Source organism: Kitasatospora sp. NPDC096147, from assembly GCF_044763225.1.
Classification (GTDB): domain Bacteria; phylum Actinomycetota; class Actinomycetes; order Streptomycetales; family Streptomycetaceae; genus Kitasatospora.
Map to the genome: position 1 here is coordinate 293,657 of NZ_JBIWFX010000008.1, position 54,892 is coordinate 348,548.

A 54,892-nucleotide genomic window follows, 5' to 3' on the forward strand; every position below is an offset into this window, starting at 1 on the left:
AGGGGGGGGGGGGGGGGGGGGGGGGGGGGGGGGGGGGGGGGGGGTGGGGGGGGGGGTGGGGGGGGGGGGGGGGGGGGCGGCGCGGGGGGGGGGGGGGCCGGCGCCCCCCCGGGGGGGGGGGGGGGGGCGCCACGTCGGTGCTGGCCTGCGGGTCGGTCCTGCCGGATGTCGTCACAGCAGGCAGGCTAGGCAGGGCCGGGGGTTAGCGTCCCGGTGTGATTGCTGGGTTGGGGGCCGGGCGCTGGGGGTGGCGCTCACGCGGGCCCCCTTGGCCGCCCGGGCACCCCCTCATTGAGGTGGTGCTGCCGGGTCAGCCGGCGGCGGCTTGGGGGGTGGGGCTGGCGGCGGGGCGGCGCTTGCGGGTGCCGACGGGGCCGCCGTGCAGGTTGGGGTCGGAGCCGGGGCATTCGGCATGGAGGGCCACGTCGTAGGGCAGGCGGCAGTGAATGCAGATGACTTCGGTGGACGACACCTTTGTCGTCGCGGGGACGCGGTAAACGCCGCGTCGGCGTGCGTAGGCGGCGCCTTGTGCATCGACTGGCACGTAGGCGGCGATCACCCATTCGTGCTGCTGCTCGGCCGATACCGTCCCGGTCATTTCCGATTCCCTTCCGTGCGGCTCGACGAGAGCAGGGAATTCGACTTGTAGTCATTTTCCGTGCATCCTCGCCGTTGGCCTGGACGCCTCCCGCGCGGGGCAGGGGCGCCGCCGTGTCTGCCCTGTCGATCAGACTGGGGGGTACGGAAATGCGCGTGGCGCCCCTGTCGGCCACCCCCTGACTTTGACGCTGTTCGGCCAATTCCAGGACCCCCCGGTGATCAACTGGCATATGCCTCATTGACTTGTCAACGATTCAATATCCAGGAAACCGAAAAAGGCAAATCCTTTTAATGTGAGGTCGGTCACACTAGATTCCTTCCACCCCCTTGTCCCAATTGTCTGGAATCCTGATCGATATTTAGGCATGCCTAGGCAACTACCCGCACCTTCCGACGCCGTTCCTGCGGCTCGTACAGGGCGAGCAGCATCGCCTCCGCCCGGTCCGGGGAGCTGACCCCCCGCGCCTGCATCGACCGCTTCGACTCGATGACGGTCCGGCCGGTGGAGCCGGTGCCGAGCTTCGGCGCGGACACCTGGGCCTGGGTGCGGCGATCGACCCGCAGGCGCAGCGTCGTACGGCCGGGGGCGAGCAGCGCCCGGATGGCGAGCCACATCTCGTCCCGCCGGGTACCGGGCCGGAGCGTCGCAGCCTCATCGTCGTGACCGGGTGTCTCGCTGGCGATCACCGCCACGATCTCCGAGCGGTGGACTCCTTCCTTCCTCCACGCTTCGAGCAGGCCAGCAACGCCCCACCCGAGGCCGATGGCGTCGATCTTGAGCCGCACGGGCACCCGGGTGCCGAGGGCCTCGGCCAGACGCTGGGCCGCCTGGATCTCCCGCAGGATGACGCCGGCCACGGTGATCGGGTCCGCGTTGTCCTGCCCGGCCGAGGTGTGCCGAAGCTCGACCAGGTCGCCGACGGAGCGCGCGATCACCATCTCGTCGCCGCCGGCCCCGGCGACGTCCACCCCCAGCCGGACCCAGGCCCCGGGCTTGACCAGGAACGGCGAGTTCTCGCCCTCCAGGCCGAGGTCCTCCAGCGCCCGGTACCCCGCCTCTTGGGGCTCGGGGGCTTCGGCCGCCGCCTCCACCCAGGACGACGGGATCGCCCTGGCGGCGCCCCCACGGGGGAACTTCGCGTGCACCTTCGCGGTGACGAACGGTGCGTCGGGGCCGTGGTCGCGGATGGTGTCCTCGACCCACTCCTTGTCCACCAGGTGCGAGGCGAGCAGGTGCGCGGGGGCCTGCGAAGGGCAGGACCGGCACCTTCGGGTGCGCTCCCCGGAGAGCAGCGGGGTGTCGTAGACGCTGATCGGCAGGACCTTCACCGTCGGGTCGGCGCAGGTCTGCTCGAACCATGAACCCTCGTCGTCGGTGGGCGGGTTGCCGATCAGCAGGGCCCGGGTGTGCTCGCCGGTCAGGACGCCGCGCATCGCTGAGCCGATGATGCGCCCGATGCCTCCCGCCTCGTCCACGATGAACATCAGCCGCGGGGCGTGGATGCCCTGGACGGCCGACTCGTCGTGGTCCGGAGCGGAGAAGCCGTAGGCGACCACCACGTCGGAGCTGCCGGCGGGCATCTTCCACTGGGTGACGCCGACTTCGCCGGGCAGGCCGGCGCGGGCGACGATCTGCCGGATGTGCGGCCACATCTGCCGCTGCACCTGGCGGGCCCGGGTGGCGGTCGTGACGGTGAGGGAGGTGCCGGGCGGGTGGACGACGGAGGCCCAGACGGCGGCTCTGGCGGCGATGTGGGTCTTCCCCGAGCCGAAGCAGGAGGGGACGGCGACCCGGCGGTTGCTGACCAGGGCGTCGAGGATCTCGCGCTGGCGGCTCCACTGGCTCTCGCCAAGGACGTCCTCCACGAAGCCGACCGGGTCGTCCGCCCAGAGCGCGTAGGGGGTGCCGGCCTCCGCCGTGGCGGCGGCGAGCACTTGGCTCCAGTCCTTCGCCGACAGGCCGTCGTAGAACCGGCGGCGCAGCGCCGGGGGTGAGGCCGCGAGGTCCCGGTACAGGGTCCGGCCGCTCTTGGACGCGCGCGGGGCGGGCAGGGCGAGGGGCTGCTTCACGGGCTCTCCGACGGCTCGGGAGTGGTCGGCCCGCCAGGGTGCCCGCCGGTCGGCGCAGTGTCGCGCCGAGGCTGGCCCCAACACAGAAAAGAACAACAGTCTGTTTTATGTACCTCGTGACACTTTTCTGCGAGGCTGGTACCGCCAGCCGGGGGCCGCGAACCCCCGGCCCTGACACAATGAGCCCAACCATGTCCTGGACCAGCCGCATCACGGCCCGCCACGCGGCCGTCGCCCTCGCGGTCACCGCCGCCTTCACCACCGGCACCACCCTCGCCTCCCGCGCCCCGGCCACCGCTCCTGCCCCGACCGCACCGGCCACCTACTACGTCGCCCCCGCCCCGGTGTTGTAGCCCACCACGCAGCCCACCACCGCCCCGGTTCCCCCGCTGCTGCCGACCGCCGCCCAGCCCGCCGCGCCGACGGTACTTCCGGCCACTGTCACCGCCGCCGCCGTGCCGGGCCCGACCGTCACCGTCACCGAAGCCGCCCCGACGGTCACCGTCACTGCGACGGTCACCGCCACCGCGACCCACGTCGTCGCAGCCCCGGCGGTGACCGTCACCGCCCCGCCGGAGCCCACGCCGACCATCACCCTGCTGCCCAGCCCGAGCGGCTCCCGGGGGCCGCTGCCCTCCGGCCCGAGCATCAAGCCGACCCCCTGATCGCCCCCGGTGGCCCGGCCCGCTCCGGGCCGGGCCACCGGCCTACAGGCCCGAGTGGGGCGCGGGCAGGGACAGCACCCAGCCCTGCGCCGTCTTCGTCGCAACCACACCCAGCCGGTGCCGGGCACGCTGCACCGTCCGAGGTGCCAGGCCGACGGCCTGTGCCGAGGCCAGCACGTCCCGAGCCGGCACCGGCCCGGCGGCCAGAAGGCTTTGCAGAAACGATTCGGCACTGGTGCTCGCCGGTCGAATCCGGCACTGGTCGGCCGCCTCGATCGCTCCCTGCCGGCCCCGGGCGAACCGGCTCTGCCACACCACCGGCCGGCTCCGCGCCTGCCGGAACTGCAGACCGCCCATCACCTTCCACCACTGGCTGGCCACCGGAACCAGCGCCATCGCGTCGTCCGAACGCACCGCCAGGTGCACGGCCTCGGTGCTGCACGACGATGCCGCCTGCTCGGCACGGCGGGAGGCCAGCCAGCCCGCCCGCTTGGACGCCTCCCTCACCGCGAGCACCGCCGCCCCGGTCGCCCGCGACAGCTCCGCGAGCGCTCCAAGGGCCCGTTCGACGGGCGTGCGGTAGGGCGTCACCAGCATCACGTCCACCACAAGGAGTTCGATCTGCCGGCCGCCCACACGCGCTTCCAACTGCCCAAGGTCCGACGGCAGGCGCAGGCCGCGCCGCCCGCTGCGCCCGAGCACCTCCATGACCTCGGTCCGGCCGGGCACGGCACCGAGGCTCGCGAGCAGCCGCTGTGTGTCCGGCGTCGTCTGAGCAGCCGTCAGAACCGCAACGTTCCGGGCACGGCAGAGCGGCTGCCCGTCCGGCATCACGCTGCCGGCCGACGCACGGGCGGCGACATCGAGCGCCACGGCCATCGCGCTCACCCCGTCCTCGCCGTCGATCAGCGTCATGCCGACCGATGGCACCCAGCCCGGCCAGATCCACCCCGGCCCCTCGTCGAAGCTGGGCGGGGGCACCACGACGTACTGCGGACTCAGCCGCAGAGCCGCCGCGATGTCCTCGGAGTCACATCCGCCGCCCAGGCAGTCGAGCTCCACCCGCCCGTCGCCCGCTGCCAGCACCAGCAGCGACCCCTGCCGGTCATCATGGGCCGGACACCTCGCCAGCCATCCCCCGTCGGTCTCCCTCACGCGTCCCCAGCGGTGCAGAGCCTCGTGCACCACTGCGTAAGAGTTCTCCGATCCCACCTGTATCACTCCTCCTTGCCCTCCAGCACGCCAACTCGGCCTAGGAACAACGCAGTCGGCGACCCGATCCGTACCGCTGGCCGACACTTCGCGGGAGACTGCTGTCCCTGCTGCGGTTGACGTGCGAAGAGATGAATGGTTGCACTCCAACGGCCTTTACGTGGCACGGATTTTCGCGGCGGCCGGACAGCCAGCCTCCCGGGCGGCCCGGCCACGGCAGGTCGCCACGTGCGGCACGTGCAGTTGCTCGTAGGAGAGCACCGGCAGGTCCTCGTTCGGCCTGCGCGAGCGGACCGTTCCGACGCCGTCCCGGTAGACCGCGGTGTTGCCGGCGGACGACGGCTCGGCGTCCACCGCGAGCCGCGATCCGGCGGCCGTGATCGTCCAGTGGACCGGCGCTCCGCAGCGGCGGCAGTGCCGCAACCCTCGGCGAGGCAGCATCAGTTCACCGTCCGACGGATTCCGGAAGCGGCACGGCCAGGACCGCCGACACCGAGCGCCAGCCGAACATGCCCACCGCTGCGGCCTGGCCGTGCAGGGCGATCGCCTCCACCACCGCGCCGACGTCCGGCACGTCCCCGGGGTCCACCCAGCCGCCCGGTACGGCGGCCATCAAGGGCCGCTGGCCGGGCATCACCGCCTGGCGCTCGCGGCCGGGAGCGTGCGCCGCCGACGGGCCGACCAAGGCGAGCGGCCGAGCCGCCGGCTCGTCGTCGGCGATCCGCGCCTCGATGCCCGCGAACCGCTCGGCCACCGAGACCCCAGCGGCAGCCGCGGTGCTCTTGCTGGCCCCGGGGCTGGGCTCGCGCGCCGCCGGTACGGCGGCCGGGGTGGGGCAGGCGCGCTGCTCCCGGACCCACTTGCGCCACAGCGCCTGCCACGACGACGCGAGGGTCCCCTGCCCCTGGTGCCAGTCCGCGAACGCCTCCGTGGTCGCCTGAAGTCCGGGCCGGCCGCCGAGTCGGTGGGTGTGCCCCTCGTGGTCGGCCCAGAGCAGGGCGGCCTCGTCCGGCGCGAAGCTCTCCGGGAACGGGTGGCGGCGCGCGCCGCCACCACCCGCAGCACGCACACCCACACCAGCCCCCTCCCTACGGGAGGGGAGGGCAGGGGCCGGGCGCGCGCGAGGGACCCGTTCGTCCCTCCGGGACGCGCCGCTCTGACCAGAGTCGTTGCCGTCAGCGGCGGCGCGTTCAGGCAGCTGATCACCGTTCGCCGCGCCGCCTCGCTGCTGGCGCTTCTTCTCGGCGGCGCGCTCTCGGCGCTCCAGGACCTGCCGCCGGGACGGGTTCGCCTCCAGGTAGCCGTGCATCACGAAGTCGCCCTGCTTCACCTGCGGGCAAGCCCGGCAGGCGTGCCGGGCCTCGTGCCACAGTTCGGCCGCCAGCAGCTTGCGGATCTGGGTCGGGGTGCCGAGCTTCGCCGCGACGGGTCCGGGAATCACCCCGTCGGTGAGGTGGGCGCTCGCGTAGGCGCCGCAGCGAACCCACAGGCCCATCGCGGCGTTGCCTGCCGCGAGGGTCTTGCGGTGGTCGTCGGTGCTGTCACCAACAGCAAACCAGGCCATGGGTGTTGTCTCCTACCAGGGGATGGTGCCGGGGTCGCAGTCCGGCAGTTGTACGAGGCTGTCGGCACTCAGGCAGAGGCGTCTACGGAACCCTCGGCGGTGGGATCCATGCCCAGGAGTTCGCGCAGCCGCGCGGTGGGAACGAGCAGCCGGCGGCCGACGGTGATCGTCGGGATCTCGCCGCGCTTGGCGGCGTTGTAGCTCGCGGCCTTCTGCAGCCTCAGAAACCGGCCGGCTTCCGGAACGGTCATCGTCGGCTGCACTCGCGGGTCGGGCACTACGGGGCGGTCATCCATCATCGTCATGCCCGAACATTGGCCTGGACCGGGGGTTTCCGTCCCGCCGTCCACCTTCGAACGCTCTGATCTCACCACGTACTTAGTCGGTCACCACAGGTACACGTAGGACCATGACTTCGCAGGTCAGGGAGCTTGCAGTTCGCAGATGGCGTTCTTGCCCCACACATATCTGACATCACCACAACAACGGCACGATGCACCCGACCTGACGATTCAACGGCTGCCCCCTTCCTCCCTCGGGCCCAGCCGTCCACCCACGTCCATCCCCGCCCACTCCAGCGCGTTCCTGCCTGAGCCGAGAACACCTCGGCGCGCCCCAACGGCATCCCGTGCCTACGGTGTCCAACTCCGCCACCAGCGAAAGAACCTGTGCCCCGATCAGCGCAGGCCGGTGACTGTGGACCAGACCCGACCCGAGCCCCCACAGGGCCTGAGCACTGGATGAGAGAGCATGACGCTGCAGCACCCGCCGAAGGCGGTCCGATGAGCAGGCCCCAGACCCAGGGGACGGTGTACCGCCGATGCTCGTGCCGGGAACCAGTGCGCGACGGCAACGGCCACCAGGTCCTCGACGCACGGGGCAAGCCTAAGATGCGGGAGCTCGGAGCCAAGTGCCCGAAGCTCAGCGGCAAGAAGGCCCACGGCACTTGGTGGTACTACATCAACCTCGAACCAGGCCCGGACGGCAAGCAACGCAAGGATCGCCGCGGCGGCTTCACCGACAAGGACGCCGCCCTCGAAGCGCTTGCGAAGGTCATCAGCCAACAGGCCAGGAAGGAGGTCATCGACCACCGCACCACCGTCGGCGAGTTCCTGACCAAGTGGCTCGCCGGACGCAAGGCTCTCGAGAAGACGACCCTCAGCTCCTATTCCGGCCACATCCGCAGCTACCTGATCCCCGCGCTCGGCAACATCAAGCTGGAGGACCTGACAGCCGGCCCAATCCGGGACATGTTCGACGCGATCGAGGCACGCAACCTCGTCATCGAGTACGAACTGGCCATGGTCGCCAACGCCCGTGCGCAGTACGCGGTGTGGAAGGCCCAGTACGGCCGCAAGCCCGGGCGGCCGAAGGCGAACGCCCTACCTCCTGCTGTCCCAGCACCCGAAATTCCGAGCCGCGCACCGCACCCGCAGATGCGAGTGGTCTCGCCGGCCTCGATGCACCGCATCCGCGCAACTCTGCGATCCGCTCTCACCCAGGCGGCTCGCGAAGAGCGCATCAGCAAGAACTGGGCAAGCCTCGTCGAGCTGCCGTCCGGCAAACGGCCGAAGGCTCTGCTGTGGACTCCCGAACGGGTCGCAGCATGGAATCGAACCGGCGAGAAGCCCTCCAAGGTGATGGTGTGGACCCCCGAGCAGGCCGGCGTGTTTCTCGATGCGATCGAGAACGACTGGCTCCGTGCCTACTGGCACCTGGCGATCTTCCGCGGTCTTCGTCGCGGTGAAGGGGCTGGCCTGCAGAAGTCGAAGACCAGTCTCGAAACGGCTCTGATCACCGTGGACTGGCAGATCGTCACCGTCGACGGCGCACCAATGGGCAAGACGCCGAAGGCCGACAGCGTCCGCACCATCGCCCTCGACAGCCACACCCTGCAAGAGTTGCGCGACCACTTCGACCGCATGGACGAAGCCCGCAAGGAAGCCGCCAACGCCGGACTGCCCTGGCCTGAGACCGACTCAGTCTTCATCCGCGAGGACGGCGCCGAGATCAACCCGAACTACCTCACCGACCGCTTCGAACGGCTCTACACACGCATCGGCCTGCCGCCCGTGCGTCTGCACGATCTCCGCCACCTCGCGGCCACCCTGCTCCTCGGGGCCGGCGCCGACCTCAAGGTCGTGCAGGAGGTGCTCGGCCACTCAACGATCGCGATGACCGCCGACACCTACACCTCCGTCCTTCCCGCCCTGGACAGGGACAGCGCGGAGAAGGCCGCCGCGCTGGTCCCAATGAAGAACCGGCGCCCGACCGACAACGCCGTGCAGGCATACGTCGTCCGCCTGGGCGGAATCCAGGTCGCCATCCAGGGGAGGGAAGACGCAGAGACCACCATCACGACGTGGAACTCCATCTCCAGCGAGCGCCGGAACGGAGCGTCTACAGCAGAGATGCCGACGGACACGGTGTCGTGGGACGGAACTGGCCGGCTATGGGATCGCCCTCCTCGGTACAAGGTCATCCACTGCCTGATAGCCCTCATCGACCGCCGTACCAGCACCGTGCTCCGATTCCCGCTCAGCACCGGAGTCGCTTGGGAGTTCGAACGCGAGCTGTTCACCGAACTGGCCACGGTCACCAGAATCGAGACCCCACTCGGACGACTGGGACCGATCGAAGTCACCGCACACGGCACTGATCGCGAAGCCGTAAGGGGTTCCTTCGCCCAAGCGCTTCGGGATGCCCGTGCGCTCGGCGTCATCCCGACTTCGAACGAGCACCGAGCCGCAGCCTGACCCGATTCTTCCTGGAGTCCCCCGCGGCCAGAGGTCGGCTCCATCCCTACTCCGCCGGCCCACGGCCGTCGCTGACCTCTGGCATCCCGCTAGCTGGGGTCTGCGGTCGCGCCACGCACCGCAGACCCCAGCCAACTGTCCTCCCTAGGTGGCAAGATGAGTCCACAGCTTCGTTCTGAGGAGTGTGACGTCACGATCGAGTGGGACTTCATCGGCCAACCGCAGTTCGACCGGGTTGTAGAGGTGCTGCTGCTTCGCACCTACGCAGAAGCTGACGAGGTACGCCCCATCGACGGGCGCGGCGGGGACGGCGGGCGTGACTTCGAGGTCGTCCAGGGCGGTAGGAGGCGAATCTTCCAACTGAAGTACTACCCGGACGGCTTCCCGAGTAGCACCTTCAAGAAGCGCCGCGCATCCATCCAGTCCTCCTTCGACAGGGCCATGGAGCTCCAGCCGTTGCAGTGGACACTTGTCGTCCCCTGCAATCTCACCGCCTCGGAGCGGAAGTTCATCGACGGATTGGCCGCTGGGCGCCCTGTGAAGGTATCCGTGATGGGACGCGCCGAACTCGACGGTGGCATGGCCGCGTTTCCCGATCTGGACGGCTACTTCGATCAGGACCGCCACCGAGACCACGCCACCAAGGCGTTCATCCAGGCCAGCGTTCTACCCGCCAACGCCGCCGAGCTCTCGGACCGGGTCCAGGCCCTCGGAAGCATCGCCGACCGAGCTGACCCGGACTGGCGGTTCGACTTCGAGTATCGGAGAGGAGAGGTGTTCCGACACCTGCGTGCCAAGCATCCGCGTGCTGCCGAGGTCAGCCCTGTGGAAATACACCTCCGTGGACGCTGGGACCGGGCCACGCCAGAGCTCACGGCGGCGTTCCAGCGAGCAGTCGGATTCGGTCTTCCCGAGCGATTCACCCTCCCCCGGGAGGTGGTGGAGAGCCTCACCGTCATCGGCCCACCGTGGCTCGCGGAGACCCTCGAAGACATCGAGGTCAGCTGGGAACCGCTGCCAAGCGATGTCCCCTCCAGCCAAGTTGACTTGCGATTCCTGGACGAGCACGGTCGCATAGCCGGCTCCTTCGAAGGCATCTTGAAGCATCACGGCCGCGGCGACCAGGGGCAGTCACTGATCGTCGGATTCCACAACCTGGTAACCCTCACCTTCACATCACCCCACGATGGCTCCTCCCCGACTCTGCACGCCGACAGCAAGCTGGCAGGTGCCCTGCCCTCCACCGCACTGTTCGCGTTCGCCATCGACGAGCTCCTGCACTCGCATCAGCGCTTCGAACTGGCTTATCAGGGAGCGGTGTTCTGCAGCGGCCGCACCTTCGGGCCGCTCGATCCTGACGAAGCAGCTCTTCGCGCTCGTCTCCACGCTCTCGTTGAGGATCTCAGCATCGTGCAGCGGCACACCGGCCAGATCTTCGCCATCCCTGAGCGCACCAGCACGCACGAACGGATCAACCTCCGCGTCGCCCGCAAACTCATCGAAGGCCACTGCGTGGCGTACCCCGGGATGAGCGAGATCAGCATGACCCTCAACGGTACGGACGGTGATGAGCTCCGAGGTGCGCTCGCTGCCGGACCACGCGCGATGCGGGCCGAGAGGGACGACTTCTACGTGGAATTCGCCGGACGTACCCTTTCTCTTGGCCGGGTATGCATGTTCCACACCCAGGTCGACGTGAACGGCTACGAGGCTGCGCTCGCGGCACTGACCGCAGGCCGAGCCAATGGCCAGCAACTGCGACTCGTCCCTCGGGACGGTGAGAATTTCCGGCTGTTCATGCCCGACAAGTGGCCAGATGAGCAGAGGCCCTTGACGGTGACGCCCCTGCAGTTGCCCGGCCTCGAGGAACCACGCTGACGGTGCCTATCCGACTGTGTTGCCCTTCACCTTCCGAGTAGTGCGCCACCGTCGCCAACGACCAGCCACGGATGCCGGCAGCGTTCCTTCGTCGGATCACTGGTCGTCAGGTAGGGTCGAAATCGGCTCAACCAGGGGGAAGTTGACAGGCGTCCCACGGTTGGAAGATCCGATGATGCCGAGAATCCTCTCTCACGTCGACCCTGGTCACCGTTCGCGACCTGCTTCATCATCCGGTCTTGCCCGCTGAGCGGGGACGGTGCGGGGATCAAGCGGGGATTTCGCCGCCTGCTACCTGGGTAGATCGGGGTGGCCAACCGTGGACGCACATAGACGGCTTGTAGCAGCTGACCTGCATGATTGTGGATTCGGGTGGACCTGGGTGGAGTGAACGGGACCTAGCCAATTGGCGGAGTTGCGGACTCTGGATCGGGAAGTTCGGGGTTCGAATCCTCGTCCGGCAGCGCAGCACAAGGCAGTTCACGGAGGGACGGACGCCGACCGCGGTCTTGAGAGCCGTCGGGACGCGCAAGCACCCGCATGGGTTCGACCCCACACTTCCTCCGCCAAGGGCGAGCTGGGCATTGGAGAGCCCAAGGGCCTGTAAAGCCCCCGCTTCGGCTGTGCCGGTTCGACTCCGGCCTCGCCCACCACCTGACGCGCCTTCGGACGGCGACGGCGTCGGCTGCGGGATGACGGCACCTCCGGCGCTTCGGGGGAGGATACGTCGGGCGCCGTCCCTGCGGTCGGGCAGCGGCACGACACCTGCGGGTCGGCCGTCCGGCGGGCCCCGGCCGTTCCCGACGCACTCGAAGCGGCAGCCTCGGCGCCTCCCCCGCCGCCACGGTGACCATCGGCCACCCACCCGGGGCCGGGTGCATCCAGAGCCTGGTTCCGATGCCTCCGCACCTGCTGCGCGGCGGTCCGTACCAGGACGCGTCCCACTCGCCCCGTGACACCGGAGGGTGCTCCAACTCGACGGGGCCGGGCCGCAGTTCTGGCTCCCGGTGACCGTGGGTCCCTGCCGCGGTCAGGTCCGGCTCGCGTCCGAGTTCGGGGCCGCCCCCATAGGAATCGGCGACGGCCCCGTACTTCGAGACCTGGGTAGGAGACTGGCACTCCGAAACGGCCGGGCGTGGTGATGGGAGGACGGCGGGAGCCGGGACGAGGGCGGGGCCACGGGTCCTCCCTGCGTGAGCGGGGGTCGGTCGCCGCCGTTCGCTGGGGTCGCGGACACCCCGCCCGCTCCGCGAGGGCGGGGGTCAGCCGAGCGCGGACCCGTGGGCCGTCGAGCTGGGGTTCGGCGTGGGTGCCTTGGTGGTCCTGGTCGGGTTCGGCGTGGGTGCCTTGGTGGTCCTGGTCGGCTTCGGCGTCGGAGCCTTGGTGGGCTTGGTGGGCTTGGTGGGCTTCGGCGTGGGCGCCTTCGTGGTCCCGTTCGGCTTCGGCGTCGGAGCCTTCGTGGTCCCGCCGGGCGTGGGCTTGGAGTCCGTGAAGGACCAGCTGACGCCGGAGAGCACGTTCTGGCCCTGGCCGGCGAAGTGCTTGAACAGCGCCGGGGACATGTCGAGGTCGTTGACTCCCGCGCCCGGCGCCCGATCGGTCACCTTCGCGGTCGCAGTGCGGCCGTTGTACGTGATGCGGACCGTCGAGAAGCACACCGAGCCGTTACCGAACATCTGCGAGCTGACCGCCACGATGAAGTCCCCGGGGGAATCCACCGTCCCGCACTCGTTGAGTCCGGGCGCGTAGGAGGTGGCCCTGCCCTTGTACGTGGCTGCGGAGGCCGGGATGGCCGCCGCCACGAACACGGCCGCGAAGGCCAGCGTCCCCGCGCCTGCGGTGAGGGCGGTCCTCGTCGAACTCTTCATGGTTCCTCTCAGGTGTTCTCTCATGGGAGTCACTGCACCGGACCGTGCCGGGAGTGGGGCAACCCTCGCCTCCGGCTCGTCGGCCGATCCTGCGGGACGGGACGTGGAATCGCCCGTGCCGGCAACGGTCACCGCACCGGACGGCGGGCACGGAGCCGGGCCCCTGCGTCCGGCAGTTCGGACAACGGGGTTTCGATGGAATCCACCTTCATGATCCTGACGACGCCCCGAGCCCGGAGCGGCTCGGCCTGTGCGGACAGCACCACCGCCATCGCAGCGGCCGTCACTCCCCCGTGCTGCCGACCGCCCCTCGGGATGAAGCTCGCAAATCCGGCAACGCCCGAACGCTATCCACGCGAACCAGTCCGCGTCCATGCCCTGACGTGCGAACTGCCCTTTCGGGCAGCTCTTCTGACCCTCTGTCGGCCGGACAGGAGCCACCGCCGGGCAAGGGGAGCGCTCACCCGATCCGCCTCCCGGCCCCGGGCGGCGCACGCTTCATCGCCGTCCCGCCACCCGCACCACGTGGCGTGTCGTATCAGAGGGCCCAACGCACCGCCTCCGGTGTCCCCCGTCTCCAGCGGCGGCACGCCGTTTCACGGGCGAGCGACGAACCGGCCACCGGGCTTGTTTGCGGCGGCCACCTGCGACCGGAGAAGCACCCGAACCGTTCCTGGCCCGTCGCCGAGCACGCCCTCGCACGACCGCTGCACTCACCGCCCGCGCGCCACGGGCGTCGGATCAGCTGAGGTGAGGGAACGTCCGGTCAGCGGTCAGAACGCCCGGCCGCGCGGCTTCAAGGGCACGTTCGGCAGCTCCGGCGCCGGAAGCCGCCCACCCGGGTAGCCGTGGACCTCGCCGAAGCGGTCGCCGTGCTCCCAGTCCTCCCGGGCCTGGCGGATGTCCGCGTCGGTACGGCCGATGAAGTTCCACCACATGACGATCTCCTCGCCGAACGGCGGGCCGCCGATCAGGACGGCGACGGCGTCGGTGTCGGCGGTGTTGGTGAGGGTCAACTCGCTGCCGCCCGGGGGGAGGTAGCCAAGATCGGCGGGGGCGAGGGTGGTGCCGGCGAGCTGTACGGCGCCCCGGTCGACGAGGAGGCCGAGCTCGTGGGAGGGGTCGACCGCGAGGGTGACGGTGGCACCGGGGCGGAGGGTGAGCTCGGCGCCGAGCAGCGGGGTGAAGGTGGTGACGGGCGAGGTGTCGCCGGCCAGGGTGCCGAGGAAGACCCGGGCTTCGCCGGCGCCGCCGGGGAGCGGGACGGCGCTCGGGGCGTGGTGCTGGAAGTCCCTCGGGGCGTGGCGGTGTGCGTCGGGCAGGGCGACCCAGAGCTGGACGCCGTGCAGGACGGTGGTCGAGGGAGTGGAGACCTCGGAGTGGCTGATGCCGTGGCCGCCGGTCATCAGGTTGAGCTCGCCGGGGCGGACGAAGGCGTGCACGCCGAGGCTGTCCCGGTGCTCGATCTCGCCGGTGAAGAGCCAACTGACGGTCTGCAGGCCGGTGTGCGGGTGCGGCGCGACGTCCATGCCGCCGGTGTCCGCGACGTCGTCGGGGCCGTAGTGGTCGACGAAGCACCAGGCGCCGATCAGGGTGCGGGCCCGCTGCGGGAGGGTGCGACGCACCGTCATCGCCCTAGGACCACCGAGCGGGACGTCCCGTACGGGCAGGACCTCGACGGTCGTGCGGCCGATCTCGACATAGTCCATGGCAGTTCCTCCCGTTGACCCCGATGGTTTCGGATTCAACTATTATGCCATGGGAGGATCGGTGATGATCACCTGACGACCCGGAGGAGTCCAGATGAGCGGTACGACGATCGACGCGGCCACGGCCCCGGCAACACCCCGGCGAGTCTTCGTCGACAAGCAGCACCCCGAGCCGTTCCGCGCCCTGCGCGGCACGGCCGAGGCGGTCCGGGTGGCGGCGGCCGAAGCGGGGCTGGACCGGCGGCTGGTGGAGCTGGTCAACCTCCGGGTCTCCCAGCTGAACGGCTGCGCGTACTGCCTGGACGTGCACACCAAGGCCGCGCTCCAGGAGGGCGAGAGCACCCAGCGCCTCGGCGTGCTGCCGGCCTGGCGGGACACCGCGCTGTTCACCGCCCACGAGCGGGCTGCACTCGCGCTGGCCGAGGCGACCACCCTGCCGGCCGACGCGGTCCTGCAGGAAAGCGCTTACCGCGAGGCCGCTGCGGTCCTGACGGAGCAGCAGATCTCGGCGGTGGCCTGGGTGGCGGTCACCATCAACGCCTTCAACCGGGTCTCCATCCTCAGCAAGCACCCGGTGCGCCCGGCCCGCTGACCGGGCGGGTTGGAACGGAGCAGCGCGGAGCTGCGGCCCCGCCCCCGATGCGAGGGGCGGGGCCGCAGCGTCAGGTCCGACGGAGTGTCAGACCGGGCCGGAGCGCCAGTCGCTGGTGGGGCGTCAGCAGGTGATGCTGCCCTTGCGGATGGCGTGGCCGCTGGTGTTGGAGTCGTCCGACCAGTACACCGGCTTGGAGCCGCCGACGCACTCGGCCGCGCCCGCCACCGCGAAGCCCTCGTTGTTCAGGTTGGACATGCCGGTCGGCCGGTTGTAGGTGGCCGTGACGGCGAGGGCACCGGAGGCGTTCACCGCGAAGGTGCGGTGCTGGCCGCTGCAGGTGTCGTCGCAGACCACCCAGAGGCGGTTGGCCTGCGGCTCCCACTCCAGCTCCATCACGCCGCTCATGCCGGAACTGACGGTGGCCACCTTGGTGAAGGTGCCGGAGTCCTGGAGCACGAAGCCGTAGACCGTGCCGTTGCCCTCCAGGCCGACGAAGAAGACGCCGCCGGTGTGCGCGCCGTAGCCGGCCGGGTCGTACGCGGCGCCGGTCGCGGCGTCCTTGAAGCCGGCCGCGGTCAGGGCCGAGTCCGGCACCCAGGTGATCGCCTCCAGGCCGGCGTTGGCACCGACCGAGGGCAGGCTCGCGGTCAGGTTCCACTCCTTGGTCGCGGTCAGCGAGGAGGAGGAACCGGAGACGTCGTAGCGCAGCACCGAGAGCCGGCTGCTGCCGGAGCCGTCGCGCTCGCTGGAGACGAAGACGCCGCCCGCCGCGCCGGCCGAGGTGAGGGCCACGCCCTCGGCGTCGGGAGCGCCGGAGCCGTTGGTGAAGCGCAGGGTCTTGCCGGACGTCCAGCCGTTCGCGGTGTCGGGCTTCCAGCCGCCGGAGCCGTTGGGCACCAGCCGCCAGAGCTTGCCGGAGTTCTGGGCGCCCCAGAGGACGCCGCTGCCCTCCAGGGCGAGGCCGCTGAGGTCGGAGCCGAAGACGTTGGAGCCGTCGGCGTTGGCGACGGTGCTGCTGCCGGGCCAGGCCACCGGGGTGGTCGGGCTGCCGCCGGAGCCGCCGCAGGCGTTGGCCGAACCGAGCGTCACCGCAGCCGACTTGAAGGCACCGGTACCGTCGGCGCAGCGCGACCAGGACGGCGCCGAGTGGCTGCTCCAGGTGTAGCTGTCCACCAGGGTGGAGCCGCCCGGCAGGTAGAGGCGGGCCTTGTCGCTGGAGCCGAGACCGAAGGAGCCGGAGACGTCGAAGGCCCGGAAGCCGCCCGGGGCCAGCGTGGTGCCGGAGGCGATCGTGTAGTTGGACGAGGAACTGTCGTCCTTGAGCACCCAGCCGGAGACGTCGACCGTGGCCGTGCCCTTGTTGTAGAGCTCGATCGAGTCGTTGACGCTCCCGGTGGTCACCACCTCGTTGATCCGGATGTCGTCCGCCGGGGCCGCCTGGGCGGGGGCGGCGGTCAGGACTCCGGCGGCCAGCGCGCCTGCGGCGGCGAGCGACGGGACGATGCGGCGGAGCCGGAGGCCGGCGAGCGGTGAGGTCACGGTTTCCATCCTGGGGGAGGTCGATGGCGTCGGGGCGGGCATGACAGTGCTCGCCTCCGCCGAATGGCCCACCACCAACAGGTGGTTGGCCCGTGAACGGTGGCCGAACCGTCCGTGGCCCTGGCCTCCCCCGTACCCGCGTGCCCGCCCCGGCACCCACCGCGTGCGCCCGGCGTGCAGACCGCAGACCGGTCGGCCCCGCCGGGCACCACCGCTACGACGGCGGCAGCGGTTCCGGCAGGACGACCGGCAGGGTCCGGACCGTCCGGCGGGGCCAGACGGCGGGCAGGGCGGCGATCAGCGCCACCGAGCAGAACAGGCCGAGCCTGGCGCACTCGCCGCCGGTGCTCGACCAGCCCAGCACGGCGTGCCGGTGGATCACGAAGCCGTTGAAGAACAGCCAGGCCGCTCCGGCGATCAACGGGGCGGCCGACGGCCGGGAGTTGGCCCCGAGCACCGCACAACCGACCGCGAAGGCGCCCAGGGCGAACCAGGTCGCCCGCTGCTCCCCGAGCAGCGCCAGCGCCGGCACCAACCCGGCCGCCCCGCCCAACGCCAGCGCCAGCGACGCTCCCAGCGGGAGCCGTCGGGTGGCCGGCCGGAACGACCGCCCGCCCGGCCGTGCCCGGTACAGCCGCAATCCGTCGCTCATGCCGTCACCCCAACCCCTCTGCCCTAATGCCGAGTTGACTCGCCTCTAGGCCATCCGTGCCGTTCGGCCGGCCCGGCAGCCCACACCGTCCACACCGTCCGGCCGATCGAACCGCAGCACCGCAGCACCGCAGCCCCCGCCGACGATCACCGGGTCGGCACCGGGGCAACCGGGAACTGCCACCAGTGACGCCACGACCGGCTCTCCAACTCCCGTTGGAGGGGCGGCCTCGGCACCGCGAGCACCGGGCAGCGGGCCACCTTGAGGCACTCCGCCGGTACCGACGCGCGCAACCCCCGCCGCAGCCTGCTCCCGCTGCCCGCACCGACCACCAGCAGGTCCGCCGACCGGTCCGCGAAGAGCGCGAGCGCCGGTGCCGTCTCCCCGCGCACCGCACAGCCGGACATCCGCACACCGGCCGGACCGGCACCCCCGAAGGCCGCGTCGAGCGCTTCCGCCAGGCGGGCGGTGGCGCTCTCCTCCCAGACACCGAGCAACGGCGGGCAGGGCGCCCTGCGGTAGCCGATCTCCCCGCCCTGCGGGAGCCAGGCCAGGACCGCCAGCACCTCGGCGTCGGTCCGCCGGGCCTCCTCCACCGCCCGGTGCAGCGCGGCCAGGCTGCCCAGCGAGCCGCTCACCCCGACCACGATCCGCCGTGGCCGCAGCACGTCCCGCTCGCCGCCCCGCTCCCCGTCCCGGTGGTCCATCCCGCCATCTCCCGCATCTCGCCCGTCCGACTGTGTGGCAGACAGCCAAACCGCTCCCGCGCCCCCGGAGCCGCCCGTTGACGCTTCCCTGACGGGGGCCGTTCGAATCCAAACACTTCCCTGACACCGTCACCCCGCGGGCGCACTGCCGTAACCCTCCCGGCGTCAGGACCCTGTATGGACGGGGGCGCCGACGGTCAACGGCGCGTCAGGAACGTTCGCCCACCGAGTGGTTCGGCCTAGCGTCGGACGGACACCGGAGCACGGACACCACCCTGCCACCGCACTCGTCAGGAGCCCTCGGATGACCACGCACCTCTGCCGACCGCATGACGCCGCGCCCGCCGGACTCGGCACGCCCGCACCCGGCACGCCCGCACCCGGCACACCCGGCCCCGGCAGGCCTGAACTCGGCATGCCGGGACTCGGCGCGCCCTGGCCGGCCTCCGCCATCCCCACCACCTCCGGCGACCTGACCGTCGGCGGTGTCGGACTGGCCGAGGCGGCCGACCGCTTCGGCACGCCGCTGTACGTGCTGGACGAGGGCGAGTTCCGCTCCCGCTGCCGCAGCTACCGCAGCGCCTTCCCGGCGGCCGAAGTGCTCTACGCCGCAAAGGCGTTCCTCTCCTCGGCGGTGGCCGGATGGGTGGCCGAGGAGGGGCTCGGCCTGGACGTCTGCTCCGAGGGCGAACTGCGGCTCGCGGCGGCGGCCGGCTTCCCGGCGGAACGGATCCTGCTGCACGGCAACGCCAAGAGCCCCGAGGAGTTGCGGCTGGCCCGGCGGCTGCGGGTGGGCCGGATCGTCATCGACAACCACGCCGAGATCGCCCGGCTCGCCGCCCTGACCGTCGCGGATGTGCCCCAGCGGGTGCTGGTCCGGGTGGTCCCCGGAATCGCCGCCGGCCACCACGAGGCGGTCCGCACCGGCGTGACCGGGCAGAAGTTCGGCTTCGCCCTCGACGGCAACGGCGCCGGCCCCGACGACCACGACGGTGCCGGCGCGGCCCCGGCCGGGCGCGGGCAGCAGCAGCCGCAGCCGCAGCCCCGGGGCGGGGACGCCGCCGAGGCGGTGCGACGGGTGCTGGACCAGCCGGGGCTGGTGCTGACCGGGTTGCACTGCCACCTCGGCTCCCAGATCACCTCCCCCGCACCGTACTTGACCGCCGTGGACCGCCTGGTCGGCCTGCTCGCCACCCTCCGGGACCGGCACGGCGTCCAACTCCCCGAGCTCGACCTCGGCGGCGGCCACGGCGTGCCCTACCTGCCGGGCGGGGCCGGCCTGGACCCGCACCGGTTCGCGGCGGCACTGGGCCGGCGCCTGGCCGAGCAGTGTGCACGCCACCGCCTGGACGTGCCACGGCTGTTGCTGGAGCCGGGCCGGGCGGTGGCCGCCCCGGCCGGGGTCGCGGTCTACCGGGTGCTGACCGTGAAGACGGCCGCCGACGGCCGGGTGTTCGCCGCGGTGGACGGCGGGATGAGCGACAACCCGCGCCCCGCCCTCTACGGCTCGCGCTACTGCGCCCGACTGGTCGGCCGCACCCCGACCGTCCCCGGGCTGCGCGAGGTGGACGTGGTCGGCCGGCACTGCGAGGCCGGTGACGTGCTGGTGCGGGCCGCCCGGCTCCCGGCCGACCTGCGGCCCGGGGACCTGCTGGCGGTCCCGGCGGCCGGCGCGTACCAGCTCTCCATGGCCTCCGGCTACAACCTGGTCGGCCGCCCCGCCGTGGCCGCCGTCCGGGACGGCCGGGCCCGGCTGCTGATCCGCCGTGAGACGGTGGAGGACTTCCGGGCCCGCGAGGTGCACCCCTGAGCCCGGACGGCGAGTGGTCCGTGCCCAGGCACGAGCACCTGCACACGCACTGGCTCCTGCTCGGAGCCGGGCACGGGAAGCCCGAGGCCGAGCACCGGGTCGCACCCCGGCGGACTCCCGCCCCTGCCCCGCCGCGGCCCGGACCGGTCTCCGGGCACTCCCACGCCCCGCCCGCCCGAGGGCGGCGGGTGAAGCTTGGTGGACCGCCGACGCGGGCCGTCCCCGTTCGGGAGGACTCGCGTACGCCACGGTGAAGGACGCGTCCGCCTGATTCGGGTGAGGGCGGAGCCGGTCGGCCGGCCAGGACGGTGGTCCCGTGTGCCGTGGGGCGGTCCGCGCACATCGTACGACCTCCGGGACCGGATCGGTGCCGTCCGGTCACAACCCGCTGTACCGGTTCAGTCCGGCGTGTCCGGGCGGCTACACTCAGCCGCCGTACCGTCGGCTCCGGGCGGCGAACGCCCGTACCGCGCGCAGGAAGTCGACCTTCCGAAAGGCCGGCCAGTACGCCTCGCAGAAGTACAACTCCGCGTAAGCGGTCTGCCACAGAAGGAAGTTGGACAGGCGCTGTTCGCCGCTGGTGCGGATCACCAGATCCGGGTCCGGCTGCCCCGCCGTGTAGAGGTGACGCGCGATGTCCTCGGCCACCAGGCCGTCGGCCAGCTCTCGCACCGGCCGCCCGGTGCCCTCCAGTTCGTACAGCAAGTCACGGACCGCATCCACCAGCTCCTGCCGCCCGCCGTAGCCGACGGCCAGGGTGAGGTGCGCCCCGGTGGCGCACTCCCGGGTGTCCTCCACCGCCGCCTTCAGGGCCCGGGCGGTCGAGGCCGGCAGGGTATCCGGGTCTCCGGCCAGGTGCATCCGCCAGCGCGGGCGGGCACCGGGCAGCGCGGAGGCCAGCACCTCCTCGATGACCCGCATCAGGAACTCCACCTCGGCGGGCCCGCGCCGCTGGAGGTTCTCGGCCGAACAGACGAAGACCGTGACGTGCCCGATCCCCAACTCCTCGCACCAGTCGAGCATTTCCTGCACCCGCTCGGCCCCGTAGCGGTGCCCGAGCCGGGTGTCCGCAAGGCCGCGCTCGCGGGCCCACCGGCGGTTGCCGTCCATCACGATCCCGACGTGCGAGGGCAGCCGGGCCCCCGCCAACCCTCGGCGCAGACGGCGAGCGTAGAGGGCGTGGACGGGCTCCGCGAGGCGCATGGCAGGTCCTTTCGAAGGGCATGGCGGCAGCCGGCGGGCCGCCGCAGCGTGCATACTACGGACTGAATGACACGCGCCGCGTGCCAATCGCGACCACGGCCCCTCCGAGCGCCCCACCGGGAGCAGCCCATGCGCACCAACGACGCCCAGATGCTGGTGCTCACCGCCCTGGCGGACGGCCCGCTGCACGGCTACGCCGTCAACACCGCGATCGAGCGGATGACCGGCGCGAGACTCGGCCGGGGGAGCCTCTCCGGCGCCCTGACCAGGCTGCACGGCAAGGGCCTGGTCGAGTACCTGGACGGCGAAGGGCGTCGGCGCCCCCTCCGACTCACCCCGGCCGGACGGGAGTTGCTCACCGGCGAGGCCCGTTCGCTGGCCCGGGTGGCCGACCGGATCTTCGAGACCGCCGTCCCGAACCGGATCCACTACCAGGACCGGCTGGCCGCGACCGACCTGACCCGCGCCTACCGGCAGACTGCCCTCACCTCACTGGACCTCCGCCCCGGCCACCACGTGCTGGACCTCGGCTGCGGCCCGGGCACCGGCCTGTCCCCGCTCGACGCAGCCACCGGCCCCACCGGGCGGGTGATCGGCATCGACCACGACCCGGCGATGGTCCGCGAGGCACGCGACCGGACCGCCGCACTCCGGTCAACGACCGTCCTCCAGGCTGACGTTCACGCCCTGCCGCTGCCCGCGCAGTCCGTCGACCGCATCCGCACCGACCGCCTGCTCCAGCACGTGGCGGACGTACCACGGGTGCTGGCGGAGGCCGTGCGGGTGCTGCGACCCGGCGGACTGCTGGTGGCGGCCGAGCCCGACTGGGAGACACTGGCCGTGGACCACCCGGACCCCGCGCTGCCCCGCGCGTACACCCGGCACCTGTGCGAACGGATCGTGCGCAACCCGACCGTCGGGCGCCAACTCCCCCGGCTGGCAGGAGACCTGGGCATGGCCGCACCCTCGGTGATCCCCGTCACCTCGGTCTTCCGGGACGTCCGGACCGCCGACCGGGTGCTGGGCCTCCAGCGCAACACCGAACGGGCCGTCAGCTCGGGCCACTTCACCCGGGCACAGGCCGACGCCTGGCTCTCCCACCTCGCCCGGGGCCCGTTCCTGGCCACCGTCACGCTCCTCGTGGTCACCATCGGAGCCGGCCCCGCCACCACGACCACCGCCCTCGACGACACCGCGTGAGGTAGCCCGGCGGAAACGGCCCGTCCACCCCGGTAGCCCTGGGTGTTCACCCGGCTACCTTGCGTGTGACGCTCCACACAGTGATGATCCGCGCACGGTGTGCAAGACTCGCCCCGTTGGGCCAAAAGCCTTCGATTCCTAGGGAGTACACCGCTATGCGCACCCGCATCGCAGCCGCTGCTGTCGGTATGACCGCCCTTCTCGCCGTGCCCGCCACGGCCTCCGCCGCCCCGGCGACGACCCCGGGCGTGACCGCCGGCCCGGTCAGCTGCGCCACCGACGCCTCCTTCGCGGGCAATCCCTGCGTCTGGCAGGAGCGCGACGCCGCCGGGTTGGCCGGGGTCGCGCGGCTGATCCCGACGGCCGGCCTGCCGGTGGTGGCCAAGGTGGAGCTCAAGACCCAGCGCGCCTGGGGCAGCCCGTGGGTGACGGTGTCCTCGACCACCGCCCTGCACGCCGGCCCGGCGCTGCTGACCACTCCGAAGGTGGTCACCAACGAGCTGAGCATCGTCTGCGTCACCACCACGCCCGCCCTCTCGCCGGGTCAGCAGTCCACCCTCTGCACCCACCCGTCCGCCTGACCGGTCGGCGGCGCGTCCGGCCCTCCCCCGTGCCGCCGGACGCGCCGCCGCTCCTCCCGCCGCCTCAGCCGCGCGGGCCGGCCCCCGCCCTGGCCGCCGCCAACGGCGAGGCCGGATCGATCAGCGCGGGATCCACCTCGACCCCTGCTGCCCGGACGGCGGCCACCACCTCGGCCGGAGCCGTGGCCAACGAACCTGCCCGGTAGGGCGGTTGGGGGTCGTACTCGGTGATCAGCTGGATCGCCTCGGCCACCGCGTCCCCGGCGATCCGCCCCGCCAGGTGCAGCCCCAGATCGATCCCGGCCGAAACCCCGGCGGCGGTCGCGTACTTGCCGTCGAAGACCACCCGCTCCTCGGTCGGCACGGCCCCGAACCGGGCCAGCGTGTCGTGGGCCACCCAGTGCGTGGTGGCCCGCCGCCCCGCCAGCAGGCCGGCGGCACCCAGCAGCAGCGAGCCGGAGCAGACCGAGGTGGTCCAGGTGGTGGCCGCATCGGCCCGGCGCACCCAGTCGAGCACCTGGGGGTCCGTCAGGACCGCCTCGGTGCCGGGCCCACCCGGGACCAGCAGCAGGTCCGGGGCCGTCACCTCCGACAGCGCGGCGTCGGCCACCAGGGCCAGACTGCCCTGGTCGTTCCGGACCGGGCCGGGCCGGACGGCGGTGAACACCACCTCCGCACCGGGGATCCGGCCGAGGACCTCGTACGGGCCCACCGCGTCCAGCGTGGTGAAGTCGTCGTAGAGCAGGATGGCGATCTTCATGGGTCTCTCTCTTCCTTCCGAACGGTTCATCAGGGCACACGGGGAACCAGGGAGTCGGGGTGGGGAGCCGAACGGCGCACGCATCTCCGGGGCCGACGGCCGCAGGAACGAGGGGTCCTGACGACGCCTCGGCCCGGCTCAGGCCGGATCGCCCGCGAACTTGCGGCGGTACTCCCCCGGCGTGACCGCCAGGGTCCGGGCGAAGGCCCGGCGCATCGACTCGGCGGAGCCGTAGCCGCACGCCCGGGCGACCTCCTCGATGCCGTCCCGCCCCTCCTCCAGCCGGCGCCGGGCCGCCTCCAGCCGGACCCCGTCGACGTAGCGACCGGGTGTGACGCCGACCTCCGCCGCGAAGGCACGGGCGAAGTGACGGGGCGACAGCGCGACCCGGTCGGCCAGCGCGGGCACCGAGAGGTCGGCCCCGGGGTGCTCGGCGATCCACTGCTGGAGCTCGCGCAGCGGCTGCCGCTCGGCCAGCTGCGCGGAGAGCTGCACCGAGAACTGCGCCTGACCACCGGGGCGGCGCAGGAACATCACCAGGTGCCGGGCGATGGTCAGTGCCACCTCCCGGCCGTGGTCCTCCTCCACCAGGGCCAGTGCCAGGTCGATCCCCGCCGTCACCCCGGCCGAGGTGGCGATCCGGCCGTCCCGCACGTAGATCGGCTCCGGGTCCACCTCGACGTCCGGGAAGCGGCGGGCCAGCGCATCGCAGTACGACCAGTGCGTGGTGGCCCGGCGACCCGCCAGCAGGCCGGCCTCGGCGAGCAGGAACGCCCCGGTGCAGACCGAGGCCACCCGCTCGGCCCCGGCAGCGAGTTCGGCGATCCGCCGGACCAGCGCCGGGGCCGGCCGCAGGGTGCCCCGGCCACCGGGCACCAGCAGGGTGTGCGGCGGCTCGGCCTCGGCCAGGTCACCGTCGGGCAGCAGCCGCAGCCCGCTGCCGGAGCGCACCGGCCCCCCGCCGAGCACGGCGGTGCTCAACCGGTACCCGGGCGATGCCCCGGCCGCCCCGGCGAACACCTCCAACGGCCCGGTGGCGTCCAGGCTCTGCACGTCCTCGAAGAGGACCACCAGCACGCTGCGCTGTTCCATGCCGTCAGCCTCTCAACGCGGACGGTCCGTCAGCAATGACGCGCTTCCCACCTTTTCTGCCGTGGCCGCCCGGAAGGGCACCGGCCCCCGGGCCCGGAGGTCATCCGCCGCTCCGGGGGCATCCGACCGTCGCCCGGCCCGACCGTCCCCCGGTCCGGGGTCCGCCGCTCCCGGCGCGCGCCGACCGCCGGTCAGCGCCGGTCCTGCGCCCCTGCACGCCTTCAGCCCGCCCTTGATCGCCCCCAGGGCCGCGCGGTGAAGTGGTGCTCGAACGGCGACCCGACCGGGAGGCCGTCGGCCCGACGAGCGGGGGAACGGCATGACGGACGCTGGCAAGGGCACCGGATCCACCGCCGGAGGCCCGGGCTGGCAGCGGGCCGTGGTGATCGGCGGCGGCTACGCCGGTCTACTGGCGGCCCGCGCGCTGGCCGACCACTTCACCGAGGTGGTGGTGCTGGAGCGGGACGTGGTGGGCCGGGAGACCGGTGCCCACCCGAGTGCCCCGCAGGCGTACCACGCGCACGCGATGCTGGCCAAGGGCGCGGAGATGTTGGAACGTCTCTTCCCGGGCCTGCGCCAGGAGTTGGAGGAGATCGGCGCCCCGGTCTTCGACTACGGGGAGCGGATCAGCTTCCTGCTGCCCACCGGCTACGCCACCCGCACGACCACCGGGGTGTGGGTGCAGTCCTTCACCCGGGACGAGCTGGAGCGCAGGATCAGGGGGCGGGTGCTCGACCTGGCGCCCGTCCGGGTGCTCGGCGGGGCCCGGGTGTCGGGCCTGGGCACGGGCCCGGGCGGACGGGTCGACCGGGTGCGCTACCGCGTCGAGGACGGCCAGGAGTCCGAGATCGCCGCCGACCTGGTGGTGGACGCCTCCGGCCGCAGCACCTCGATCGACGACTGGCTCGCCGGAGCCGGGCTGCCGGTCTCGGCGCGGACCACGGTGAAGGCGAAGATCACCTACACCACGATGGTCTTCGACCGCACCGCCGAGGAGAAGGACTACGACCTCGCCTACCAGATGACCTTCGCCCCCTCGGTCCGGCGCGGCGGGGCGATGCTCGCGGTGGAGCACGGCCGCTGGGTCTGTTCCCTGTTCGGCTTCGAACAGCACCCGCCCACCGATCCGGACGGCTTCCTGGAGTACGCCCGCAGTCTGGAGAACCCGCGCCTGGCCGAGCAGATCGCCCGCCGCACCCGCCACGACGAGCTGCACCGCTACACCAACCCCGGCAGCACCTGGCGCCGGCACCACCGCAACCCCGGCTGGCCGGACGGACTGATCGCGATCGGCGACGCCCTCTGCGTCTTCAACCCGGTCTACGGCCAGGGCCTGACCGTCGCCGCCATCGAGGCCGTCGCCCTCGGTGCGCTGCTGCGCAGGCGGCGTACGGCCGGCACCGCCCTGACCGGCCTGAGCCGGGACTACCTGCGGGCTGCGGCGACCATCATCAAGGTGCCGTGGTCGCTCTCCACCACCTCCGACCTGATGTGGACCCCGGCCGGCCAGCCGGCCGCAGCCCGCTTCGCGCACTGGTACAACCAACAGGTCTTCGCACTGGCCCGGCACGACAGCGACGTCTGGACCCGCTTCGTGAAGGTGGCCAACATGACCGCCCCGTCGTCCCTCCTGATGCACCCCTCGGTCCTCGCCAAGATCGCCCGACGGGCCGTCACTCGCCGCCCCGCACCGGCCTCCTGACGCCGTCCCGGTCCGCACCGGAGACTTGTCCCCTTGACGGGCGCGGCTGTGACACAGTTCGGCTCCGCCGCAGGGGCGAGCGTCGTCGGACGGCCCCTCCTGCCCGTCGCCTGTCGGGGAGGCCGCGTGTCCCGGCGGCGCCGAGAAGGGGAACCTCCCGGTGCCTTCCGGCCGGAGGCTCGGGGAGGGGCCGTGCGGAGCAGCGGCGACCGACGCGAAGCCGATGACGGCCCCTCCTGCCCCGGACCGGCGTGTACTCCGACCGACCGCCCGGCCCCGTCAAGGAGACGGCGCCCGGCCGGGTGGGGCTCCCTGGCCACCCCCGTGGGTCAGGGGGCCCCACCCGTACGAGCGGTCCGACCGACCACCCGCGCCGGACGGCCGACGGGCCGTCAGAGCGAGTCGCCGACCCAGTCCCACTTGGCCGGGGCCGCCGGACGCGGCTCGTAGTGCGCCCGGCCGCCGGGGCCGTGCGCACCGAGCTCCGTCACCAGGGCCGCCCCCGCCGACAGTTCGTCCTCGGCCAGGCCCGTGACGTCGAACAGCAGCCCGTCCAGCGGACCCCCGACCAACTCCCGGTAGACCCGTCCGGGCAGCGGCCCCTGGTCGTCGGCACCGTGGTCGGCGCCGTACACCCGCCCCCGTAGCAACAGCTCCTCGTCGTGTTCGTCCATCCCACCATCCTGCCGCGCCCCACCGACAGCGCGGGCGGACCGCCCCCCGACGACCCGCCCGGCACCACCCCGGACGCCGTCCCCCGACCGACCCCGGAGCCGGACTCGGCCCCGGCCCCGGGCTCGGCCGCAGACCTGGCCCCCGGCCCGCCCCCCGGCAGCTCTCCCCACCCCCGGAGCCGACGCCGCGCCGCTCAGGTCGCCGAGGCCCCCGCCTGCGGAGCGGGCCGCGCCGACGGCCTGGTGGGCCGCCCGGTCGGCCGGGGCCGCAGCACCTGGCCCAGCACCTTCCGGCCGAACAGCCGCTGCGGCGGCGCCTGCAGGTTGGCCACCGCGAGGAACTCCCGCCCGGTGGCGGCGTCCTCGGCAGCGGCCCGGTGCAGCCGGCCGACGTACCAGTTGAGCAGCTTCACCCGCAGGGTGCGCTTGCCCTCCACGAACGGGTACCGCAGGTCGGCCCCCACCGACATGTCCCACGGCACGTCGGTGACCTGCGCCGCGCGCCGGAAGAACTCCTTCGCCGCCGCCGCCCCGCGCAGCCGTCCGAAGACCTCGCGCAGCGCCTCCGCCTGGCAGGCCGCCGCCGTCATGCCCTGGCCGTAGGTCGGGTTGAACTGGCAGATCGCGTCACCGAAGACCAGGTAGCCCTCCGGCATCCGCTCCACCCGCTCGTAGCGGCGGCGGATGGAGACCGGGATGCGCATCAACTTCGGTGCGGTGACCGGCTCCAGACGCTCCAACAGCCGGTGCAGCTCCGGCGAGGCCAGCCGCTCGGCGAAGGCCAGGTACCCCTCCGGGTCCACGGCCGGGTGGTCGCCGTTCATGCCGAACATGGTGACCAGCCAGCGCTCCCCCTCCGCGCTCAGCGCCACCCCGCCGCGCGGGATCGTCCCGGTGGCACCGACCACGTACGCGTCGGCGCCCACCTCGCCCGGCCGGCGCCGGTACTCGCGGGAGACGTAGACCACCTTGGAGTCGATCCGCTCCTCCGGGGCCGGCCGGTAGCCGAGCGCCCGCAGCCACGCCTCGCCCCGGTTGCTCCGGCCGGTGGAGTCGACGAACAGATCGGCCGTCAGCTCCTCCGGCTCCGCGTTCACCTCCAGCACCCGGACCCCGGTGATCCGGCCCCCGCTCGCATCGGCGACCGGCTCCAGCACCTCGCAGCGGTCCCGCAGCTCCACCCCCGGCAGCGCCGCCACCCGCGAGCGCAGGTACCGCTCCAGGGCCGGGCGGCTGACCAGCAGGCAGGGCAGGCCGGAGTGCGCCTGCTTCATCTCGTAGCCGTCGTTGAACCAGCGCACGTCCGCCTGCGCGTCCCGGACCAACGCCCCTTCCCCCACCAGGTCCTCGCCGAGCCCAGGGAACAGCTCCTCCAGCACCTGGAAGCCCTTGGCCAGCATGCCGTGCGCGTGCCCGCTCTGCGGCACCCCCCGCCGGACCGCCGCCTTCTCCGGCAGCGCGTCGCGGTCGACCACGGTCACCCGCCCGTACGTCTCCGACAGCACCCGGGCCGCGAGCAGCCCACCGATCCCAGCCCCTGCGACGACCGCGTGCCCGCCGCTCTTCCCACCCGTCATGCCGTCCTCCTCGTCGTGCGCCTGCCGGAACGAGCATGGCCGGGGCGACTTGACGACGAATTGCCGTCCGCTTGTCGGGTCCGCGGCCCCGGCCCGCTCCCGCTTCCTCCCGCGCCGTCACCCCTGACCCGGTCGCCGCGCCGACGCGTCGAGGCGCCCCGTACCCCACCTGACCGGCCGTCAGACCCGGCGGCGTCCGGACGTCCCGACGACTCCCCCACCTGGCCGCACCGACCGGTCACTTCATCAGACCACCGGCCCCGAATGTCGACAAGGGAGCGTGCAGACCCTCCCGCGCGCGCCCCCTGGCCGGCCACCTCGGCCTGCGGGCCCCGCCGCTTCCCCCACCCGTCGTCCGAGCGGGCACACCGCTCCGCCCACCCCCGCACAGCCCATTCGGGCGGCGTTCCACCGGAACCCGTCCGGGGGACGGCAGTCGGCTGCCCGGATCCGCAGCAGCCCGTTCGCGCCCGGGAATCCTCCGGTCCGGGGCTTCGGCATCGCCACCGGCCGGCTCGACGAGATCGCCCGCTGAGGGACGCCCCCACCGGGGCACCCGGCACACGAAGAAGCCCGGTTCGGACCCACAGTGTGGGTCCGAACCGGGCTTCTCTTCGTAGCGGGGACAGGATTTGAACCTGCGACCTCTGGGTTATGAGCCCAGCGAGCTACCGAGCTGCTCCACCCCGCGTCGGTGAACACGACACTACGCCATCCCCCCACGAACGCGAAATCCGTTATCCCCGCACCGCCGGCCGACCGCGGCGAGCGCACTGCGCCGGATGAGGCCGACCCCCGGGCGGATCAGGAACCAGTACCCCGCGAACAGCCGCGCGGCCCGGACGTCCGTCCCCCGGATCCGGGTCTCGGTCACCAGCCGCGAACCGGTCCCCTGCGCGACCACCCGGTGGGAGATCACCGCCTTCGCGTACCCGGGCTCCTCGAAGGCCAGGAAGCCCCCGGCGTCCCGCACCGCCCCGGCCCCCTGCGGCACCGGACGCCAGAACCGCGCGACCCGCCCCAGCACCAGCGCCCGCCCCGGCTCCTCCGCCAGCACCACCCACCGGCCGTCCCGCCGGAACAGCTCGGCCAGCGGCACCGACCGGTCCAGCAGATCGGGCCCCTTCCCGCGCAGTCGGGACGGCAGCGTCCGCAGCGCCAACAACGCGCGCGGCAGCGGGAGTTCGTCCAAGGTCACGGCCTGCAGGGCCGCCCAGACCCGCTCGGGCGGCGCGGCGACGGTGATGCCGTGCACCACCCGCCGGCCGTACTCGGGAAGGAACCGGTCGAGCAGTTCGTCCATCGCCACACCCCCACGGAGAGCACACCCGCCTCGACTCCGGCCAGCATGACCCGCCCGCAGCCCCGGCCACGACCCCCTCCGGGGGTACTCCCCGGGGAGGGGGGCGATCCGGCCACCGTACGGAGCGCAGGGCGCGGCGGGGCTCACTTCGCGGGCGCGCCCTGCGGGCTGTCGCGGCAGGACAGGGCGTCGATCTCGTCCGAGGTCGGGTGGGCCTCGTTGCGCTTGTCCGTCGGCACGTCGGGCAGGTTCAGCTGGAAGTCGCGGTCCCAGTCGTTGCCCTCGATGTAGGCCTTGAGCGCCGCCTTCGCGAGCTCGCAGTCCTTCCGGTGCCCCTTGGCGAAGGCGATGCCGTAGTCGTTGAGCGCGCCAAACCCGATCCCCACCGGGACCAGCAGGGACGGGTCGGCGTGCATGAATCCGTAGAGGATCAGCTGGTCGGTGGAGACCGCGTCGACGTCCCCCCGCTTCAGGGCGTCGACGCAGGTCTTCGCGTCCTCCATCTCGGCCTTCCGGATCTGCTGGTAGGCGGGCTTGTCCAGCTCGGTGGCCGAGGTGGTGCTCCGCCAGACGCAGACGAGCGCCCCGTTGAGGTCCTCCAGCCGCTTGTACCGGTCCCGGTCGGCGGCCCGGATGAGCATGCCCTGCTGCCCGGAGGCGTAGGGCCCCACGAAGTCGAGCCCGTCGCCGCCCTCCGAGAGCGGCTTCATCCGCTGGGCGGTGATCGAGAAGGTGGCCGCCACCAGGTCGAGCTTCCCCTTCTGCAGCTTGGGGGCGCGGTCCTTGGAGAGCACCCCGGTGAAGTCGGGCGGCTCGCTGCCGACCCGGTTCAGGACCTCCCGGGCCACCGTGATGTCCAGCCCGGCGAACTCACCGGCGTGCACCTCGAAGCCCGTGCCGGGCTGGTCGTTCTTGGCCCCGACCAGGACCTGCTCCCCCTTGGCGAACAGCGACGGCGGCTCGTCCGTACCGCAGCCCGCCGCGGCGAGCACGACGGCCACCGCCACGGCGGAGACCCGAACTGCACGTGCCCGCACCCGACTCGTCCTCATCTGCCCTCCCGGTCCCGCGTCAGTCGTTGTAGAGCGTCCCGCTCACCTGAGCGATCCGCAGGGCGCAGTTCGGCCCGGTCTTCAGGGTGACGTCGAAGGCGACCGCCCCACCGCTGCCACGGATGTCGAACTCCGTGACGCTCTCGGCGGAGACCCGCTGCGCGTTCGGGGTGACCCCCGCCGTCGCGGTCGTCAGCACCACCGTCGTGTGGTGGACGCAGGTGGGCACGGTCGGATCGTGGTCGGCGACCGTCAGCCGCAGGCGCAGCCGGTCGCGGGCGGGTGCCGAGGCGGGGACCATCAGGGTCCAGGTGCCCCGCACGTCACCGTTCTCGGTACTGACCAGCGACTGGGTGCCCAGCACGTCGATCGCCACGGAGACCTGGCCGTTGCGCCGGACGTCCTCCAGGCCCGCCAGGGCGAGCAGTGAGAGGAGGAGGGCGGAGGCCAGCAGGAGCAGCGCCGCCCTGGACGGCCGGCCCGGGAGCGCGGCCGGCGCCGGCCGCGCCGCGCTCCGGGCCACCGTCCCGCCGACGACGCACAGGACCGCGAGCAGGAAGGCCGGGGCGAGGGTCAGGTAGAACAGGACGTACTGGCCCTGCGGCCCGCCCGGCCAGGACAGGACCGCGCGGACGGCGACGGCGACCACCGCCAGCAGGGGCAGCAGCACCACCAGGGGCAGCGGGTCGCCGTCGCGCACCCGGCCGAAGTTGAAGATGCTGTGGTCGCCGAAGCGGCTGCCGACGATCGTCTGGTCACCGGCCGAGGTGACGCTTGACGGTCCCTCCGATCCCGCGGGCTCCGTCATCGGCCGTCGCCGAAGTTCACCGTGGTGTTGTCGCCGAAGGTGGCACCGACGATGGTGCGGTCCCCGGTCGAGGTGATGGTGGTCCGACTGCCGGGCGCCGGGGCCCGGACGAGCTCCACCAGGCGGTCCTGGGCGAGGGCCTCCGCCGTCCGTTCGCCCAGCCAGGCGGCCAGTGCCTCGGCGAGGCGGCGGCGGTCCTCCTCGCCCAGCCCGGTGAGCAGCCGGTCCACCCGGGTCTCGTCGAGCTGGTGGCTCTCCAGGACCTCGGCGACCTCCTCGGAGCGGCGTCCGAGGAGGCGGCGGAAGAAGCCCTGCCCGGCCTCCACCGTGCTGCCGGCGAGGCGCTGCGACGCCTCCTGGGCGAGCTGCGTCCCGAAGGTGGTCGCCGCTACGGTGAAGTAGGGAGCGATGGCCGTGATGTCGGTGAGAAGTTCGGACATGAACGCTGTCCCCCCAGATGCGTCCGGTGACACGCTGATCGCGGTGTCGAGAGGATGCTAGCGATCCGGCGCCTCCGGCACATCAGACATACGGCTGGAAGTGGCCGAATTCCTTTGCCGGTACGGCCGTTGAGCACACCGGTGGGACCGCTGGGGCCGCTGTGGCCACCGTTTCGCTCTCGGGTGCGGCGAGTCCGCCAGAGGGGGCGACCGACGCCTGCCGCCGACGCGCCGTCAGGCGATGGCCGCCTCCAGGGCCGACCGCAGGCGGTCGTAGCCCGGGGCGAGCCGGCGGAGCCCGGCCGCCACGGCGGTGGTGTCGCCGACCACCACCGGGTGCTGGAGGGCGCCCAGCAGGCGGGCCTGGCCGGCGGCTTCGGCGGCGGCCCGTGAGAGGCCCGGTCCGTCCAGGCAGGCCGCCGCGTCCGCGAGCCGCCGGACACCGACCCGGACGCCGAAGTGCTGGAGCAGGTCGCGGACGCCGGCCGGCAGTCCGCCCTCGGCCTCGACCCGGTCGGCCAACGCCTCCAGGGCAGCCGCCCCACCCAGGCTGCCCGGCGGCATCGGCAGCTCCCGACGCCCCGTCAGCCACCGGACCGCGCCCGGTAGCGAGGCCCGCAGCGCCTCCGCCGCCCCGACCTCCCGCTCGCGGACGAAACCGGAGCGCATCCCGTACGGCTGGTCCGTGTAGGCGACCGACTTCGCCTCCCAGGCGGCGACGAAGTCCGCGACGGGCAGCGTCGCGTACGGGTGGCCGTGCGGGTCGTGGAGCAGCACGGTGTCGTCGTCCACCTCCAGGACCACCACGTAGTGGTCGCCGCCCTCCGCGTTCGGGGTGCCGGGCTGGTAGAGCAGCAGGCCCATGTCGACGGGGCCGGCCAGCACCGGGCCGCCGTCGGAGCAGGCGCGGCGCAGCCGTTCGACGGCCTCGGCGGCGGTGCCTCCGGAGGTGTGGTCGCAGCGCCACCCCAGCATGTCGATCGCGGCGTCCAGACCGAGCTCCGGGTCCCAGCCGTAGGGACAGAAGAACGGCAGCTCACCGGCGATCAGCTGGACGCCGAAGGCCGAGCCGGTGAGGGTCTCCAGCACGGTGACGGTGGGCGCCGAGGGGCCGAGCAGCATGGCGAGGGAGTTGGTGTAGCAGTACGGTCCGGAGCCGATGTAGCGGGAGTGTGCGGGCACGGGGGTTCCTGGTTCGTTCGGGGGTGCTGGTCGCTGACGGCCCTCATCGGACGGCCTGACACCGTGTCAGGGTCAACCCGCCACCCACCGCCGGTCAGGACCCGGCCGGACGGCTCAGGCCGGCGCGGCGGCGGCTCGCACCCGCGCGGCGGACCGGGCCAGCAGCACCACGGCGAGCACGGTCGGCACGAAGCCCACCGCGCAGCCCGCCAGCAGGCCGGCCGGGGTCAGGCCGGACCGGCCGGCCAGCGCCACCACGGCGATGGCCAGCGGTGCGACCAGGACGGGGCAGAGCAGGAGCAGCACGGCGCGCTTCTTCTCCCGGGCGGTCCAGACCGAGGACCGCGCGACCCGGGCGCCCGCGACGATCGCGGCGACCAGCGCGATGCCGGGGCCGACGGCCGGGACGAGGAGCAGCGGGAAGACCAGGGCGGCCAGCAGCAGGGTGGTGAGCGTCTGCCGGGTGCTCTCGGCCACCGGGCGGGCCCGACCCTCCTCGGCCAGCGCGGCGTCCGCGATCTGCCGGGGGGTGCCGAGGCGGTCCAGCACCCGTCGGACGGTGGGCTCGTCGGCACCCGCCCCGGTGCCGGCTTCGGAGAGCGCCACCTCGATGTGCTCGCCCAGGTCGGCGAGGAGTTCGCGCTGCCGGTCGCGCGGCAGGGTGGCGGTCAGCCGGGTGACTGCGTCGAGGAACTCGCGGACCAGCGGGTGGCCGTCGGGTCGAGCGGTCGGGTCGGTCATGAGGTCTCTCCCGGGGTGAGGACGTGGTCGACGGCTTCGCGGAAGGCGGGCCACAGTGCGGTGAACTCGTCCAGTGCGGTGCGGCCGGCCTCGGTCAGCGTGTAGTAGCGGCGGGACGGTCCGCTGGCGGAGTCCCGGAGGAAGGTGTCGGCGAGCCCCGCCCGGCGCAGGCGGGAGAGCAGGGGGTAGATGGTCCCCTGACTGGTCGCCAGGGTCGGGAAGCGGTCGAGCTCCTGGAGCAGTTCGACGCCGTAGCGCGGGGCGTCGCGCAGCAGCGCGAGGACGCAGTACTCCAGGACGCCCTTGCGCAGTTGGGTGGCGACCGCGCCGTCGGCCGACGGGTCGCCGCCGTCTCCCCCACCCGTCCGTGTGATGCCAGGTACCATGCACTGCAAGATAGCAGGCGAAGCAAGCATCCGCACCGACCGACGCCACCCGGAGGCGGCGGGCACGGCGAACACCCGTCGCCGGCGACCTGCTCGACGCCCGTCGGAGGATGACCGGGTGACCACCAGGGAACGCGCCCTCGACCTCGTCCGGTCCCACCACTTCGCCCTCCCGGCAGACCGCCTCGCCCGGGTCACACACCCCGGATCCGGGCCCGCCCCCGGGCACACCCCGACCGCGATCCCCCTGGACTACGGTGGATCTCGAACGACCGGTCCGACGGACCGACCGACCGTCAGGAGGGCGGATAGCGTGCCGACTTCGACCTTCGCCATCCGGCACGACCGGTGGTACGCCCCGATCGCCCGGATCACCGCCCTGCCGCCGCGCCGCTCCACGGTCACGCTCGACGCCTCAGTCGTCCGGGTCCGAATGGGCTGGGCCTTCCGGGCCGAGATCCCGATCGCCTCGATCACCGATGCCGCCCCGGACCGACGGCCGGTCAGCGGCTGGGGCGTGCACGGCTTCTCCGGCCGCTGGCTGGTCAACGGCTCCTCGCAGGGCATCATCGCCCTGCGGATCGACCCTCCGGTGTGCTGCCGGATGACCGGTCTGCCGCTGCGCCTGCGCGAACTGCGGGTCAGCCTGGACCGCCCCGAGGAGTTCCTCGACGCCCTGGCCGGCCTCGGTGTCACCGTCACCCGCAACCGGACCGGCTGACGGGGCGTCATCCACCGGAGCCCCCGGACACGAGACGGCGCACGGGGATGCCGACCGACTCGCCACGGGGGTTCCGATGGTCCTGTTCGTGATCTACGCCGCGCTGCCGGTGCTCTGCTGGGCGGTGATGGCCCGCACCCTCGACATCGGGGTGCCCGTCGGGCTGGCGCTGCTGATCGGGGCGGTGACGGTCTCCGGCCACAGCCTGGGACTGTGGACCTTCCGGGGCGCACCCGAGTGCTACCTCTGGTACGGACTGCTGGGCGGACCGCTGATCGTGGGTGCGGTGTACGCCGAGCGCCGGCTCCTGTCCGGCCCGCGAGCCGAGCCGAGGCCGCGCCGGGTCTCGGTCGCCACCGTGGTGTTCGGCATCCACTTCGGTGGTGTCGCCCTGCTGGCCGTGCCGGCCTGGGCGCTGATGTTCGGTCAGGCCGGCGGTGCGTACGGCGCGCCGCCGGACCTTCCCCCGGGGTTCTCGCTGAGCGCCGGGAGCCCGGAGGGCTGCGGGTCCAGTGTCTGCACCCGGTCCTGGGAGGTGCGCAGCGAGGCCGCGCTGCCGGCCGAGGAGATCGTCCGTCGGCTCGCCGTCGTCAAGGAGCCCTGCCGCCCCAACGGGTGGGTGCTGGACCGGCGCCCGCGCTGCCTGACGATCGACAGCCTGGACGGCCGGGTCCGGCTGTCGATCAGCATCGCCGACAACGACCTCGCGCTCCCGCGCTGACCTGGGGCGCGGTGACCCGGGGCGTGGTGACCCGGAGGCGGCTCGGGCGGGATCGCGCCGCCCTCACTCGGTGCGCAGGACGGTCGCGACGGCCCGCCGCCCCGCCGAGCGGGCCGGCAGGTAGGCACCGAGCACCGCGATCATCACCCCGGACGCCCCGACCAGCACCAGCTGCGGCACCTTCCAGACGTCCTTCAGGGAGTCCGGGAAGACCACCACCGTGACCTGCTCCAGCAGCACCCGGTGCGCCACCATCCCGAGAGGCACGCCCACCACCCCGCCCAGCACGCCCAGCACGCCCATCGAGGTCACGAACATCACCGTGACCTGACGCGGCGTCATCCCGAGCGACTTCAGCGTGCCGAGGTCACGGCGCCGCTCGCGCCCGTTCAGCAGCACGGTGTTGAGGACCCCGAGGGCGGACACCACCGCGAGCAGCAGGGTGAAGACGGCGGAGAAGGTGACCAGGGTGACCGTGGCGGGCGAGCCGTCGTCGGCGAGCGAGGGCCGCAGGCCGGGATCGGCCGCCGCCACCGCCGCCAGGTAGGCCGGCGCGTCGGCGCCGGGGGTCAGCCGGACCTCGTAGTGCACCGGCCCGGTCGCCGGTGACAGTGCGGCCAGGGTCTCCCAACTCGCCTTCACGAAACGGGAGGTACCGCTCAGCTCCACGCCCACGATGGTCGCCTCGGTCCGGCGGTCACCGAGCTCCAGGGTGATCCGGTCACCGAGCTCCGCGCTGAACTGCCGCAGGTAGCCCGGCGAGACCACCACCTCGCCCGGCCGCTCCGCCGGAAGCCGTCCGGTGGAGAGCCGTTGCGCCTCCCCCGGGTCCCGGTCACCCCGCCGGAAGAAGACCGTCAACTGCTCGGCACTGCCGGCCAGCCCGACCTCGGTGATCGCCTCCGCCGTCACCCCGGCCGCGCCGGCGGTGCTGCGCAGCAGGTGCTCGATCTGACGCGCGGTCAGGGTCGGTGCCGGCTCGCCGAGCGTGGGGCGGCCGACCCAGACCGAGACGCGTGCCCCGCCGTCTCCCCGGCCTGCCCGGTCCAGGCCGACCAGGGTGGCGGTCAGGCCGGTGGTGAGCGTGACGGTGGTGACGCCCAGCAGGATCGCCGCCAGGGTCAGGGCGGTCCGGCCCGGGCGGACGAACGGCTGGCCGATCCCGAGGCTCACGGCGCGCGGCAGCCGGGTCCCGGCCAGCCACCGCTGGACCCGCAGCCCGGGACCGGCTCCGGACCCGCGCCCCTTCCCCCGGCCGGCACTCGGCGCGCTGCCCGCACTGATCACCCGCGCGGCCGGCAGCCGGTGCGCACGCAGGGCGGGCACCGACGCGGCCAAGAGGACCAGCAGCGGCACGGCAGCCAGCGCGAACGGCGCCACCCACGGTTCCACGCCGATCTCGGCCGTGCCGCGCAACACGCCCTGGAACGCGGCCTTCAGCACCGGCCCACCGAGCGCGCTGCCCAGCGCCGCACCGAGCAGCGCCCCGGCCACCGCCGGGAGGGCGACCATCAGCAGGTAGACGCCGAGCACCTGGTTCGGCGTGAAGCCGAGGGCCTTGAGCACGCCGATCCGGCGCAGGTCGGAGACCACGGCGCCGCTCACCACGTTGGCCACGATGAGGACCGCGACCAACAGGCCGAGCCCGCCGAACATCGACATGACCGGCAGGTACGCCTCGGCCGAGGCGGTGAAGGCCGCCTTCAACGCCAGGTGGTCGAGGGTCGAGGTCAGGGCGCCGGTCGGCAGGCCCTCGGTGACGCCGGCCAGCGCCGTCCGCAGCCCGTCCTCGGTACCGACGGCAGAGGCGGCAGAGGCGGCGGCGTCGAAGCGGTAGAGCATCTGACGCCCCGTGGGGTGCAGGGCCGCGAGCTGTTCCGGGGTGGTCCAGCCCTCGGCCGTCCGGCTCATCGAAACCGCCACACCCACCACCGTCAGTGCCCCGCCGTCCCGCAGGGCCAGTCTGCTGCCGAGCAGGCCCGAGCCGTGGAAGCCGCTCTCGTGATTGACCACCACCTCCCCCGGGGCCCTCACCCACCGGCCCTCCAGCACCTCGACCCGGTCCACCGGCCCGCCCGGGTCGGCCCGGCCGACCAGGTCGAAGGCTCCGTCCCCGATGCCCAGCACCGGCTCCGCGAGTGCGACCTCGACGGTGTCGAACGGCCCGGCCGCCGCCACGCCCGGCCGCCGCGCTGCGTCCGCGAGCTGACCCGCCGTCACCCGCCCCGCGTCGTAGACGGCCGTTACGTGCGCACCGCGCTGCTGCTCGAAGGCCCGGTCGAAGGGGGCGGACAGTGCCAGCAGCAGCCCCAGCGCCAGCACCACCGTCACCGTGGCCGCGAACACCACCAGGCCGATCAACGTCATCTGCAGCCTGCGCCGCCGCACCCCGGCCCGAGCCGCCCGCCACACCGCGCTCACCGGCCCGGGCTCCCGTCCGGACGGCCCGGGCCGTCCGCGCCGGCCGCGCCGTCCATGCCGGCCGGACCGGACGCACCGGACGCCCGCCCGGGTGGCCCCGCCTCCCCGGCCGGCCCGTCCACCCTGCTCTCCCGTACCACCCGGCCATCGGCGAACTCCACCAGCCGGCCGGCGCAGCGCGCAGCCAGCCGGGGATCGTGGGTGACCATCAGCAGGGTCTGCCCGATCTGGTTGAGGTCGATCAGCAGGTCCATCACCTGCTCGCCGGAGCGGCTGTCCAGCGCCCCGGTCGGCTCGTCCGCCAGCAGCAGCGCCGGACGGTTCATCAACGCCCGCGCCACCGCGACCCGTTGGCGCTCGCCGCCACTGAGCACGGCCGGGTAGGCGTTGCGCCGGCCGGCGATGCCCAGCTCCTCCATCAGCTCCAGCGCCCGCCGCCGGGCCTGCTTCGCCGGGGTGCCGGTGAGCTGGGCGGCCAGCGCCACGTTGTCCAGGGCCGGCAGGTCGTCCAACAGGTTGAAGAACTGGAACACCATGCCCACCTGCCGCCGCCGGAAGAGCGCCAGCCCGGTCTCGGTCAGCGCGCCGAGGTCCTGCCCGTTCACCCGCACCGTGCCGGTGGTGGGCCGGTCCAGGCCGGCCACCAGGTTCAGCAGGGTGGACTTGCCGCAGCCCGAGGGCCCCATCACCGCCACCGCCTCGCCGGCCCGGATCTCCAGCGAGACCCCGGCCAACGCGTCGGTCTCCCCGTACGCCTTGGACACCGCGTCCACCTGCACCACCGGCGGTCGGCCGGCCCCCTCGTGATCATTCGTCATACCGCAGAACCTAGGAGCCGACCGCGGTCGGCCGCGTCCCTCCCCGGGTGCAGTCCGCCGAGCGCGTCATCCCCGGGATGTACCCGCGCCCTCCTCCGGCCGTCGCCGACCGCCGCCACCACCGGCCGTCATTCCGCAGATGTAGCCGCTGCCCTCCTCCCGGCCGATGACGATCAAGCCCTGAGCTGCCAGGATGACCCCCATGTGGGGGATCGGGACGACCTTGGCGGTCGCCGTGCCGGTGCTCGCGGCGGCCGGTCTGGCGCTCGCGCTGCACCGCGCGCGACGGCTGCACCGCGCCGTGCTGGAGGAGCGCGGCTGGCTGCTGGAGCGCGAGCGGGCCTCGGCGGCGGAGAGTGCCGTCCGGGCCGAACGCACCCGGATCGCCGCCGAGTTGCACGACATCGTGAGCCACAACGTGAGCGTGATGGTGGTGCAGGCCGGAGCGGCCAGGGAGGTGCTGGCCACCCTGCCCGACGAGGCCGCCGCCGCGATGGCGGCGGTGGAGGCGGCCGGGCGGGACGCGATGACCGAGCTGCGCCAGCTGCTCGGGCTGCTCGCCCCGCCGGCGGACGGCTCCGAGCCGGGCCCGGATCCGCTCGCACCGCAGCCGGGCCTGAACCGGCTCGGCTCCCTGGTGGACCGGATCTCCTTCGCCGGCCTGCCGGTCGAGGTCCGGATCTCCGGCGAGCCTCGTCCACTGCCGGGCGGCATCGACGTCACGGCCTACCGGATCGTCCAGGAGGCCCTGACCAACGCGCTCAAGCACGGCGACGGGAGCGGAGCGGACGTGACGATCCGTTACACCGGCCGCGCCCTCCGGGTGGAGGTGCTGAACGGGGGCCCCAGCGTGCTCACCGGCGCCGCGCCACTCCCACACGCCAGGACCACCACGACCGCCTCGGCAGCCGAGGGCGCCGGGCACGGGCTGGCCGCCCTGCGCGAGCGGGTCGCCGTGCACGGCGGCGACCTCGACGCCCGACGACGCCTCGGGGGCGGCTACCGCGTCCGCGCCCGCATACCCCTGGACCGCCCGTGAGCCTCCTCCCCGACCCTCCGCACTCCGACCCGCAGGTCCCCGCGACGCCCGTCCCCGTGCCCGCCCCGCCCCGGGTGGTGATCGCGGACGACCAGGAGCTGGTCCGCACGGGCTTCCGGCTGATCCTGACGGCCCGTGGGATCGACGTGGTGGCCGAGGCCCGCGACGGCGCCGAGGCCGTCTCCGCCGTCCGCCGCACCCGGCCGGACGTCGCGCTGCTGGACATCCGGATGCCGGTCCTGGACGGTCTGGCCGCCGCCCGGCAGATCCTCGCCGAGGCGCCCGCCACCAGGGTGATCATGCTGACCACCTTCGACCTCGACCACTACGTCTACTCCGCACTCTCCCTCGGAGCCAGCGGCTTCCTGCTCAAGGACGTCACCTCCGAGCACCTGGCCAACGCGGTCCGCCTGGTCACCACCGGCGACGCCCTGCTCGCCCCCTCCATCACCCGCCGCCTGGTCGAGCGCTTCGCCGAGCGCGCCCCCGCCCCCGCCCCGCACCCGGACCTGGCCCCGCTCACCCCGCGCGAGCGCGAGGTGCTCACGCTGCTCGGGGGCGGACTCTCCAACGCCGAGCTCGCCCGCCACCTGACCCTCAGCGAAGCCACCGTGAAGACCCACGTCGCCCGCATCTTCGCCAAGCTCGGCCTGCGCGACCGCGCCCAGGCCGTCGTCCTCGCCTACGAGTCCGGGCTGGTCATCCCGGACCGCTGAGCCCGTACGTCCGCCGCCAGTCGCTCGACCTGGGCGGCGGACAGCCCTCCGGCCCCCCGGAGCAGCTCGGCCACGTCCACCGCCGCCGGGCTCGGGGGGCGCGGGGCCTCGGGCAGCGGTAGCCCGAGCAGGACCGCGAGCTCACGGGCGTCGAAGCCCGACACGGCCGCGAAGTCGGCCAGCAGATCCGGCGTCAACTCCTTCCCGCCCGCGCCGATCACCGAGTAGGTGGGCGCCGACAGGTAGCTCGGCGTCACCAGCGCGAGGGTCATCGCCACGCCCAGCCGGTCGAGGTTGCGGTACTGGAGCAGCCGGACCAGCCTCGCCCCCGGGCCACCTCCCGGCGGCAGCAGCCAGCGCGGGGCGAAGCCCCCGCGCCGCCGTTCCCGGGGCAGTGCGTGCACCTCCGCCAGGACCGCCCGGCGCCGCTCCCCGGGCAGCGCGGCCAGGCTGAGCACCAGGTCCCGCAGCGGTCTCGCGGCCTCCTGGTCCGAGGGCGCCAGATCGTCCGGCACCGCCATCCCCGCCAGCACGGACAGGTCCAGGGCCGGGTGCCCGAGTGCGGACGCGAGCCTCCGCACCAGCTCGTCGCCGGGTACGGCCCCCGCGAGCACCGCCCGGACCTCCGCACCCTCGACCTCCGCCCGGTCGGCCAACTCCCGTGCGGTGATACCCCGATGGTCCAGCAGCCGCGCCAGCACGGCGCCGAATTCCGACTCCTCCGTCATTCCGGCAGGCTAGAGGAAGACCCGTCCCGCCACTGCCACTCCGCCGAACCGGCGGACCGGCGGACCGGCGGACCGGCGGACCGGCGGCCGACCCTCGTAGACTCCCCGCATGGGTACCCGCTACCGGCTCTCCGTGCTCGACCGCTCCCACGTCCAGGACGGGCAGGGCGCGGCACGGGCGCTGCGCGAGACGGTGCGGACGGCGATCGCCGCCGAGCGGGCCGGGTACCACCGGTTCTGGCTGTCGGAGCACCACGGGGTGCCCGGGATCGCCGGGTCGGCGCCGACGGTGCTGGCGGCGGCGGTCGCCGCGCGGACCGAGCGGATCAGGATCGGCACCGGCGGGGTGATGCTGCCCAACCACCGCCCGTTGGTGGTGGCCGAGCAGTTCCGGGTGCTGTCCGCGCTCTTCCCCGGCCGGATCGACCTCGGGGTGGGGCGCTCGGTCGGCTTCACCCGGGCGATCCAGGACGCGCTGGGCCACCACCGCGCCGAGGCCGACGACTTCCCGGCCCAACTCGCCGAGCTGCTCGAGTGGTTGGGCCCCGGTACGGCCGAAGCCCACCCGCACGTCCGGGTCCAGCCGGACGACGTCGAGCCGGTGCCGCCGTACGTGCTGGCGATGGGCGAGGGCGGCCGGATCGCCGCGGCGGCCGGGCTGCCGGTGGTGGTCGGCGGGCTGCACGACCGGGACCGCCTGCTCGGGGTGGTCGCCGAGTACCGCGCCGCGTTCCACCCCTCCCCCTGGTGCGCGGAGCCGCGCGTGCTGCTCGCCGCGCCGGTCGCCGTGGCCGACACCGCCGAGGCGGCCCGCGACCTGCTCGCCCCGGAGGCCTGGGCGATCGTCCGCTCCCGCTCGGACGGTGCCTTCCCGGCCCTGCCCACCCCCGAGCGGGTCCGCGCCGCCGCGCTGACGCCCCGTGAGCGGGACCTGTTCGAGCGCACGGTGGCCGGTCAGATCGCCGGCCCGCCCGCCGCCGTCCGCGCCGAGCTCGACCACCTGGTGGACCTGACCGGCGCCGAGGAGGTCCTGGTCACCACCGGCGCCCACGACCCGGCCGTCCACCGCGCGACGCTGCTCCGCATCGCCGAGGCCCTGGCGTAGCCGCCGGGGACGCGGAACGGCCCGCCGATTCATCGGCGGGCCGTTCCTGCTGCTGCTGTCAGACGGCGCTCGGGCGGTGTGACGAGCAGTCAGGCGACGGTCAGGCGCAGTTGCCCGGAGCGCCGCTGTAGGTCTTGACGTTCGCCGAGGAGATCCAGCCCTTCCCGCTCGGCGTGTCCATGTAGTACCAGGTGGTGCCGGTGATGTTGGCCGCACAGAGCGCCGTGGCTCCGGTGCCGTCCTTCACCGTCGCGCCGGTGGTGCCGCAGGAGGTGGCCGGCCCCTTGTAGAGGTTGTAGGTCTGGTACGGGCCGTCGACGGTGGCGGTCCGGCTGCCATTGGCGGCCGGCTTGGAACCGCAGCCCGGGGCCGCCTCGGCGGCGGTGCCGGTCGCGATGCTGAGGAACGCGGTGGCGGCCAGGGTCGTGGCCACACCCAGTGCGCGGAGCTTCATGGAGGTGCCTTCCGGTTGACTGGTGATCCGATGGGCAGTGCTTGCGGGACCAGAGACTTCCAGTTGGCCATGCTCGCGTCATCGAACGAGCGGGGTACTCCGTTCACCACCGGGTCAACCCTGCGGCGTACCGCAGCCGATTGGACTCAACCATTTGGTCTACACCAGAGAGCTGAGGCCGTGTCAGGCCCGGCCGCGGGTAGCATCACGTGGCGTGCCGACGAAGAAATGCGGGATGATCCACGGAATCGCCGGGAACCCGGCCGCTCCGGTCACCGTGCTGCTGCGACTGCTCGCCGACGAGGCCTCGTGCGCCTGGTCGGAGCTGGCCTACTCGCGACTCCTTCCCGATCCGGTCGTCGACGGGATCGTGAACTCCCCGCACGTGAGCTTGCGTGAGTCGTTCGCAGAGAACAGGCACGCGCCCGGGGACGTCCGGGCACGGCTCGTGCATGACCCCGAACCGACGGTGCGAGCGGCGGTGGCGGTCGGACCGCAGTGGTTCAGGGTGACGGTGGACCCACTGCCGGAGTGGGCTCAGCGCAGCCTGCTGCACGACCGGGACGCCCAGGTCCGCTCACGGGCGGAGGAGCGCCTCCCGCCGTCCCGGGCACTGGCCGAGCTGGCCCGGGACGCCGACCACCGGCGGCGCCGTGCCGCGTGCCGGGCCTGGGAGCTCCTAGACGCCGAGGCTCGGGGACTGCTGCTGGCGGACGCCGAAGCCTCCGTCCGGGGTGAGGCCGCGAAGAAGGCGAGCGTCCACGATGCCGACGCCACCGACCGGTACCTCCTGGACACGGACGACGAGCCCGTCGTGCGCGGCATCGTGCTGACGAGGGCCGCCCTCCACCCGGCGACGGCGCTGCGCCTGGCCGGGAGCGGCGAGGTGGCCGAACGCGCCGCCATCGCCGGCCACCCGGGCGTCGCGCTGGACACGGCGCGCCTCCTCGCCGAGGACCCGGAGCACGCGGTCCGCCTGCAGTTTGCCTCACGCCCGGACCTGACGGAGGCACAGCGCGCGGAGGTCGACCACCACGTGTCGGTGTCGGATCGGCTGAGGCCGGTCGCCTGGGTTCTCGATGCGACCGATCCCGAGGTGCTTCGGCGGTGCGCGGCGTCCGGCAACACGCTGCTCCGCCGCAGTGCCGCCTGCAACGAGCACCTGCCCCAGGACGCCGTCGACCTGCTCGGCCGCGACGACGACCTCCCCGTGCGCATCCTGCTCTGCGAGAACCAGCCCACCACCGACGGCGAGGTGGTCCTCGACACGTTCCGCCGCTGGGTCAGCCCGTTGACGAGCAGGCTGCTGGACCATCCGAACTTTCCCCGGGTGGGGCTCGCCCGGCGGTTCGGTGACTCCCCCGAGCTGCGGCAGCGGCAGCTTGCCGTCCACGACCCCGAGGCACCGGCCGAACTGTTGCTGCGCCTCACTCACGAGCCCGATGTGCGCCTCCGACGCACCTTCGCCTCGCACCCGAACCTGCCCTACGCGAGGGTGCAGGAGCTGCTGGGGGACGAGGATTCGCGGACGTCGATCCGTGCTGCGGCCAATCCGAACGTCCCGCCGCCCGTCATGCACCAGCTGCTCGATTCCGCCGGGGTTCCTCGACTCGCTGCTCGCCTGCCCTGACGGACGAACGGACGAACGGGGGGCTGGGTACCGGAGACCGCGCAGGGACGCCGGAGCCGCCCACTCCCCGTGGGCGGCTCCGGCGTCCGAGGGACCGTCAGGCCCGGGCGCGGGCGGCCGGGATGACCAGCGGCTTGCCGGTCTCGGGGTCCTCGATCACCCGGCAGGGCAGGCGGAAGACCTGCTCCACCAGCTCGGCGGTGACGATCTCGGCCGGGTCGCCCTCGGCCAGCACGCGGCCGTCCCGCATGGCGATCAGGTGGGTGGCGTAGCGGGCGGCGTGGTTGAGGTCGTGCAGGACGGCGACCAGCGTGCGGCCCTGCTCCTCGTGCAGGCGGGCGCAGAGGTCGAGGACCTCGATCTGGTGGGCGATGTCCAGGTAGGTCGTGGGCTCGTCGAGCAGCAGGAGCGGGGTCTGCTGGGCCAGCGCCATGGCGATCCAGACCCGCTGGCGCTGGCCACCGGAGAGCTCGTCCACCTGACGGTCCGCCAGCTCCAGCACGCCGGTCGCGGCCATCGACTCGTCGGTGATCCGCTCGTCCTCGCGGGACCACTGGCGGAGCAGGCCCTGGTGCGGGTGGCGACCGCGCGAGACCAGCTCGGCGACGGTGATGCCGTCGGGGGCTATCGAGGTCTGCGGCAGCAGGCCGAGGGTGCGGGCCACGGTGCGCGGCGGCAGCTTGGCGATGTCGGAGCCGTCCAGCAGCACCTGGCCGGCCTTCGGCTTGAGCACCCGGGCCAGGGCGCGCAGCAGGGTGGACTTGCCACAGGCGTTGGGGCCGACGATCACCGTGAAGGAGTTGTCCGGGATCGCCACCTCCAGGCCCTCGGCGATGGTGCGCTGCTCGTAGGCGAGGGTCAGGCCCTGGCCGGCAAGTCGCGAAGTGGGGGCGCTGGTCACCGTGGTGGTCTCTTCCTGTCGGGCCGTCATATCCGTCCTGCCTTGCGTTCGGTGGCCATCAGCCACACCAGGTAGCCGCCGCCGAGCACACCGGTCACCACGCCCACCGGGAGCTGGCGGCCGTCGATCAGGTGCTGCCCGAGCAGGTCGGCGCCGACCGTCAGGGCCGCACCGACCGCCATCGAGCCGGTGAGGTTCGGCCCGGGGGCGCGGGAGAGCCTACGGGCCAGCTGAGGGGCGGTCAGCGCGACGAAGGAGACCGGCCCGGCGGCGGCAGCCGCGAAGGCGGCGACCACCACGGCGGCCCCGGTCAGCAGCAGCCGCACCCCCTGGACCCGGACGCCGAGCGCGTACGCCGCCTCGTCGCCCATCTCCAGCAGCCGCAACGCCCGCCCCGCGCCGAACAGTACCGCCGGCAGCAGGACGGCGAGCACCAGGGCCAGCGGCCCGGCCTGGTCCCAGCCGCGGCCGTCCAGGCTGCCGGTCAGCCAGAGCATCGCCCGTGAGGCGTCGACCAGTTCGGCCCGGGTGAGCAGGTAGCCGTTCACTCCGGTGAGGATGGCCATCACGCCGATGCCGATCAGCACCAGCCGGGTGCCGTGCACCCCGCCGCGCCAGGCCAGCAGGTAGATCAGCAGGCCGGTGAGCAGGCCGCCCACCACCGCACCGACCGAGAGCGCGAAGGTGCTCCCGCCCATCAGCACGATGGCGACCAGCGCGCCGGTCGAGGCGCCCTGGGTGAAGCCGAGCATGTCGGGACTGCCGAGCGGATTGCGCACCAGGGACTGGAAGAGCGCGCCGGAGAGCGCCAGTCCGGCACCGACCAGCAGGGCGGTGGCGACCCGGGGCAGCCGCAGCTCGTGCACGATGAAGTCCTGGGCCGGGGCACCGTCACCCAGCAGCGTGCGGACCACCTCGGCGGGGGCGATCGGGTAGTCGCCGCTGCCGATCGCCAGCACGGCGAGGGCCAGTGCGGCGGCCAGCACGAGGCCGACGGCCAGCAGGGCGCGCGGGCGGAGCCGCACGGACAGGCCGCCGAGGCGCAGCGTGCGCAGGCGGACGGCGGTGCGGGCAGCGGTGGCCGGGGGTGTGGCGCTCGTGGGATCGGTGCTCCCGGCTTCGGTGTTCCGGGCTTCGGTGTTCCGGGCTTCGGTGCTCCGGGCGGTGTGCTGAGTGCCGCTCATGCCCGCACCGCCTTCGGCCGCCTGACGAAGTGCAGGAAGAGCGGTCCGCCGAGCACGGCCGTGACGATGCCGACCTGGAGCTCGCCGGGCCGGCCGAGCACCCGGCCGAGCACGTCGGCGCCGAGCAGCAGCACCGGGGCCAGCACCGCGCAGTACGGCAGCAGCCAGCGCAGGTCCGGGCCGGTGATCGAGCGCACCAGGTGCGGCACCAGCAGGCCGACGAAGACGATCGGGCCGCAGGCGGCGGTGGCCGCGCCGCAGAGCAGGCCGACGGCGACGACGGCACCGGCCCGCACCCGGCCGGGTCGGGCGCCGAGGGCCAGGGCCGAGTCCTCGCCCAGCGCCAGCGCGTTGAGCGGCTGGGCCAGCGCGAGGGCGAGCAGCACGCCGATCACGGTGAAGGGGAGCACCTTCAGGACGGTGTCCAGTTGGGCCGAGGCCAGCGAACCGACCGTCCAGAACCGCATCTGCTGGAGCGAGGCCGCGTTCAGCAGCATCACGGCCATCACGTAGGAGTAGAGCGCGGCGTTCAGCGCGGAGCCGGCCAGCGCGAGCCGGGCCGGAGTGGCGCCCCGGCCGCCGCCGACCGCGTAGACGGCGGCCGAGACCGCCGCCGCGCCGCCGAGGGCGAACCAGACGTAGCCGTCGAAGGAGCTGACGCCGAAGAAGGTGATCGCGGAGGCGACCGCCGCCGAGGCGCCGGCGTTGATCCCGAGCAGGCCCGGGTCGGCCAACGGGTTCCGGGTGAGGGCCTGCATCACGCCGCCGGCCAGGCCGAGCGCGCAACCGACCAGCAGGCCGAGCAGGGTGCGCGGCAACCGCATCTCGTGCACCACGGTCCAGGCGGGCGAACCCTCCCGGGTGAGTCCCTGCCAGACCTCGCCGGGGCTCAACTGACGCGCCCCGACCGCCAGGCTGAGCACCAGGACGAGGAGCAGCAGGAGCAGCGCGGCGAACAGCCCGACGGCACGCCGGGCCTGACGCCCCGGTGGCCGTGGGGCGTCCACCGCGGTCTGCGGTGGCGGTTTGGTCAAGGACACGTGCGGACTCCGGTGCAGCTCAGGGGGGCACCCCGCCCTGATGGACAGTAACAATGGTTAGGCTAACCTAACGACCGGCGGCCGGTGATCCGGGTCCGCCCCTTGCGGCACGCCCGCATGCCCCCGAATGCGGGCGTGCCCTCCGCGACCACCTCCCGCGCCACCCTCGCGCTCCCCTTCGCGCATCCCCCGAACGCCCCGTACGAGAGAAGTCACCGCCATGACGAACGCCGGCCCCGCCCACCTCACCCGTCGCGGCATGCTCACCGCCACCGGCGCCCTCGGCCTCGGTGCGGTGCTCGCCGCCTGCGGCAGCTCCGGCTCCAAGGACTCCGCCGCCCCGGCGGGCTCCGGCGCCTCCGGTGCGGCCACCGGTCCGTGGTCGTTCACCGACGACCGCAAGAAGGAGGTCACCGCCAAGTCCACCCCGAAGCGGATCGTCGCCTTCACCGGTGCCGCCGCCGCGCTGCGCGACTTCGGCGTGCGGGACCAGATCGTCGGCGTCTTCGGCGAGACCAAGGACCCGGACGGCAAGGCGAACCCGCAGGCGGGCGACCTCGACCTGAGCAAGATCGAGATCGTCGGCAACGCCTGGGGCGAGTTCAGCATCGAGAAGTACGCGGCCCTCCGTCCGGACCTGCTGGTCACCCACATGTACGACGCGGACTCGCTCTGGTACGTCCCGGAGGAGAGCAAGGACAAGATCCTGCCGCTCGCCCCGCAGGTCGCCATCACCACCGGCCGGGTGACGCTGACCGAGCCGATCCGCCGCTACGCCGAGCTGGCCGCCGCACTCGGCGCCGACCTGAAGGCCAAGGAGGTCACCGACGCCAAGGCCCGCTTCGAGGCCGCCTCGGAGAAGCTGCGGCAGGCCGCGAAGGCCGCCAACGGCATCAAGGTGCTGGCCTGCTCGGGTGCGGCCGACATCTTCTACGCCTCCGCCCCGGCCATGAGCACCGACCTGATGTACTTCAAGGAGCTGGGCGTCGACATCATCGTCCCGGACAAGCTGGACCAGGGCGGCTACTTCGAGTCGCTGAGCTGGGAGAACGCCGGCAAGTACCCGGCCGACCTGCTGCTGCTCGACAAGCGCGTCACCGCGCTCCAGCCGAAGGACCTGGCGAGCAAGCCGGGTTGGGCCCAGCTGCCGGCCGTCAAGGCCAACCAGATCACGCCGTGGGACGCCGTCCCGCGCTTCTCCTACGCGGGCGCAGCGCCGCTGCTGGAGGAGCTGGCCAAGGCCATCGAGGGCGCCAAGAAGCTCTCCTGACACTCCCTCGGCGGCTCAGGCGGCGGCCGGACATCCGCCCGGCCGCTCGGACCGGCGCATGGAACGGCGCTCGGACCGCGCATGGAACGGCGCTCGGAACGGCGCTCGGAACGGCAGTTGTAGCGGCCATCCGCCCGGCCGCTCGATCGATGATCCCCCCTCCCGGAGGTACCGACGATGTCCGACCAGCCCTTCGCCTTCTTCCGCGCCGAGGTGGTCCGCACCACCCGGCTGAGCACCTCGCTGCTCCGGGTCACCCTCGGTGGCGCCGGACTGGCCGGCTTCGCCTCCGGCGGGCGGGACCAGAGCTTCTCGCTCTTCCTGCCGCACCCGGGTCAGTCGGAGCCGGTGGTACCGGTGGAGGAGGGCGAGGGCTGGTTCTGGGCCTGGCGGGCCCTGCCGGAGGAGGAACGGGCGGTGATGCGCTCGTACACCGTGCGCGCCGCCCGGCCCGAACTCCTCGAGGTGGACGTCGACTTCGTCCTGCACGGTGACACCGGTCCGGCCTCGGCCTGGGCCGGCCGGGCCGCCCCCGGGGACCGGGTGCTGCTGCTCGGCCCGGCGGTGGAGGACAACACCAGCGTCGGCTTCCGGCCCCCGGCGGGGACCGACCTGGTGCTGCTGGCCGCCGACGAGACCGCGCTGCCGGCCGCCGCCGCCATCCTGGAGTGGCTGCCGGCGGGGACCCGGGTAAGCGCTTACCTGGAGGTGCCGACCGAGGACGACCGCCTCGACCTGACCACCGCCGCCGAGGCCGAGATCCACTGGCTGGTCCGCGACGGTGCCCGCCCCGGCCTGATCCTGGACGCCCTTCGCTCGGCCGCGCTGCCGACCCGCGCGATCGGGACGACGGCGACGGCCGGGATCACCGGAGCGGCGACGACCAGCGGGACGCCTGCGGCCACCGGGGCGAGCGACGCTCCTTACGCCTGGGTGGCCGGTGAAGCGGCGGCCGTCCGCTCGATCCGCCGTCACCTGGTCGGCGAGCGTGGCTTCGACCGCAAGGCGGTGGAGTTCACCGGCTACTGGCGGCTCGGCTCCTCCGAGGAGCAGCTGCGTGCCGAGGCGATCACCGAGGCTCGGGCCGCTGCCGAAGCCGCCGCTGCCGCCCAGGATCCGGCCGGGATCGCCGGGACCGGGGCCACGGACACGGCGAATCCCGACGCGGCGGCGGGGACGGACGCGTAGCACGGCGGCCGGGGCGTCGGCCTGTCATCCGGACGCTCGGTGACAGGCCGACGGTCGGTCAGTTGAGGATCCAGTACTGGTTCGCCTGGGTACCGCAGTCCCACAGCATCACGACCGAGCTGCGTCCCCAGTTGTAGATGTCCGCGCACTGGCCGGGGAAGGCGACGCTCTCCAGGCGGGTCGCACCGGCGGCGGAGTCGAGCTTCCAGTCCTGCCCCAGACCGTTGCTGCAGTAGTTCTGGATGAGCTGCTCACCGTGGCCGAGGGAGCCGTCGGCGCAGTACTGGCCGCCCGCGCCGGTCCGGAGGTTCCAGGCTCCGGTCACGTCGTTCCGGACGACCTGCCAGGACTGGTTGCTCCCACCGTGGCAGTCCCACATCTGGATCCACGGCCCGTTGCCCCAGTCGTAGACGTCCAGGCACTTGCCGGCCGCCTCCGGGCTGGCGCTGGTGATCGTGCCGGGCTGCCCGGTCGCGTGGGCGGGCCCGGCGCACAGCGCCAAGGCGGCCACGGCTGCGGTGGCGGCCCCGAGGACCGGGCCGAGTCGGGTGGACTGGTTCATGCGCGGACTCCCGTGGTCGGACTTCGTCGATCACCCGACGCTAGGACCGGAGGTACGTCAGCGAACAGACCACTACCGGCCGTTCGTGATCACGGCCGGTCCCGCCCGGGTCGAGCCCCGTCCCGGCCGGCTCACCCCGGTCGGACCGTGCCCGGGAACGCCGCACACGTCCGATCCTCTGCTTTCCCCTCCTCCCGAACGCCCCTGACGTACCATCAGCTCCCGGGAGTCCCACGGCCGTCGGGCTCCCGGGTGCGTTCTCGGGGAGTTCGGTGGTCGTCGTCAGGGCACGTCGGATCGGCAAGACCTTCACCACCGGCGGCGAGACCGTCCACGCGGTGGACGACGTGAGCCTGGACGTCCCGGCTGGCCGGATGCTGGTGCTGATCGGCGCGAGCGGCTCCGGGAAGTCGACGCTGCTCAACCTGATCGGTGGTCTGGAACGACCGGACAGCGGCGCCCTGACCGTGCTCGGCACCGACCTCCGGACCGCCACCGCTCGGGAGACTGCGCAGCTGCGGCTCACCCGGATCGGTTTCGTCTTCCAGGACTTCAACCTGGTGCGTGACCTCACCCTGGCCGAGAACGTCTCGCTCCCGCTGGAGGGCAACGGCACGGCCCGCCGCCCCGCCCGGGCAGCGGCCCGGGACGCACTGGACCGGGTCGGCCTGGCCGGGCTCGCCGACCGCTATCCCGCCGAGGTCTCCGGCGGACAGCAGCAACGGGCCTCGATAGCCCGGGCGATCGTCGGGGAGCGGGAGTTGGTCCTCGCGGACGAGCCCACCGGGGCCCTGGACAGCCGGACCGGCCGGGAGATCATGGACCTGCTCGGCGGCCTGCGTGCCGAGGGGGTGACGGTGGTGCTCAGCACGCACAACCCCGCCAACCTGGGCCACGGCGACCAGGTGCTCGAGTTGGCGGACGGCCGAACGGTCCCGGCCGTAGACCGGACCACGGGCGGAACCGCAGAGCGGACCGACGGGGAGGGGTGCCCGTGACCGTCCGGCGCAGTCGCCTGTTGGTCGCCTGGAAGGTCGTCCTCGGCCGGGGACGCCGACGGGTGATGATCCTGGCCCTGTTCGCGGTGCCGGTGCTGATCGCCGCCACGGGGGCGGGCGTCCTCCAGTCGGTCAACCGGGCGGCCGGACAGCGTGCGCACGCCGAACTGGCCGGGGCGGACGCGCGGGTCGAGTTGCTTCCTCCCGATTCGCGCTCCGGTGCCGGTGAATCTCCCCCTACCGACTCGGAGACCATCGACCGCCTGCTCGCGACCGCAGGCCCCGGCTCCGTCGCCCACCGGGTCGACTCCGCCATGGAGCTTCCGCTGTACCTGGACGGGCGGACCGTGCCGGTCCGCTACCGAGAGGCCGACTGGACATCCCCCGTCCTCCGCACCTGGTTCACCGTCGACCCGCGCGGTCAACTCCCGGTCACCGCCGGGGAAGTGGCCGTCAGTCGGGAGTTCGCCCGCCTCCACCACCTCTCCGTCGGCGACCACCTGCGCTACCGGTGGTCGGACCGCCCGGCCGTGGTGACCGCGATCGTCCGCGAACCCATGGCCCACAAGGGGGAGTCGGTCCTCGCCGCTCCCGGCCAACTGGCCGCCTGGAGCGACGGCACGCACGACGCCGAGCGCCGGGTGCAGAGCAGCTGGCTGCTCACCCTCCCCAACCCCGCCCCCGAACTGGCCACCAGCGCAGCCGAACTGGGGATTCGGCTGCGCTCCCGCGAGAACATCCGGGCGAGCGGCTCACTGGTCGACCGGGAGCCCGGCCTCGTCCTGCTCCCCGGGCTGCTCCTGGTGGCCGTCGGCGCCGCAGCGGCCTTCGGCGTGCGGGTACGGCGGCTCCGTCGGGAGTTCTCGCTGCTCTCCGCCGTCGGGCTCGGCCCCCGGTGGATCCTCGCCGCCTGCCGACTGGCCGGCCTGATCGCCTCGGCCACCGGCGCCGCCGTCGGTCTGACCCTGGGCTTCGCCCTCAGCGTGGCGCTGCGCCCCCTGCTCCTGGCCACCGTCGAACGCGACCTGGCGCCACTGACCGTCCCCTGGCGGGGCTCGCTGCTCCTGCTGGCACTGACCGCCGCCGTCGGCACCGCTGCGGTCTGGGCGCCCGCCCGGGCCGCCGTGAGCCACCACGCCGGGCGCCAACTCGCCTCCCACCCGGCGCGGTCGGGGCGGGCCCGGCTGGTGCGCAACCTGCTCGCCGCGACCGGGACGGCCGCCCTGGCCACCGCCTCGGTGCTCTCCTCCGGTTCGGCCGCCTCGGTGAGCGGGCTGCTCGGCTGCACCGGCCTGTGCGTGGCACTCCTGATGGCATCACCGGCCCTGCTGCGGCTCCTGGCGCGCGCCGCCCGGGACGGCTCCGTCGCCACCCGGATCGCCCTGCGCAACCTCGCCCGCGAGCCGCGCCGTCCCGTGGCGGCGCTGTCCGTCGGCTTCTTCTCGGTGACCGTCGCGGCGGCCACCCTGGTCCTGCTCTCCAGTGCGACAGCCGATCAGCAGCGCCGGTACGTCGGTTCGCGCCATCCGGGTCAGATCGAGATCGTGCTCCGACACACCGGGGACGTCGACACCGTCCGGCGGGTGGCCGAACCGGCGCTCGCTCCGAGCGGGTTGACCGAGGTCAAGTCGGCCGTCGCCGCGGCCGACCGACCCGGCACCGACGAGCCCGCCGGTCGCGCCGCCTCCCCTTCCGCCGGTACCGACTCCCCTTCCTCCGGCACCACCGTCGACCGACCCGACCCCGGCCGCCTCTCCCGACCCGGGTGGACCGTGGCGGAGGTTTCGGGCGACTTCCGCAAGGATCTCCAAGTCATCGACTCCGCTGCGGAGTTCTTCGCCCTGGCCGGGCGCCGGGCGACCGACCGCGAACTGGCGGTGCTCGCCGCCGGCGACCTCCTGGCCCTCACCTCCGCGGTCACGGCGGACGGCCGGGCCACCCTGCTCCCAGCCCCCACCGAGGGCTCACCGCCCCGCGGAGTCCAGGTCCGGGCCGTGCTCTCCGACCCTGTCGACCAGACCACCCTGGTCCGCGCCGGCGCCGTCCTGAGCAGCGGGACCGCCCTCCGCCTCGGGGCAGCCGTCCGGGTGAACACCCTGATCACGGCCCCTGACGCGCCGCCGGGCGGAGCAGCCGAGCAGGAGCTGGTGCGCGTCCTCGAACCGCTCGCCATCCCCGCCACCGACCTGCGGTTCGACCGTGGCCCGTCCTACCCGCCACCGGTGCTCCTGCAGATCCTGCTCCACCTGTCCGGCTTCGCCGTGCTCGCCTCCCTGACCATCGCGCTCTCCGCCTCGGCCCAGGAACTACGGCCGGATCTACGGCAGTTGCACGAGATGGGGTTCCACCGGGGCGTCCAGCGCCGCATCCTGGCCCTGCAGTCCCTGGTGATCGCCGGCTTCGCCACCCTGGCCGGAGGCGGGGCGGGCATCGCCCTGGCCACCGCCCGCCTGCGCCCGCTGGACGTCCAGGTCACGGTGGACTGGCCTGCCCTGGCCGCCGCCCTGGGCACCACGGTCCTGCTGGCCGCCCTGCTCGGCGCCGCTCTCGCTCCCCGGGCATCCAGGCTGCGCAACACCTGAGCCGCCCGGGCCGGTCCTCCTCCCTTCGGCCCGGCCTCCCGACTCGGTGGCGTCGCCGACTCCCGGCGCTCCATCATCTGCCGGTGCAACGCATGAGACACGGCTACACCAACCGCACCGACGGCGACGGCGACGGCGACGGCGACAGCGACAGCGACAGCGACAGCGACAGCGACAGCGACAGCAACGGTCCGCAGGACCTACGAAGGCCCGGACGCGGAGCTCCGGCTCGCCCGTGAACGCGGTCTGCCGGCCGAACTCGCGGGCCGACTCCCCGTCCCGCCCGTACTCGGCGAGGCCCGGGGCTCTCTCACGCTGGGCTGGCTCCCCGGTGTCCTGGGGCAGGACCTGATGACCGAGGGCCACGCAGCCGAGGTGCTGACCGGCTGCGGTGCCCTGCTGAGCCGCATCCACCGCGCGGCGGCCCCGTCCGTCGGGCTCGGCCCCGGACAGGTGCTGGTGCACGGCGACTTCGGCCCCGACAACGT

The 54,892-nt window shown here is 73.3% G+C and carries 52 protein-coding genes and 2 tRNA genes (1 of these 54 only partly in view); 22 read left to right on the forward strand and 32 right to left on the reverse strand.

Features of this window, described 5'->3' with window-relative positions:
- Positions 1–310: 310 nt before the first annotated feature.
- Positions 311–598, reverse strand: a complete 288-nt coding sequence (locus ACIRBX_RS25390; RefSeq protein ID WP_402299745.1) for a hypothetical protein — start codon at positions 596–598, stop codon at positions 311–313.
- Positions 599–969: 371 nt separating this feature from the next.
- Positions 970–2,670 carry a DEAD/DEAH box helicase family protein gene (locus ACIRBX_RS25395; RefSeq protein WP_402299746.1) on the reverse strand — a complete coding sequence of 567 codons (1,701 nt, stop codon included), beginning with the start codon at positions 2,668–2,670 and terminating at the stop codon, positions 970–972.
- A gap of 191 nt (positions 2,671–2,861) precedes the next feature.
- Here ACIRBX_RS25395 and ACIRBX_RS25400 point away from each other — a divergent pair, with 191 nt between their 5' ends.
- Together ACIRBX_RS25400 and ACIRBX_RS25405 are read left to right on the forward strand one after the other, a co-directional pair.
- Entirely contained in the window at positions 2,862–3,023 is a 162-nt protein-coding gene (locus ACIRBX_RS25400; RefSeq protein ID WP_402299748.1) for a hypothetical protein, read from the forward strand.
- Positions 3,024–3,125: 102 nt separating this feature from the next.
- Positions 3,126–3,335 carry a hypothetical protein gene (locus ACIRBX_RS25405; protein WP_402299750.1) on the forward strand — a complete coding sequence of 70 codons (210 nt, stop codon included), beginning with the start codon at positions 3,126–3,128 and terminating at the stop codon, positions 3,333–3,335.
- A 42-nt stretch (positions 3,336–3,377) separates the two neighbouring features.
- Here the strand turns inward: ACIRBX_RS25405 and ACIRBX_RS25410 are convergent, their stop codons facing one another.
- The 4 genes from ACIRBX_RS25410 to ACIRBX_RS25425 form a co-directional block, all read right to left on the reverse strand.
- The gene (locus ACIRBX_RS25410; RefSeq protein WP_402299753.1) at positions 3,378–4,547 is read right to left on the reverse strand and encodes a hypothetical protein; all 1,170 of its coding nucleotides are present in this window, start codon (positions 4,545–4,547) and stop codon (positions 3,378–3,380) included.
- 156 nt (positions 4,548–4,703) lie between these two features.
- Positions 4,704–4,988 (reverse strand): hypothetical protein, encoded by a 285-nt coding sequence (locus tag ACIRBX_RS25415; RefSeq protein ID WP_402299754.1) that lies wholly within the window; start codon positions 4,986–4,988, stop codon positions 4,704–4,706.
- A 4-nt stretch (positions 4,989–4,992) separates the two neighbouring features.
- Positions 4,993–6,111 (reverse strand): hypothetical protein, encoded by a 1,119-nt coding sequence (locus ACIRBX_RS25420; RefSeq protein WP_402299756.1) that lies wholly within the window; start codon positions 6,109–6,111, stop codon positions 4,993–4,995.
- 68 nt (positions 6,112–6,179) lie between these two features.
- A complete protein-coding gene (locus ACIRBX_RS25425) occupies positions 6,180–6,416 on the reverse strand; it encodes a helix-turn-helix domain-containing protein (protein WP_402299759.1) in 237 nt (78 codons plus the stop codon).
- Between the two features lie 534 nt (positions 6,417–6,950).
- On the opposite strand from ACIRBX_RS25425, the gene ACIRBX_RS25430 reads away from it, so the two are divergent.
- From ACIRBX_RS25430 to ACIRBX_RS25440, 3 genes are all read left to right on the forward strand, one after another.
- Positions 6,951–8,867: a tyrosine-type recombinase/integrase gene (locus ACIRBX_RS25430; RefSeq protein ID WP_402299761.1), complete on the forward strand. Its 1,917-nt coding sequence runs from the start codon at positions 6,951–6,953 to the stop codon at positions 8,865–8,867.
- Between the two features lie 156 nt (positions 8,868–9,023).
- On the forward strand, positions 9,024–10,745 hold the full coding sequence (locus tag ACIRBX_RS25435; protein WP_402299763.1) for a hypothetical protein: 1,722 nt from the start codon (positions 9,024–9,026) through the stop codon (positions 10,743–10,745).
- A 570-nt stretch (positions 10,746–11,315) separates the two neighbouring features.
- Positions 11,316–11,398, forward strand: a tRNA-Tyr gene (locus ACIRBX_RS25440).
- 609 nt (positions 11,399–12,007) lie between these two features.
- Here ACIRBX_RS25440 and ACIRBX_RS25445 read toward each other — a convergent pair.
- Both ACIRBX_RS25445 and ACIRBX_RS25450 read right to left on the reverse strand, forming a co-directional pair.
- Complete coding sequence (locus tag ACIRBX_RS25445; protein ID WP_402299764.1) at positions 12,008–12,613, reverse strand: RlpA-like double-psi beta-barrel domain-containing protein; 606 nt, start codon at positions 12,611–12,613, stop codon at positions 12,008–12,010.
- Between the two features lie 773 nt (positions 12,614–13,386).
- A complete protein-coding gene (locus ACIRBX_RS25450) occupies positions 13,387–14,322 on the reverse strand; it encodes a pirin family protein (RefSeq protein WP_402299766.1) in 936 nt (311 codons plus the stop codon).
- A gap of 94 nt (positions 14,323–14,416) precedes the next feature.
- Here ACIRBX_RS25450 and ACIRBX_RS25455 point away from each other — a divergent pair, with 94 nt between their 5' ends.
- Complete coding sequence (locus ACIRBX_RS25455) at positions 14,417–14,914, forward strand: carboxymuconolactone decarboxylase family protein (protein WP_402299768.1); 498 nt, start codon at positions 14,417–14,419, stop codon at positions 14,912–14,914.
- A 123-nt stretch (positions 14,915–15,037) separates the two neighbouring features.
- Here ACIRBX_RS25455 and ACIRBX_RS25460 read toward each other — a convergent pair whose 3' ends face one another.
- From ACIRBX_RS25460 to ACIRBX_RS25470, 3 genes are all read right to left on the reverse strand, one after another.
- Positions 15,038–16,465: a lamin tail domain-containing protein gene (locus tag ACIRBX_RS25460; RefSeq protein ID WP_402299771.1), complete on the reverse strand. Its 1,428-nt coding sequence runs from the start codon at positions 16,463–16,465 to the stop codon at positions 15,038–15,040.
- Between the two features lie 205 nt (positions 16,466–16,670).
- Positions 16,671–17,108, reverse strand: coding sequence for a hypothetical protein (locus tag ACIRBX_RS25465; RefSeq protein ID WP_402299772.1), 438 nt, complete (start codon positions 17,106–17,108; stop codon positions 16,671–16,673).
- A 146-nt stretch (positions 17,109–17,254) separates the two neighbouring features.
- The gene (locus ACIRBX_RS25470) at positions 17,255–17,815 is read right to left on the reverse strand and encodes a universal stress protein (protein WP_402299774.1); all 561 of its coding nucleotides are present in this window, start codon (positions 17,813–17,815) and stop codon (positions 17,255–17,257) included.
- A 415-nt stretch (positions 17,816–18,230) separates the two neighbouring features.
- On the opposite strand from ACIRBX_RS25470, the gene ACIRBX_RS25475 reads away from it, so the two are divergent.
- Positions 18,231–19,625, forward strand: a complete 1,395-nt coding sequence (locus tag ACIRBX_RS25475; RefSeq protein WP_402299892.1) for a diaminopimelate decarboxylase family protein — start codon at positions 18,231–18,233, stop codon at positions 19,623–19,625.
- Between the two features lie 426 nt (positions 19,626–20,051).
- Here the strand turns inward: ACIRBX_RS25475 and uppS are convergent, their stop codons facing one another.
- A complete protein-coding gene (uppS, locus tag ACIRBX_RS25480; RefSeq protein ID WP_402299775.1) occupies positions 20,052–20,828 on the reverse strand; it encodes a polyprenyl diphosphate synthase in 777 nt (258 codons plus the stop codon).
- 129 nt (positions 20,829–20,957) lie between these two features.
- On the opposite strand from uppS, the gene ACIRBX_RS25485 reads away from it, so the two are divergent.
- Both ACIRBX_RS25485 and ACIRBX_RS25490 read left to right on the forward strand, forming a co-directional pair.
- The gene (locus ACIRBX_RS25485; RefSeq protein WP_402299777.1) at positions 20,958–22,028 is read left to right on the forward strand and encodes a methyltransferase domain-containing protein; all 1,071 of its coding nucleotides are present in this window, start codon (positions 20,958–20,960) and stop codon (positions 22,026–22,028) included.
- A gap of 155 nt (positions 22,029–22,183) precedes the next feature.
- Positions 22,184–22,609: a hypothetical protein gene (locus ACIRBX_RS25490; protein ID WP_402299778.1), complete on the forward strand. Its 426-nt coding sequence runs from the start codon at positions 22,184–22,186 to the stop codon at positions 22,607–22,609.
- Between the two features lie 64 nt (positions 22,610–22,673).
- Here ACIRBX_RS25490 and ACIRBX_RS25495 read toward each other — a convergent pair whose 3' ends face one another.
- A complete protein-coding gene (locus tag ACIRBX_RS25495; RefSeq protein WP_402299780.1) occupies positions 22,674–23,369 on the reverse strand; it encodes a DJ-1/PfpI family protein in 696 nt (231 codons plus the stop codon).
- Positions 23,370–23,507: 138 nt separating this feature from the next.
- The gene (locus ACIRBX_RS25500; RefSeq protein ID WP_402299782.1) at positions 23,508–24,461 is read right to left on the reverse strand and encodes a GlxA family transcriptional regulator; all 954 of its coding nucleotides are present in this window, start codon (positions 24,459–24,461) and stop codon (positions 23,508–23,510) included.
- A gap of 319 nt (positions 24,462–24,780) precedes the next feature.
- On the opposite strand from ACIRBX_RS25500, the gene ACIRBX_RS25505 reads away from it, so the two are divergent.
- Positions 24,781–26,163 carry an NAD(P)/FAD-dependent oxidoreductase gene (locus ACIRBX_RS25505; protein ID WP_402299784.1) on the forward strand — a complete coding sequence of 461 codons (1,383 nt, stop codon included), beginning with the start codon at positions 24,781–24,783 and terminating at the stop codon, positions 26,161–26,163.
- Positions 26,164–26,555: 392 nt separating this feature from the next.
- On the opposite strand, the gene ACIRBX_RS25510 is transcribed toward ACIRBX_RS25505, so the two are convergent.
- From ACIRBX_RS25510 to ACIRBX_RS25555, 10 genes are all read right to left on the reverse strand, one after another.
- Entirely contained in the window at positions 26,556–26,837 is a 282-nt protein-coding gene (locus ACIRBX_RS25510; RefSeq protein ID WP_402299785.1) for a hypothetical protein, read from the reverse strand.
- A 194-nt stretch (positions 26,838–27,031) separates the two neighbouring features.
- On the reverse strand, positions 27,032–28,414 hold the full coding sequence (locus tag ACIRBX_RS25515; protein ID WP_402299787.1) for an NAD(P)/FAD-dependent oxidoreductase: 1,383 nt from the start codon (positions 28,412–28,414) through the stop codon (positions 27,032–27,034).
- Positions 28,415–29,031: 617 nt separating this feature from the next.
- Positions 29,032–29,105: transfer RNA gene (locus ACIRBX_RS25520), tRNA-Met, on the reverse strand.
- Between the two features lie 15 nt (positions 29,106–29,120).
- Complete coding sequence (locus ACIRBX_RS25525) at positions 29,121–29,717, reverse strand: hypothetical protein (protein ID WP_402299789.1); 597 nt, start codon at positions 29,715–29,717, stop codon at positions 29,121–29,123.
- A gap of 143 nt (positions 29,718–29,860) precedes the next feature.
- Positions 29,861–30,754, reverse strand: a complete 894-nt coding sequence (locus ACIRBX_RS25530) for a transporter substrate-binding domain-containing protein (RefSeq protein WP_402299791.1) — start codon at positions 30,752–30,754, stop codon at positions 29,861–29,863.
- Positions 30,755–30,788: 34 nt separating this feature from the next.
- Positions 30,789–31,577 (reverse strand): hypothetical protein, encoded by a 789-nt coding sequence (locus ACIRBX_RS25535; RefSeq protein WP_402299793.1) that lies wholly within the window; start codon positions 31,575–31,577, stop codon positions 30,789–30,791.
- Complete coding sequence (locus ACIRBX_RS25540; RefSeq protein WP_402299795.1) at positions 31,574–32,017, reverse strand: hypothetical protein; 444 nt, start codon at positions 32,015–32,017, stop codon at positions 31,574–31,576. The genes ACIRBX_RS25535 and ACIRBX_RS25540 overlap by 4 nt, the downstream gene beginning before the upstream one ends.
- A gap of 234 nt (positions 32,018–32,251) precedes the next feature.
- Entirely contained in the window at positions 32,252–33,139 is an 888-nt protein-coding gene (locus ACIRBX_RS25545) for a hypothetical protein (RefSeq protein WP_402299895.1), read from the reverse strand.
- Between the two features lie 174 nt (positions 33,140–33,313).
- Entirely contained in the window at positions 33,314–33,940 is a 627-nt protein-coding gene (locus ACIRBX_RS25550) for an HAAS signaling domain-containing protein (protein ID WP_402299796.1), read from the reverse strand.
- The gene (locus ACIRBX_RS25555; protein WP_402299798.1) at positions 33,937–34,326 is read right to left on the reverse strand and encodes a PadR family transcriptional regulator; all 390 of its coding nucleotides are present in this window, start codon (positions 34,324–34,326) and stop codon (positions 33,937–33,939) included. Before ACIRBX_RS25555 ends, ACIRBX_RS25550 begins: the two co-directional genes overlap by 4 nt.
- A 313-nt stretch (positions 34,327–34,639) precedes the next feature.
- Here ACIRBX_RS25555 and ACIRBX_RS25560 point away from each other — a divergent pair, with 313 nt between their 5' ends.
- The gene (locus ACIRBX_RS25560; RefSeq protein WP_402299800.1) at positions 34,640–35,047 is read left to right on the forward strand and encodes a hypothetical protein; all 408 of its coding nucleotides are present in this window, start codon (positions 34,640–34,642) and stop codon (positions 35,045–35,047) included.
- A 76-nt stretch (positions 35,048–35,123) separates the two neighbouring features.
- Complete coding sequence (locus ACIRBX_RS25565; protein WP_402299803.1) at positions 35,124–35,768, forward strand: hypothetical protein; 645 nt, start codon at positions 35,124–35,126, stop codon at positions 35,766–35,768.
- A 63-nt stretch (positions 35,769–35,831) separates the two neighbouring features.
- On the opposite strand, the gene ACIRBX_RS25570 is transcribed toward ACIRBX_RS25565, so the two are convergent.
- Positions 35,832–38,135, reverse strand: coding sequence for an FtsX-like permease family protein (locus tag ACIRBX_RS25570; RefSeq protein ID WP_402299804.1), 2,304 nt, complete (start codon positions 38,133–38,135; stop codon positions 35,832–35,834).
- A gap of 50 nt (positions 38,136–38,185) precedes the next feature.
- Positions 38,186–39,007, reverse strand: a complete 822-nt coding sequence (locus tag ACIRBX_RS25575; protein ID WP_402299805.1) for an ATP-binding cassette domain-containing protein — start codon at positions 39,005–39,007, stop codon at positions 38,186–38,188.
- A gap of 202 nt (positions 39,008–39,209) precedes the next feature.
- Here ACIRBX_RS25575 and ACIRBX_RS25580 point away from each other — a divergent pair, with 202 nt between their 5' ends.
- Positions 39,210–40,046, forward strand: coding sequence for a sensor histidine kinase (locus ACIRBX_RS25580; protein ID WP_402299806.1), 837 nt, complete (start codon positions 39,210–39,212; stop codon positions 40,044–40,046).
- A gap of 56 nt (positions 40,047–40,102) precedes the next feature.
- Positions 40,103–40,762: a response regulator gene (locus ACIRBX_RS25585; RefSeq protein ID WP_402299897.1), complete on the forward strand. Its 660-nt coding sequence runs from the start codon at positions 40,103–40,105 to the stop codon at positions 40,760–40,762.
- Here the strand turns inward: ACIRBX_RS25585 and ACIRBX_RS25590 are convergent.
- The gene (locus ACIRBX_RS25590; RefSeq protein WP_402299807.1) at positions 40,729–41,490 is read right to left on the reverse strand and encodes a hypothetical protein; all 762 of its coding nucleotides are present in this window, start codon (positions 41,488–41,490) and stop codon (positions 40,729–40,731) included. The two genes, ACIRBX_RS25585 and ACIRBX_RS25590, sit on opposite strands and share 34 nt — an antisense overlap.
- A 109-nt stretch (positions 41,491–41,599) precedes the next feature.
- On the opposite strand from ACIRBX_RS25590, the gene ACIRBX_RS25595 reads away from it, so the two are divergent.
- Entirely contained in the window at positions 41,600–42,595 is a 996-nt protein-coding gene (locus tag ACIRBX_RS25595) for an MsnO8 family LLM class oxidoreductase (RefSeq protein WP_402299808.1), read from the forward strand.
- A 100-nt stretch (positions 42,596–42,695) separates the two neighbouring features.
- Here ACIRBX_RS25595 and ACIRBX_RS25600 read toward each other — a convergent pair whose 3' ends face one another.
- Positions 42,696–43,049 (reverse strand): hypothetical protein, encoded by a 354-nt coding sequence (locus tag ACIRBX_RS25600; RefSeq protein ID WP_402299810.1) that lies wholly within the window; start codon positions 43,047–43,049, stop codon positions 42,696–42,698.
- 277 nt (positions 43,050–43,326) lie between these two features.
- On the opposite strand from ACIRBX_RS25600, the gene ACIRBX_RS25605 reads away from it, so the two are divergent.
- Positions 43,327–44,679 carry a hypothetical protein gene (locus tag ACIRBX_RS25605; protein WP_402299812.1) on the forward strand — a complete coding sequence of 451 codons (1,353 nt, stop codon included), beginning with the start codon at positions 43,327–43,329 and terminating at the stop codon, positions 44,677–44,679.
- A gap of 97 nt (positions 44,680–44,776) precedes the next feature.
- Here the strand turns inward: ACIRBX_RS25605 and ACIRBX_RS25610 are convergent, their stop codons facing one another.
- Genes ACIRBX_RS25610 through ACIRBX_RS25620 form a run of 3 tightly spaced genes read right to left on the reverse strand, consistent with a single transcriptional unit; the run spans position 44,777 to position 47,804 of the window.
- The gene (locus ACIRBX_RS25610; RefSeq protein WP_402299814.1) at positions 44,777–45,610 is read right to left on the reverse strand and encodes an ABC transporter ATP-binding protein; all 834 of its coding nucleotides are present in this window, start codon (positions 45,608–45,610) and stop codon (positions 44,777–44,779) included.
- On the reverse strand, positions 45,607–46,764 hold the full coding sequence (locus ACIRBX_RS25615) for a FecCD family ABC transporter permease (protein ID WP_402299816.1): 1,158 nt from the start codon (positions 46,762–46,764) through the stop codon (positions 45,607–45,609). The genes ACIRBX_RS25610 and ACIRBX_RS25615 overlap by 4 nt, the downstream gene beginning before the upstream one ends.
- Positions 46,761–47,804, reverse strand: a complete 1,044-nt coding sequence (locus tag ACIRBX_RS25620; protein ID WP_402299819.1) for a FecCD family ABC transporter permease — start codon at positions 47,802–47,804, stop codon at positions 46,761–46,763. Before ACIRBX_RS25620 ends, ACIRBX_RS25615 begins: the two co-directional genes overlap by 4 nt.
- A 220-nt stretch (positions 47,805–48,024) precedes the next feature.
- Between ACIRBX_RS25620 and ACIRBX_RS25625 the strand changes: the two genes are divergently transcribed.
- A complete protein-coding gene (locus ACIRBX_RS25625; protein ID WP_402299821.1) occupies positions 48,025–49,074 on the forward strand; it encodes an ABC transporter substrate-binding protein in 1,050 nt (349 codons plus the stop codon).
- A gap of 177 nt (positions 49,075–49,251) precedes the next feature.
- Positions 49,252–50,262 carry a siderophore-interacting protein gene (locus ACIRBX_RS25630; protein ID WP_402299824.1) on the forward strand — a complete coding sequence of 337 codons (1,011 nt, stop codon included), beginning with the start codon at positions 49,252–49,254 and terminating at the stop codon, positions 50,260–50,262.
- Positions 50,263–50,320: 58 nt separating this feature from the next.
- Here the strand turns inward: ACIRBX_RS25630 and ACIRBX_RS25635 are convergent, their stop codons facing one another.
- Positions 50,321–50,824: an RICIN domain-containing protein gene (locus ACIRBX_RS25635; RefSeq protein ID WP_402299825.1), complete on the reverse strand. Its 504-nt coding sequence runs from the start codon at positions 50,822–50,824 to the stop codon at positions 50,321–50,323.
- Between the two features lie 272 nt (positions 50,825–51,096).
- On the opposite strand from ACIRBX_RS25635, the gene ACIRBX_RS25640 reads away from it, so the two are divergent.
- From ACIRBX_RS25640 to ACIRBX_RS25655, 4 genes are all read left to right on the forward strand, one after another.
- Positions 51,097–51,822: an ABC transporter ATP-binding protein gene (locus tag ACIRBX_RS25640; protein ID WP_402299827.1), complete on the forward strand. Its 726-nt coding sequence runs from the start codon at positions 51,097–51,099 to the stop codon at positions 51,820–51,822.
- Positions 51,819–54,404, forward strand: coding sequence for an FtsX-like permease family protein (locus tag ACIRBX_RS25645; RefSeq protein ID WP_402299828.1), 2,586 nt, complete (start codon positions 51,819–51,821; stop codon positions 54,402–54,404). The genes ACIRBX_RS25640 and ACIRBX_RS25645 overlap by 4 nt, the downstream gene beginning before the upstream one ends.
- 83 nt (positions 54,405–54,487) lie before the next feature.
- Positions 54,488–54,643, forward strand: a complete 156-nt coding sequence (locus ACIRBX_RS25650; protein WP_402299831.1) for a hypothetical protein — start codon at positions 54,488–54,490, stop codon at positions 54,641–54,643.
- A 112-nt stretch (positions 54,644–54,755) separates the two neighbouring features.
- Positions 54,756–54,892, forward strand: partial view of a phosphotransferase family protein gene (locus ACIRBX_RS25655; protein WP_402299833.1) — the 5' end (the start) only. Its footprint extends 310 nt past the window's final position; only the first 137 of its 447 coding nucleotides appear in the window; its start codon is at positions 54,756–54,758; the stop codon falls past the right edge of the window.

Excerpts from the sequence above, each read along its gene's own strand:
- ACIRBX_RS25600 (WP_402299810.1), bottom strand. The coding sequence starts at position 43,049 with ATGAAGCTCCGCGCACTGGGTGTGGCCACGACCCTGGCCGCCACCGCG.
- ACIRBX_RS25415 (WP_402299754.1), bottom strand. The coding sequence starts at position 4,988 with ATGCTGCCTCGCCGAGGGTTGCGGCACTGCCGCCGCTGCGGAGCGCCG.
- ACIRBX_RS25420 (WP_402299756.1), bottom strand. The coding sequence starts at position 6,111 with ATGGCCTGGTTTGCTGTTGGTGACAGCACCGACGACCACCGCAAGACC.
- ACIRBX_RS25615 (WP_402299816.1), bottom strand. The coding sequence starts at position 46,764 with ATGAGCGGCACTCAGCACACCGCCCGGAGCACCGAAGCCCGGAACACC.
- ACIRBX_RS25550 (WP_402299796.1), bottom strand. The coding sequence starts at position 33,940 with ATGACCGACCCGACCGCTCGACCCGACGGCCACCCGCTGGTCCGCGAG.
- ACIRBX_RS25515 (WP_402299787.1), bottom strand. The coding sequence starts at position 28,414 with ATGACGGGTGGGAAGAGCGGCGGGCACGCGGTCGTCGCAGGGGCTGGG.
- ACIRBX_RS25510 (WP_402299785.1), bottom strand. The coding sequence starts at position 26,837 with ATGGACGAACACGACGAGGAGCTGTTGCTACGGGGGCGGGTGTACGGC.
- ACIRBX_RS25630 (WP_402299824.1), top strand. The coding sequence starts at position 49,252 with ATGTCCGACCAGCCCTTCGCCTTCTTCCGCGCCGAGGTGGTCCGCACC.
- ACIRBX_RS25445 (WP_402299764.1), bottom strand. The coding sequence starts at position 12,613 with ATGAAGAGTTCGACGAGGACCGCCCTCACCGCAGGCGCGGGGACGCTG.
- ACIRBX_RS25495 (WP_402299780.1), bottom strand. The coding sequence starts at position 23,369 with ATGAAGATCGCCATCCTGCTCTACGACGACTTCACCACGCTGGACGCG.
- ACIRBX_RS25505 (WP_402299784.1), top strand. The coding sequence starts at position 24,781 with ATGACGGACGCTGGCAAGGGCACCGGATCCACCGCCGGAGGCCCGGGC.
- ACIRBX_RS25580 (WP_402299806.1), top strand. The coding sequence starts at position 39,210 with ATGTGGGGGATCGGGACGACCTTGGCGGTCGCCGTGCCGGTGCTCGCG.
- ACIRBX_RS25435 (WP_402299763.1), top strand. The coding sequence starts at position 9,024 with ATGAGTCCACAGCTTCGTTCTGAGGAGTGTGACGTCACGATCGAGTGG.
- ACIRBX_RS25565 (WP_402299803.1), top strand. The coding sequence starts at position 35,124 with ATGGTCCTGTTCGTGATCTACGCCGCGCTGCCGGTGCTCTGCTGGGCG.
- ACIRBX_RS25490 (WP_402299778.1), top strand. The coding sequence starts at position 22,184 with ATGCGCACCCGCATCGCAGCCGCTGCTGTCGGTATGACCGCCCTTCTC.
- ACIRBX_RS25525 (WP_402299789.1), bottom strand. The coding sequence starts at position 29,717 with ATGGACGAACTGCTCGACCGGTTCCTTCCCGAGTACGGCCGGCGGGTG.
- ACIRBX_RS25625 (WP_402299821.1), top strand. The coding sequence starts at position 48,025 with ATGACGAACGCCGGCCCCGCCCACCTCACCCGTCGCGGCATGCTCACC.
- ACIRBX_RS25500 (WP_402299782.1), bottom strand. The coding sequence starts at position 24,461 with ATGGAACAGCGCAGCGTGCTGGTGGTCCTCTTCGAGGACGTGCAGAGC.
- ACIRBX_RS25475 (WP_402299892.1), top strand. The coding sequence starts at position 18,231 with ATGCCGGGACTCGGCGCGCCCTGGCCGGCCTCCGCCATCCCCACCACC.
- ACIRBX_RS25425 (WP_402299759.1), bottom strand. The coding sequence starts at position 6,416 with ATGACGATGATGGATGACCGCCCCGTAGTGCCCGACCCGCGAGTGCAG.
- ACIRBX_RS25465 (WP_402299772.1), bottom strand. The coding sequence starts at position 17,108 with ATGAGCGACGGATTGCGGCTGTACCGGGCACGGCCGGGCGGGCGGTCG.
- ACIRBX_RS25595 (WP_402299808.1), top strand. The coding sequence starts at position 41,600 with ATGGGTACCCGCTACCGGCTCTCCGTGCTCGACCGCTCCCACGTCCAG.
- ACIRBX_RS25590 (WP_402299807.1), bottom strand. The coding sequence starts at position 41,490 with ATGACGGAGGAGTCGGAATTCGGCGCCGTGCTGGCGCGGCTGCTGGAC.
- ACIRBX_RS25635 (WP_402299825.1), bottom strand. The coding sequence starts at position 50,824 with ATGAACCAGTCCACCCGACTCGGCCCGGTCCTCGGGGCCGCCACCGCA.
- ACIRBX_RS25570 (WP_402299804.1), bottom strand. The coding sequence starts at position 38,135 with ATGACGTTGATCGGCCTGGTGGTGTTCGCGGCCACGGTGACGGTGGTG.
- ACIRBX_RS25575 (WP_402299805.1), bottom strand. The coding sequence starts at position 39,007 with ATGACGAATGATCACGAGGGGGCCGGCCGACCGCCGGTGGTGCAGGTG.
- ACIRBX_RS25540 (WP_402299795.1), bottom strand. The coding sequence starts at position 32,017 with ATGTCCGAACTTCTCACCGACATCACGGCCATCGCTCCCTACTTCACC.
- ACIRBX_RS25535 (WP_402299793.1), bottom strand. The coding sequence starts at position 31,577 with ATGACGGAGCCCGCGGGATCGGAGGGACCGTCAAGCGTCACCTCGGCC.
- ACIRBX_RS25610 (WP_402299814.1), bottom strand. The coding sequence starts at position 45,610 with ATGACGGCCCGACAGGAAGAGACCACCACGGTGACCAGCGCCCCCACT.
- ACIRBX_RS25555 (WP_402299798.1), bottom strand. The coding sequence starts at position 34,326 with ATGGTACCTGGCATCACACGGACGGGTGGGGGAGACGGCGGCGACCCG.
- ACIRBX_RS25390 (WP_402299745.1), bottom strand. The coding sequence starts at position 598 with ATGACCGGGACGGTATCGGCCGAGCAGCAGCACGAATGGGTGATCGCC.
- ACIRBX_RS25485 (WP_402299777.1), top strand. The coding sequence starts at position 20,958 with ATGCGCACCAACGACGCCCAGATGCTGGTGCTCACCGCCCTGGCGGAC.
- ACIRBX_RS25470 (WP_402299774.1), bottom strand. The coding sequence starts at position 17,815 with ATGGACCACCGGGACGGGGAGCGGGGCGGCGAGCGGGACGTGCTGCGG.
- ACIRBX_RS25450 (WP_402299766.1), bottom strand. The coding sequence starts at position 14,322 with ATGGACTATGTCGAGATCGGCCGCACGACCGTCGAGGTCCTGCCCGTA.
- uppS (WP_402299775.1), bottom strand. The coding sequence starts at position 20,828 with ATGCGCCTCGCGGAGCCCGTCCACGCCCTCTACGCTCGCCGTCTGCGC.
- ACIRBX_RS25460 (WP_402299771.1), bottom strand. The coding sequence starts at position 16,465 with ATGGAAACCGTGACCTCACCGCTCGCCGGCCTCCGGCTCCGCCGCATC.
- ACIRBX_RS25545 (WP_402299895.1), bottom strand. The coding sequence starts at position 33,139 with ATGCTGCTCGGCCCCTCGGCGCCCACCGTCACCGTGCTGGAGACCCTC.
- ACIRBX_RS25455 (WP_402299768.1), top strand. The coding sequence starts at position 14,417 with ATGAGCGGTACGACGATCGACGCGGCCACGGCCCCGGCAACACCCCGG.
- ACIRBX_RS25400 (WP_402299748.1), top strand. The coding sequence starts at position 2,862 with ATGTCCTGGACCAGCCGCATCACGGCCCGCCACGCGGCCGTCGCCCTC.